Genomic DNA, 57671 nt, shown 5'->3' with positions numbered 1-57671 from the left:
ATAGAGATAGACCACCGGCGTGGTGTAGAGCGTGAGCAGTTGGCTGACCACCAGACCGCCGATGATGGTGATTCCCAGCGGAGCACGCAGGGCGGCGTTCTCGTCGGTGCCCAGCAGCAATGGCAGGGCGCCGAGGATCGCCGCCAGGGTGGTCATCATGATCGGGCGGAAGCGTACCAGGGCGGCGTGACGGATCGCCTCCAGCGGGCTCATGCCCTGCTCGCGCTCGCAGATCACGGCGAAGTCGATCAGCATGATGGCGTTCTTCTTGACCACCCCGATCAGCAGGATGATGCCGATCAGCGCGATCAGGGTGAACGGGGTATCCAGTGCCATCAGCGCGAGCAGCGCGCCGACCCCCGCCGAGGGCAGCGTCGAGAGGATCGTCAGTGGGTGGATATAGCTCTCGTAGAGGATACCCAGCACCAGATAGACGGTGACCAGCGCCGCCAGGATCAGCCACGGCATCGCCTCGATGCCGCTCTGGAAGGTGCCGGCGCTACCCTCGAAATCGACCTGGACCGCGGTGGGCGGGCGCAGCGCGTCGACCGCCGCGCGAATTCGTGCGGTGGCCTCGCCGAGGGAGACCCCGTCCTCGAGGTTGAACGAGATCGTCGCGGCGGCGAACTGCCCCTGATGATTGACGCTGACCGGCGTGGTGCTGCGTTCGATATGGCTGAACGCGGAGATCGGCACCAGAGTGTCGTTCTTGCCGCTGACGTAGAGGTCGCCGATCGCCTCCGGCGCCTGACGATAGGGCGCCGCCACCCCCATCACCACGTAGCGCTGTTCGTCGGCGTCGTAGAGGCTGGCGATCTTGCTTTGGGCGAAGGCCTGGCCCAGGGCGGTATCGATGCTGCGCATGTCGACGCCCAGGCGCGCGGCCAGGTCGCGATCCACCACCAGCTTGGCCGACTGCCCCTCGCCGCGGTTGTCGCTGTCGATGGCGGTGATGCCGTCGACGCCCTCCATCGCCGTCTGTACCTTCTTCGACCACTCGCCGAGCAGTGCCAGATCATCGCTCTTGAGCGTGATCTCGTACATCGAGGCGCTGGTCGAGCGGCCACCGACGCGGATGTCCTGCAGCGGAAACATGAAGGTGCTCACGCCGGGCATGCCCTGGAGGCTGGCCATCAGGCGGTTGCCGATCGCCTGGGTGGACTGGCTACGCTGCGGCTTGAGAGTGATGAACAGCGTCGCCGAGGCGCCGCCGCGGCCCGGGCCGCGACCGCCCATGAAGCCCAGCACGCTGGCGACGGCGGGGTCGGCGGTGAGCTGTTCGCGGACCTGGCGCAGCTTGTCCGAGGCGGCGTCGAACGACAGCGACTGGTCGGCGCGCATGGTGCCGAGCAGGCGCCCGGTGTCCTGCTCCGGCACGAAACCCTTGTCCACTGCGACGTAGAGATAGCCGTTGAGCACGATCACCCCGAGCAGCGACAGCAGCGTCAGCCGGCGGTGCTTGAGCGCGATGTCCAGCGTGCGCGCGTAGAGGTCGAGACAGCGCTGGCCGAACCCGGCGATCGCCCGCGACCAGCGCGGCTCCTGAGCGCGGCCGGGCTTGAGCCAGCGCGCGCAGAGCATCGGTGTCAGCGTCAGCGAGACCAGCAGCGATACCGCGATGGCCAGCGACAGCGTGACCGCGAATTCGTGGAACAGCCGCCCGACGAAGCCGCCCAGTAGCAACAGCGGGATGAACACTGCCACCAGCGAGACGCTCATCGCGGTGACCGTGAAACCCACCTCGCGGGCGCCGTCCAGCGCTGCCTGCAGCGGCGGCGCGCCGCGCTCGATATGACGCGCGATGTTCTCCACCACCACGATGGCGTCGTCGACCAGAAAGCCGATAGAGACGATCAGCGCCATCAGCGACAGCGTGTCGAGTGAGAAGTCGAATACCCGCATCATGGCGAAGGTGCCCACCAGCGAGACCGGAATGGCGACGCTGGGGATGATGGTGGCGCGGGCGTTGCGCAGGAAGACGAATACCACCAGCACCACCAGCACCACCGCCAGCAGCAGCGTCAGTTGGGTCTCGTGCAGCGACGCCTGGATACCCGGCGCGCGGTCGAGTTCGACGCTGAGATCGACATCCCCCGGCAGCGCCGCGCGGATAGTGTCGAGCCGCTCGCGCACCCCGGCGATGGTGTCGATGATATTGGCCCCGCTAGCCGCGCTGATCACCAGCAGTACCGCCGGGCGGTCGTTCTGGAAGCCGACGTTGTAGCGGTCCTCGACCCCGTCGCGAATGGTGGCGACATCGCCCAGGCGTACCGTGGCGCCATCCGTGCCGCGCTTGATCACCACCTGGTCGTAGTCGCTGGCTTCGAGCAGCTGCGAATCGGTGTCGATCTCCCAGCGGTGGTCGATGTTCTGGACGAAGCCGGTAGGCGACTGAGTGGTCGCGGCGCGCAGCGCCCCGGCCACCGCGTCCAGGGTGATACCGGCGTGGTTGAGCCGGCGCGGGTCGAGGGCGACGCGTACTGCCGGCGACGAGCTGCCGCCGACGCTGACGTCGCCGACGCCCTGGACCTGGGCGATGGGCGGGGCGATCTGGGTATCGGCAAGGCGATAGAGTTCGCCGGTAGGCAGGGTGTTGGAGGTGACCGAGAGAATCAGCACCGGGGCCGCCGAGGGGTTGAGCTTGCGGTAGCTGGGGCGGCTGGTCATGGCGCTGGGCAGCAGCGGCTGGGCATCGTTGATCGCCGCCTGGACCTCCTGGGCGGCGACGTTGATGTCCTTGTCGAGATCGAACTGCACGATGATCCGGCTCGAGCCGCTGCTGCTGCTGGAGGTCATCTGGGTAATCCCGGGAATCCGCCCCAGCGAGCGCTCCAGCGGGGTCGCCACGCTCGACGCCATGGTCTCCGGGTTGGCGCCGGTGAGATTGGCGATCACCAGAATGGTGGGGAAGGAGACGTTGGGCAGCGGCGCCACCGGCAGCCGCTGGTAGGCCAGCGAGCCCAGCATCACCACCGCCAGCGCCAGCAGCAGGGTGGCCACCGGGCGGCGGACGAAGGGCGCCGAGAGACTCATGCCTCACCCTCGGCCGTGGCGGTGTTCGACGCGTCCCGCCGCCAGCGCGCTGCCTGGCTGTCGAAGAACAGATACACCACCGGCGTGGTGAACAGCGTCAACAGCTGGCTGAAGAGCAGCCCGCCGACCATGGTCAGCCCCAGCGGCTGGCGCAGCTCGGCGCCGTAGCCGCTGGCGAACATCAGCGGCAGCGCCCCGAGCAGGGCGGCACAGGTGGTCATCATGATCGGCCGGAAGCGCAGCAGCGCCGCGGTGTGGATCGCCTGGGCCGGGGCCATGCCGCGCTCGCGCTGCGCCTCGAGGGCGAAGTCGATCATCATGATCGCGTTCTTCTTGACGATACCGATCAGCAGGATGATGCCGATCACCGCGACCAGACCCAGCGCGCCGCCGCTCAGCTGCAGCGCCAGCAGGGCGCCGATCGCCGCCGAGGGCAGGGTCGAGAGAATCGTCAACGGGTGGATGAAACTCTCGTAGAGAATCCCCAGCACGATGTACATGGTGACGATGGCGGCCAGGATCAGCCACAGGGTATCCCCGGTGGAGTCGTTGTAGGCCAGCGCCGCGCCGCGATAGCTGAGCGTAGTCTGCGCGCTCAGGCTCTCCTGCGCCGCTCGGTCGACCGCGGCGAAGGCCTGCGACAGCGAGTAGCCGTCGGCGACGGCGAACGACATCAGCGCCGAGGGGAACTGGTTCTGCCGCTGCAGCGAGAGCGGGGTGGTGGTCTCTTGCAGGCTGACCAGGGTGGTCAGCGGGATGCGTTCGTCATCGGCGTTGATCACGTAGAGCCGCGAGAGCGCTGCCGGGCCGTCGCTGTCGGCATGGTTGGCAGCGAGCACCACCCGATACTGACTGGCCTGGGTGAAGATGGTCGAGACCAGGCGCTGGCCGAAGGCGTCGTAGAGGGCGTCGTCGATATCGGCGACGCTGACGCCGAGACGCCCGGCGCGGGCGCGGTCGATGGTCACCTGGAGCTTGCGCCCGGCGTTCTGCACGTCGCTGGAGACGCCGGCCAGCGCCGGCGCCTGACGCAGCCGGGTGAGCAGTTTGGCGGCGTCGGCGTCCAGGGTGGCGCGGTCACCCTGGGTCAGCGCGAACTGATAGGGGTAGCGGCTGATGGTGTCTTCCAGGGTCAGATCCTGGACCGGCTGCAGCGCCACCGTCAGCCCGGGTATGCCCTGGCTCGCCTGGCGCAGCCGGGCGAGCACGGTGTGAAGGTCGTCGCGCGCGTCCAGCGGCTTCAGGTTGATTGTCACCCGGCCACTGTTGAGGGTGGTGTTGGTGCCGTCGATGCCGATGCTCGAGGAGAGACTCGCCACCGCCGGATCGGCGAGCAGGCGGTCGATCAGCTGCTGCTGGCGGGCCGACATGGCCTGGAACGAGGTCGACTGGGTGGCGGTGGTGATGCCGCGGATCACCCCGGTGTCCTGTACCGGAAACAGCCCCTTGGGGGTGAACGCGAACAGCAGCGCGGTCACCGCCAGGGTGGCCACGGCCACGCCGAGGGTAAGGCCTTGGTGGCGCAGCACCCAGTTCAGGGCGTGCTCGTAGCCACGGGTCACTCGCCCGAACAGGCCCTGGCGGCCGCGTACCAGCGCCTCGTCGTCACTCTCCGCCACCGCCTCCGGGCGATGCTTGAGCCAGCGCGCGCAGAGCATCGGGGTCAGCGTCAGCGAAAGGAAGGCCGAGATCACGATCGAGATCGCCAGGGTCAGTGCGAACTCGCGGAACAGCACCCCGACCACGCCACTCATGAATACCAGCGGGATCAGCACCGCCAGCAGCGACACCGTCAGCGAGAGAATGGTGAAGGCGATCTGGCGCGAGCCTTTGAGCGCGGCGGCCAGCGGCCGCTCACCCTTCTCGATGTAGCGGGTGATGTTCTCCAGCACTACGATGGCGTCGTCGATGACGAAGCCGGTGGCGATGGTCAGCGCCATCAGGGTGAGGTTGTTGAGACTGAAGCCGGCCAGCTGCATGGCGCCGAAGGTGCCCACCAGCGACAGCGGCACCGCCAGGCTGGGGATCAGCGTGGCCGGGATGTTGCGCAGGAACAGGAAGGTAACCATGACCACCAGGGCGATTGCCAGCATCAGCTCGAACTGCACATCCTTGACCGCAGCGCGGATGGTGGTGGTGCGGTCGGTGAGCACGCGCACGTCGACGCTGCCGGGCAGCGTGCGTTCGAGCTGCGGCAGGGTCCGCTTGATGCTGTCGGCGACCGCGACCACATTGGCCCCGGGCTGGCGCAGCACGTCGATCAGGATCGCACCGTCCTGGTCGGCACGCGCCGAGAGATAGGCGTTTTCAGCCCCTTCTTCGACCTCGGCGACGTCGCCCAGACGCAGCACACCCTTGGCGTCGCTCTTGAGCACCAGGTCGCGATAGCCCGCGGCGGAGAGCAACTGGTCGTTGGCGTCGATGGTATAGGCGCGGTAGGGGCCGTAGAGGGTGCCCTTGGCCTGGTTGACGTTGGCCGCGGCGATGGCGCTGCGCACCGCGGCAAGATCGAGGCCGTGGGCGGCCAGCTGGCGCGCGTCGACGCTGACCCGGATCGCCGGCTGGTGGCCGCCGGCCAGCTTGACCTGACCCACGCCGCTGATCTGGGCGATCTTCTGTGCCATGCGCGTGTCGACCAGGTCGTAGACCCGGGTCAGCGGCAGGCTCTTGGAACTCACCGCCAGGGTCATGATCGGCACGTCGGCGGGGTTGACCTTGCTGTAGCTGGGCGGGCGCGGCAGATCGTCCGGCAGCAGAGTCTCGGCCTGGCTGAGCGCGGCCTGCACCTCCTGCTCGGCGACTCCCAGATCCGAATCAAGGGCGAAGCGCAGGGTGATCAACGAGGCCCCGCCGGTGCTGGTCGAGCTCATGTCCTCGAGTCCGGCGATCTCGCCCAGTTGATCCTCCAGTGGCGAGGTGACGTGGGAGAGCATCACGTCCGGGCCGGCGCCAGGGTAGAGCGTGGTCACCTGGATGGTGGGGAAATCCACCTCCGGCAGCGACGAGATCGGCAGCAGGCGGTAGGCCAGGGCGCCGGCGATCAGGATCGCCAGCATGATCAGCGAGGTGGCGACCGGGCGCAGGATGAACAGGCGAGAGGGGTTCATGAGGCGCTGCCGTCCGCGCCTCCTGCCGGCGCGGCCGAGGCCGCGCCCTGTGTAGCGCTGGTATCCGCGCCATCTCCGCCGCTATCTCCGCCACTATCACCAGCGTTATTGCCACCCAGCTCGTCAGCGCTGGCGCTGGCGCTGGCGCTGTCGCTGTCGTCGGTGGACTCTCCCGGCAGGGCGTCGCTGACCACGCGCACCTTGGCACCGTCGCGCAGGCTGTCGACGCCATCCACCACCACGCGCTCGCCGGCTTCGAGACCGCTGGCGATGGCGCTCTGATATCCCTCGCTGGCGCTCACTTCGACCTCGCGGCGGCTGACGCTGTCGTCGGCGTTGATCACGTAGACGTAGTCGCCGTTCTGGCCGGTCTGAATCGCCGGCTCGGGCACGATCACGCGGTCGCGCAGGGTCTGCGAGATCAGGCTGACGTCGACATAGGCGTTGGGGTAGAGCCCGCCGGGGTTGTCCAGGGTGGCGCGCAGGCGAATGGTACCGGTGGCGCTGTCGATGCGGCTATCGACGCTGGTCAACTGGCCGTTGACGGTCTGGCCGTCGGGGCCGGTCACGTTCACCGCCGGATGTTCGCCGGCGGCCAGGCGCGCCCGTACGGTGTCGACGTAGCGGCTGGGCAGCGAGAAGATCACCGAGATCGGATCGAGCTGGGTCAGGGTGACGATGGGGTCGCTGTCACCCAGCTGCACGATATTGCCGGGGTCGACGTTACGGATACCCACCACGCCGCTGAAGGGCGCGGTGATACGGGTGTAGTCCAGCTGCACCCGGGCGCTGTCGACCGCCGCCTGGTCGGCGGCCACGCTGCCTTCGTACTGGCGTACCAGCTGGCGCTGCTGCTCGAGCTCCTGGCGCGAAACGTAGTTGGTCGAGATCAGCTTCTGGTAGCGCGCCAGGTCCTCCCGCGCCGAGGCCAACTGGGCCTGGTTCTGGCGCAGCTGCCCCTTGGCCTGGGCCAGTGCCGCCTGATAGTCGCGCGGATCGATCCGCGCCAGCAACTGGCCCTTCTCCACCCTATCGCCTTCGTCGAAGGCCACCTCGGTCAGTTCGCCCTCGACCCGGGTGCGGATATCGACGCTGCGCAGCGGGCGTACGGTACCCAGGGCGCTGAGGCGCAGCGCCAGATCGCCGCGGCTGGCGCTGACCGCCGCCACCGCGGTGGCGGGGGCGCCCGCGCCGGCGGGCGGGGTGGCCTTGTCCGCCGGGCTCAGCAACAGGCGGTAGGCGACCCCGGCGAGCACGACCAGCGCCAGGAGCAGCAGCAACCAGCGCAGTGGACGACGAGAGCGGTGGGTAGGCGAAGACGACATGGGTGGCGGCAATCCTTGGACGGCGTTCGTGATGAGCCTGCGCCAGAAGCGTAGACGCAAACCGTGACAGGCTAAACAGATTCGCAGTCTAACGGAACAGTGTTCACGAAATGCGCAACCTGCGGACACCAGTTCTATCGTGGGTATCGCGGCCACACGTCGATAAAAAAGCCCGGCCATCGTGGCCGGGCTGGGAGGCGGTGACAGGGCGCAGCAGGCTGCGTCAGGAGGCCCGTGCCGGTGTCTTGCGCGCCGGGGCGCCGTTGGCGACGTAGTAGTCGACCTCGGCCGCCGGCAGCGGCGTCTTGCCGCGCACGCGGTCGGCCAGCTTCTCGGCGATCATGATGGTGGTGGCGTTGAGGTTGCCGGTGACGATGATCGGCATGATCGAGGCATCGATCACTCGCAGCCCCTGCAGGCCGTGCACGCGGCCCTCGCCGTCGACCACGGCGTCATCGCCGGTACCCATGCGGCAGGTGCCGCAGGGGTGGTAGGCGGTCTCGGCGTGTTGGCGCACGAAGGCATCCAGCTCGGCGTCGCTCTGCACGTCCGGGCCGGGGGCGATCTCGCGGCCGCGGAATTCGTCCATCGCCGGCTGGTTGATGATCTCGCGGGTCACCCGGATCGCGGCGCGGAACTCTTCCCAGTCGCGCTCGGTGGACATGTAGTTGAACAGGATGCTGGGCGCGCTCCGGGGATCACGGTCGGTGAGCTGCACGCGGCCGCGGCTCTCCGAACGCATCGAGCCGACATGCGCCTGGAAGCCGTGGGCCTCGACCGCGCTCTTGCCGTTGTAGCTGATCGCGATCGGCAGGAAGTGGTACTGCAGGTTGGGCCACTCCTCGCGATCGTCGGTGCGGATGAAGGCACCGGCTTCGAACTGGTTGCTGGCGCCCACACCCTGGCCCAGGAACATCCACTCGGCACCGATTTTCGGCTGGTTGTACCACTTGAGCGCCGGGTAGAGCGAGATCGGCTTCTTGCACTCGTACTGGATGTACATCTCCAGGTGATCCTGCAGATTCTCGCCCACGCCCTTGAGGTCGTGGACCACCTCGATACCATGCTTTTCGAGCAGCGCCGGGTTGCCCACGCCGGAGCGCTGCAGGATCTGCGGCGAGGCGATCGCGCCACCGCACAGCAGCACCTCGCGGCGCGCCAGCGCCTGCTGCGGCTGGTTCTTGCGCAGGTAGTTGACCCCGATCGCGCGCTTGTCCTCGAACAGGATGCGGTCGGTGGTGGCGTGGGTGACGATGGTCAGGTTATCGCGCTGCTTGGCGATATCGAGATAGCCCCGCGCGGTGGACGAACGCCGCCCGTTGGGGGTGGTCGTCCGGTCCATCGGACCGAAGCCCTCCTGCTGCGCGCCGTTGAGGTCGTCGGTGCGCGGGAAGCCCGCCTCCACACCCGCTTCGATGAAGGCTTGATAGAGCGGATTGTTGCCCGCCTTGGGCGTGGTCACCGAGAGCGGGCCATCGCCGCCGTGGAAGTCATTGGGACCGATATCGCGGGTCTCCGACTTCTTGTAGTAGGGCAGGCAGTCGAGATAGCGCCACTCCTCGAGCCCGGGCCGCTTGGCCCAGTTGTCCAGATCCAGCGCGTTGCCGCGGATATAGCACATGCCGTTGATCAGCGAGGAGCCGCCCAGGCCCTTGCCGCGGCCGCACTCCATGCGACGGTTGTCCATGTGCGGCTCGGGGTCGGTCTCGAACGCCCAGTTGTAGCGCTTGCCCTGCAGCGGGAAGGCCAGTGCCGCCGGCATCTGGGTGCGGAAATCGAAGCGGTAGTCGGGACCGCCGGCTTCGAGCAGCAGCACCTTGACCTCGGGATCCTCGGTCAAGCGGGTGGCTAGCACGTTGCCGGCGGAGCCGGCGCCGATGATGATGTAGTCGTATTCGCGAGCCTGTTGCATACACACGCTCCTTGAGTCAGCGAAGGGGTGAGAGAGAAGCCGCGGGGGCAGGCGGGGTGAGAGGGCGGCGGGCCGTGGTGGCCCGCCAGCCTCTCATCGTCTAGATCGTTGCCTAGACGTCGTCTCGTGGTGTCCAGCGCGCCGTCTCGGGTCGTCCAAAACGTCGTGCCTGGCAAGTCGTACCTAGAACGTCATACCTAGAACACGGAGGCGAAGGGCCCCATCTCGATCTGCACCGACTTCGTTTGCGTATAGTGTGCCAGTGTCTCGACGCCGTTCTCGCGGCCGATACCGGACTGCTTGTAGCCGCCCACCGGCATCTCCGCCGGCGAGTCGCCCCAGGTGTTGACCCAGCAGATACCCGCCTCGAGGCAATGGATCACCCGATGGGCGCGGTTGAGGCCCTCGGTGAACAGGCCGGCGGCCAGACCGTACTCGGTATCGTTGGCGCGGCGGATCACCTCTTCCTCGTCATCGAAGGCCAGAATCGACATCATCGGGCCGAAGATCTCCTCGCGTACGATACGCATCTCGTCACTGCAGTCAGTGTAGACGGTGGGCGCCACCCAGGCGCCCTGGGCAAAGTCGCCTTCGGTGAGGCGTGAACCACCGATCAGCAGCCGGGCGCCATCCTGCTTGGCGATGTCGAGATAGCCGACCACCTTCTCCAGGTGCTCGAAGCTCACCAGCGGGCCGAAGTTGGTCTGCGGGTCGAGCGGATCGCCGGCCTTGATGCGCTCGACGCGCTCGACGATCTTGGCCTCGAAGGCCTCCTTCACCGAGCGCTGCACGAACACCCGGGTGCCATTGGTGCAGACCTGGCCGCTGGAGTAGAAGTTGGCCATCATCGCGCCGTCGGCGGCGCGGTCGAGATCGGCATCCTCGAACACGATCAGCGGCGACTTGCCGCCCAGCTCCATGGTGACGTCCTTGAGCGTCGAGCCGGCGGCGGCCGACATCACCTTCTTGCCGGTGCCGACCTCGCCGGTGAAGCTGATCTTAGCGATGCCGGTGTGCTCGGTCAGCATCGCGCCGACACTGCCATCGCCGTGCACCACGTTGAACAGGCCGTCGGGGAGGCCGGCTTCGGTGAAGATCTCGGCCAGCTTCATCGCGGTCAGCGGCGTCACCTCGCTCGGCTTGAACACCACCGCGTTACCTGCGGCCAGCGCCGGCGCGGCCTTCCAGCAGGCGATCTGGATCGGGTAGTTCCAGGCGCCGATGGCGCCGATCACGCCCAGTGGCTCGCGCCGGGTGTAGACGAAAGAGTCCTCGCGCAGCGGGATCTGGCTGCCTTCGATGGCCGGGGCCAGGCCGGCGAAGTACTCCAGGGCATCGGCACCGGTGACTACGTCGACACTGGCAGTCTCGCTGATCGGCTTGCCGGTGTTGAGGGTCTCCAGCTCGGCCAGCTCGTCGTTGCGTTCGCGCAGCAGAGCCACCGCCTTGAGCAGGATGCGCGAGCGCTCCATGCCGCTCATGGCGGCCCATTCACGCTGGGCGCGAGCAGCGCTGGCGACGGCCTTGTCGACGTCCGCGGCGCTGGCCTGCTGGATGCTGGCGATCACCTCGCCGTTGGCCGGGTTGACGGCATCGAAGGTGGTCTCGCCGCTGGCCGGCGTACGACGCCCGTCGATGTAGAGTGTCTGCGTCTCGAGTCGTGCCATGGTGGTCTCCCTTCGAAGTCGAGTGTCTGATGCGAATCTGGGGGGTGAGCGTCTGCCTGGCTCAGGCGTAATCGTTGGCGCGGCGCTGAGCGCGCTGCGGCGTATCGAGCTGTTCACGCACGTAGTCGTAGGCCAGTTGCCTGGCGCGGTCCACGTCGAGCCCCTCCTGGGCCAGGGCACCGCGCAGCCACAGCCCGTCGATCAGTGCCGCCAGTCCGCGAGCTGCATCGCGCGCCTGGCGCTTGGGCAGCACGCGGCGGAACTGGCTGCTCAGATTGGAATATAGACGGCGATCGTTGACCCGCTGCAGCCGTTGCAGATTGGTGTGGTGCATGCTGCTGGCCCAGAACGCCAGCCAGGTCTTCATCACCGAGCGGCTGGTCTGGCTGCGATCGAAGTTGCCATCGATGATCGCGTGCAGGTGGTCCTGGGGTGGCGCCTCGCCCAGCGCGCGGCGGCGCTCGCTGACGGCGCTGCCGAGATCGCTGAGGATGTGGCGCATGGTGGCTTCCAGCAGCCCATCCTTGCCATCGAAATAGTGGCTGATGATGCCGGTGGAGACGCCGGCGTGCCGGGCAATGCGGGCAATGGTGGCATCCGCTAGACCGACCTCGTCGATCGCCTCGAGCGTCGCCTCGATCAACTGCCGGCGACGAATGGGCTGCATTCCGACTTTCGGCATAGGGTTCTCCTACTGCGGTCTGAAACGGCGGATACTCGAAAATGGCGCCAGGGCGCGCGCTTCGACATCAGGATAGCGGCATTATGCGATTTTTTTATTGAACGGTCAATCAATAAAAAATAAGCTATTGTGGCCTAGAATGAAAATGGCATGATTCGATAATCGCTGGTTATTAACGCCATCGATCATCGACAGCAAGTCACACAACAGCAGAAAAGGCGCCCGGCAGCACCAGGTTCGCGCGGAGCTGCAAGGTAGTAGTGGGCTGCGGCAGCGATGCACGACGGTGATGCGACCCAGCGCCGGGCGCCATTTTCGTATCAGGGAGATCTTGCATGAAACGACAGTCGTTACTGCTGGCCTTCGCCGGCGCCAGCCTCAGCGTCAGCGCCGCCGCCCAGGCGGCTGCGCCGGAAAGCTGCCAGCGCGTGCACTTCGCCGAAGTCGGCTGGACCGATATCCAGGCCACCACCGCGCTCACCAGTGTGGTGCTGGAGGGGCTGGGCTATGCGCCGTATTCCGACACCGTCTCCGTGCCGGTGGCCTATGCTGGGATGAAGAACGGCGATTTCGACGTCTTTCTGGGCAACTGGATGCCGTCGATGGCATCGATCAGCGACCCTTACATCGAGCGCGGCGAGGTCGAGCGCCCGCGGGCCAATCTGGAGGGGGCCAAGTACACTCTGGCGGTGCCGCAGTACGTGCTCGATGCCGGCGTCACCTCGGTCAAGGATCTGGACGCCCACGCCGATCAGTTCGGCCACAAGCTGTTCGGCATCGAAGCCGGCAATGACGGCAACATGATCATCCAGAAGATGATCGACGATGATGCCTACGGGCTGGGCGACTGGCAGCTGGTCGACTCCAGCGAGGCCGGCATGCTCGCCGAGCTGAAGGCGCGCACCCGCAACAAGGAGTGGATGGTCTTCCTCGGCTGGGAGCCGCACCCCATGAACACCAACTTCGACATGGGTTATCTGTCCGGGGCCGATGACTATTTCGGGCCGGACTACGGCGGTGCCACGGTTTACACCAATACCCGCGCCGGCTATTCCGACGAGTGCACCAACGTCGGTCAACTGCTCGATAACCTGAGTTTCACCCTGACCATGGAGAACCAGGTGATGGGCGCGATCATGGACGATGGCCAGAACGAGAAGGACGCAGCCCGAGCCTGGCTCAAGGCGCATCCGGACACCCTGACGGCATGGCTCGAGGGCGTGACCACGGTGGACGGGCAACCGGGCCTGCCGGCGGTCAAGCAGTCGCTGGGGCTCTGAGCCAGCGCTGGTCGATCACCGCGTTCCCGAACCGCTGCGGTTCGGGAACGCCCGCCAGGGCAAGGGTTTGCGATCAAGGGCTTGCGGTCGCGACCCGACACCGGTATAGTGCGCCACCGTTGCCTTACGGCAACCACCCCGGATGGCTACGTAGCTCAGCTGGTTAGAGCACATCACTCATAATGATGGGGTCCCCTGTTCGAATCAGGGCGTAGCCACCAACTCCCCCTCGCAGTATTCGATATTTCTCCTGTTCGTTATTGTTCTCTGCGCGATCACGTTCGTTGCCGTACGCGATATTTCGCGCGTTCGCCTCGTGCTGGTGCGGCGTCCTGATGGCTCGCTCCCCACGTATCACGCCTGCAAGTACTCACCCAGGCGCTGCATGAACGCCTCACCCTGGGCGAGCTGCTCTTCGCTGATGAACTCGTCAGGCTGGTGCGCCTGGGTAATGCTGCCGGGGCCACAGATGATCGCCTCGAGTCCGGCGTTCTGGAACTGGCCGGCTTCGGTGGCGTAGGCCACCGCCTGGGTCTCGCGTTCGCCCAACAGGTGTCGGCACAGGGCGATGGCATCACGATTATCGCTACCGGCGAGGCCGGGCACGGTGTGCGTTAGCGGGGTGGTCTCGATGGCAAAGCGTGCATCGCGTGCCTTCAGCTCCTGCTCCAGGCGTCGGCTGAAGGCGTCGAAACGCGAGAACACGGCGTCGAAGCCCTGCTCGGGCAGATGACGGATCTCCCACTCGAAGCTGCACTCCCGGGCCATGATGTTGATCGCGGTGCCGCCCTGGATACGACCGACGTGGAGGCTCGAGTGGGCGACGTTGAAGTCGGTATTGGTCTCTCCCTCGCTGACCATCTCGGCCATGATCTCCTCGATGCGGGTGACCAGGCGCGCCGCGACATGGATCGCCGAGATGCCCTGGTCGACCTGACTGGAGTGCGACTCCACGCCGTGCACCACGGTCTTGAGCGAGGTGATGCCTTTCTGCTGGGTCACCGGGTGCATCAGCGTCGGCTCGCCGACCACCACCACCGCGGGGCGCGGGAAGTCTGCCACCAGACGCTCGATCATGCGCGGTGCGCCGAGGCAGCCGATCTCCTCGTCATAGGAGAACGCCAGCCACACCGGCTTCGACAGTTCTGCCGCTGTCCACTGCGGTACTGCAGCCAGGGCGCAGGCGATGAACCCCTTCATGTCGCAGCTGCCGCGGGCGTAGAGCTTGCCGTCCCGGGCGGTCAGGGTGAATGGGTCGCTGCTCCATGGCTGGCCATCCACCGGGACCACGTCGGTATGTCCTGAGAGCACCACGCCGCCCTCGACCGCAGGGCCGATACGCGCCAGCAGATTGGACTTGCTGCCGTCTTCGTTCTCCACGCGCCAGCTCTCCACGCCGTGGGCGGCGAGATAGTGCTCGATGAACTCGATCAGCGCCAGGTTGGAGTGGCGCGAGACGGTATCGAAGGCGACCAGCTCGGCGAGCATCTCGGTCGCGGTGTAGTGGGTGCGCGGGGCGTGGTTGGTATTCTCGGAAGGTGTCGTCATGGGTCTCTCGTCTCCTCGTTCTGGTGGCCGTCGGCGCGCTGGCTGAGCGCAGTCAGCTCGCCCATGTAGTGCTCGGCGGCCCGCATGTGGGCATACATCACGGCCTCGGCGCGCTCGGCGTCGCGGGCGTGAAACGCCTCGATCAGTTCCAGATGATAGTCGTGGCCGTGGTAGTTGATATCGATCCCCGCCAGCGCCGGGTCGTGGTTCTGGGCCGCCACTACCTTGAGCAGCAGGCCGTTGAGGAACTCGATCAGAAAGCGCAGCAGCGGGTTGGGCGAGACCGCGGCTAGCAGGTTGTGAAAATCGAGCTCGTCCTCGCGTTCGGCGACACCACGCCCCGCCTGGCGCTGGCTGCAGCAGCGCCCGGCAGTGGCGCTCAGGCGTGCCAGGGTGGGGGCATCGAGTAGCGGCGTGACCTCGCGGGCGAGCGCCGGCTCCAGCAGCTTGCGCAGGGCGTAGATGTCCGCCACCGACAGATCGCGGCTGAAGCAGAAGTTCCACAAAAGCTCGTTGGCAGTGGATGCACTCACCTCGGTGATGCTGGCGCCCCCGCCGGGGCCGCTGCGGATTCGGATCAGCCCTTGGGTCTCGAGCGACTTCAGCGCCTCACGTAGGGTCCACTTGCTGGTGTCCAGGCGCGCGCTCAAGGCGGCCTCGCTCTCCAGCCGGGCGCCGGGCGGCAGCTCGCCGGAGAGGATGCGCTGGCGCAGCCCCTCGGCGATCTGGTCCGAGCGCTTGCGGCTCACGCCGGCCCCCAGCCGATCGCCACCGCGAAGGCAAGCACCAGCCAACTGAGCAGGAACACCTGAATCAGCAGCGGGAAGAAGAAGCGCACCCAGCGGTCGTAGGGCACGCGGGCGATCGCCAGCATCGCCAGGGTGCCGCCGGAGGTGGGCACCACCATTTTGGTCAGCCCGTCGCCGACCTGAAAGGCCAGAATCGCGGTCTGGCGGGTCATGCCGATCAGGTCGGAGAGCGGGATCATGATCGGCATGGTGGCCATGGCCTGGCCGCTGCCAGAGGGGATGAAGACGTTGATCACCGAGTGCACCAGGGTCATCGCCAGGGTCGAAACCAGCACCGGTAGGCCGGCCAGGGGCTCGGCCAGACCATGGACGATGGTATCGCCGATATGGCCCTGTTCGATCAGCACCTGCAGCGCGCGCGCCAGCCCCACCAGCAGTGCGCCGCTGGTCACCGACGCCGCCCCCTCGAAGAAGTACTGATTGATACGTGAAGGCGAGAGCTTGGCCATGGCACCGATGGCCAGCGCCATGGCCACGAACACGGCGGAGATCTCGTTGATGTACCAGCCATGGGCGAAGACCCCGTAGAGCATGATCGCCAGGCCGACGACGAAGGTGGCGAGGACGCGGATATCGGCGGCACGCAGGCGGTAGCTCTCGACCGGCTTGTCCAGGCTGCCGGCGCGCTCGTCGCGCTCGAGCAGCGAGGTTTCGGCATCCGCCCGCACGCGCTTCAGGTAGCGGCTGGTGTGATGGGCCAGCAGGGCCAGCGCACCGATGCAGAGCACGCTGCGCAGCCCGGCGCCGGAGAACAGCGGCAGCTGCGCGATCTGGTCCGAGACGCCGACGGTATAGACGTTGATCGGCGAGGTGGCGAAGCCGATCCCTACGCCGCCGAGGGCGATGGCGGTGCCGACCAGACGGTCGCCGCCCATGGCCAGACCGAGCAGCACGGCCAGCGGGATCAGCGCAATGTTGTTCTCGTAGCCCACGGCCACGCCGAGCCCGCCGAAGACGAAGGTCATCAGCCATACCAGCGCGCTGGGGCGCTCGCGACCCAGCCGCTTGACCAGGGTGCCGACCAGATTCTCCAGCGCGCCGGTCGCCTCCATCACGCGAAACAGTCCGCCACCGATGAACACGATCACGATGACGCTGGCCGCGGCGATCATGCCCAGCGGGATGGCGTGAAAGATTTGAAGCACCGACGGCGCCGGCTGGTCGATCAGATGGAAGGTGTCGGGGATCACCGCGCTGCGCCCGTTGATCTCATGACGCTCATAGGTGCCGGCGGGAATGATCTGCGTCAGCAGCCACACCGCGCAGAGCAGGCAGAAGATCAGAATGGCGGGGTGGGGTATGCGCTGGTACCAGGGCTTGCGGGTCGAGGTATCGTGTGCCGTCATGGGCACCTCCTGAAAGATCTTGTTGTTGTCGTCGCTCCCTGCCGGACCGCGGGGCCGGTCAGGGGGCGCTATTGATTATAATGAATTGACGCTAAGCCGAATGGGCAGAGGTGTCAACGCGACGAGCAGGGGACGAGCAGGGTTAGTGCCTGCGAGAGTACCCGGGAGAGTGCCTGCTCACCGTCTCGTCTCCGGCGGGCGAGGCGCAGGCAGCTGGGGTAGGGTGGCGTGAGCCTTGCGACGGGGCGTGGCGACGCGGGCGTTGCCTGGGGCTTCGTGCCCAGCGCATTGATTGCGTTGGGAAATTCAGCGCCAGGAATTCTCGCCCGATGTGCGATTGACCCTTGACGCCTCGAATCCAGTCCGTATACTACGCCGCGTGCTGACAGATGTTCCCCGATAGCTCAGTTGGTAGAGCAAATGACTGTTAATCATTGGGTCGCAGGTTCGAGTCCTGCTCGGGGAGCCAACAGACAGCACGCGATGAATCCGATCCCCGATAGCTCAGTTGGTAGAGCAAATGACTGTTAATCATTGGGTCACAGGTTCGAGTCCTGTTCGGGGAGCCATCATCGCCCCACATTGCCGGTAAGATATCGATCCCCGATAGCTCAGTTGGTAGAGCAAATGACTGTTAATCATTGGGTCACAGGTTCGAGTCCTGTTCGGGGAGCCATCGATAGGCAAGAAGACTTCCGCTAAGTAGTGCCACCTCTGCATTCATCCCACATTCCGACGGATGAGGTGCGGTTATGCGCGTTTCGGCAACGTTTTGTTCTAAAGGTGGTGTCAGCAAGACCACCTCTACAGCCAACCTCGTTGGTCTCCTGGCTGACTCGGGTTTTCTGGCTTTCCCGTAGATCTGGATACTCAGCCAACCCTCTCTTCCTGCGGCGAACTGTCACAGTCCACCCCTGGTGGGGGTGACAGAGCTGGTCGATCTTGACCGGATCATTTCTCGTACCGCTTTTTCCAATCTCGACATCATCGTCTCCAACGACTATCGGAACCAGCTGCAGCAGCTGTTGCTCAATTCTCCGGATGGGCGCTTCCGCTTGGTCGACCGTCTTGGACGTTTCGCCGATCGCTATGACGCTATCCTGATCGATACGCAGGGGGCGCTCTGTCATCCTTGAGATGGCCGCCGGTCGCCTGATCTCGCCGATCGTTCCTGAGCTTCTGACGGCCCGCGAATTTGTTCGCGTTACTCAGGGTATGCTCAACGAACTGCGCGAGCTGGCACGCTACACCCGTTTAAAGGTGCCGCCGGTATTCATCCAGCTGAACAAGATGGCTGAGAAGCGACGCGATGCGAGAGATATCTCAGTTTGCCAAGCGTATGAAATGCCTCTGATAAGCTACAATGGTAGTCTCGAATGCTATCAATCCACAGCAGAGACAGTCTAAATGCAATTAAAGCATTTTTCGTTGATTTGGGTGCTTTTTCTAATCATAGGGGCGAGTACCCCATCTTATGCATTGAGATGCCAGAACGGCCTAGTGCAAGATGGCGATCTTAAGTCTGAGGTGATCGCAAAATGTGGGTCTCCCGCTTCGAAAGAAGTCGAGCCCCCACAGTCCAGGGGGGGGCGAATTATTAAAGGCGCCGTCACCATAGAGCGCTGGATCTATGGGCCTATGAATGGCGCCTATTATTATTTGCGCTTCATCGATGGGAAGCTTGTCGACGAAGACATCAAAGTCGGCCTATGACATCAGTCGGCCGTCTTCACAATATCGAGAATGACGTTGATCGGTGTTCTGTAGGCATTTGTAACGATGATGGTGGTTCTAGATCCTGCTGCGCTCACTGCGCGTTGCAAGTTATTTTCTGTTAGTCTTGATCCGTCAAATGCCAGCGTCAAGTTTTTGCTCGTCCCTGCTGCTTTTATTATATCGATGAGGTCGTCAAGGTTCAGATTTTGTGCCGTATTGATGCTTGTAGACGTTTTTGTGCCAGATTTTTTGATCACTTCAATCACGTCGGCTGCATTAATCTGGCTACCGTTAAACTCCATGGTAAGTATTTTTTCCGTGCCTGCTAGAGATGCAAAGTTAAGCAAGTTGCTTTTCGAAATGCTCTGAGCTGTATTGATGCTTAAGGCTGTTTTCGAACCGGCGGCCTTTAAAGCCTCGGCGAATAGGTTGGGCGTTAACTGGGCGCCGTTGAAGTCGGCACTCAATGTCTTGATGTTGGCCGCTGTTTTCAAAAGGTCCAGTAGTGCTTGCTTGCTCAGGCTTTGCGCTGTATTAATGCTGAAGCTTGTATTTTCTCCTGCCTCTTTAATTGCCTCTTTTACCTCTTGCGGATCAAGTTGGGCGCCGTTGAATTCTAAAGAAAGGAATTTTGATGCTCCGGCGGTAGACAATACTTTTTTTAAGTGGTTGAGGCTTAAGGCTTGCGCCGTGTTGAGCTTGATTTTTGACTTGCTTCCGGTATTCGAAATAGCCCTTTCTAGGTTGTCTTCAGTAAGCTGTGCTCCATTGAATTCGGCGCTGAAAACTTTGGTGTTGCCCGCACTTTCTAATGCGCTCAGTAGCGTGTTGACAGGGGTGCTTTGAGCAGTGTTTACGCTGACGCGAACTTTGCTCCCGGCTGATTTTACTGCATTTTCGAGTTCGTTCGAGTCAAGCTGAGCGCCATTGAAATCTGCTGATAAGGAACCCGATTTTTGCGCTGCGGTGAAAATTTTATTTATTCTGTCCTGGCTAAAATACTGCGCGGTAGAAATGCTGAAAGATGTATTTTTTGAGGATTTGTCGAGTGCTTGCTCCAGATAGTTGCTGGTAATATGGGAGGCGTCGTAGCTTAGAATGAGTTTCATGGGGACCTCTTGATGAGTTTTTGATAAAAATATCATTGCGCATCGTCAAAAAAATGGAGTTGAGATGCATGTGTTGTTGATGTTGTGTGTGTACAGTATTCGAGAGCCTTGGGGGTCGGCAAGTACGATGTCGTGGTGTTTGGCGAAGTCACCGTCAGAAACGCTATTCGGTCGACTTAACATTCTCTACGGCCCGCCCGGTATTAACGCGTTACACCTGACGGCTGATACTACCGTGGAGACCCTTCCATGTAACGCAACACCTGGCGGGCGACGGTCGTCGGCTGATCCACTCAAGCAGCAGAGCAGCAACTTCATCCGGCATCGTGAATCCGGGTCGCGATGACGGCCAATAGAATGGCGATTGGGGCCACGATCACAAAGCTGGCGTAGATCCATGTCACCACGTTGAGAATCCAGGGTGGGGCACTCTCGACGGCGTGAACTCTATCGGGGTGATCACGATAGATATGACGTTCTCCCCAACTGGTGTAACGGCACAGCACCTTGAAGCCGTAGACACTCATCCGGTGGGCTGACAGCGGTAGTCTCTTGAAGAATAGCTCCTTCTCCGATGCCAGCGGCCCCAGAGCGCGATCGACCTTATCGATGATGAAGGGCGCTAAGATCATGCCGACGATGACCAGTAGGAAGGCCAGCGCGCCCACCCCGATCGTTGTGAAGAGCAGGATCCCAAAGGCCACTGAGTCGTTCATTATGGGATCTCCTCTTGGCCGCCCTGGGGGCATCATGAAAGCGGCTCGCTGCAGTTGCACTACCTTGAGCGCTCGACGTCCACTCGGTAGTACGCCTCACGAAAGCCCCATATTCTTCAAGCTGAACCACGTCGACATGACTTGCTTGGCCGGTGATCACCTTGCCACTGTATAGCGCCCGTTTGAGTGATCAGGCGTTGACGTCAACCACGAGCCGGCCGCGCACTTCCCCTGCCAGAAGTCGTTCCGCCGCCGCCAGGGTGTCGCTCAAGCGGATGTCGTGTGAGATCTCGTCGAGCAGGGCGGGGTCGATGTCCTCGGCCAGCCGCGCCCAGGCTCGCCGGCGCTCTTCGGCGGGGCGGGTGACGCTGTTGATCCCAAGCAGGCTGACGCCACGCAGGATGAAAGGGGCTACGGTAGTGGGGAAGTCCATGCCCTGGGCAAGGCCGCAGGCGGCGACCAGGCCATCCGGGCAGGTGCGCGCGCAGACGTTGGCCAGCGTGTGGCTGCCCACCGAGTCGATGGCGGCAAACCACCGTGCCTTGGCCAGAGGCTTGCCGGGGGCTGATAGTTCGCTGCGGTCGATGACTGCGGCGGCGCCCAGGCGTTCGAGAAAGGCCGACTCCTGAGGGCGGCCGGTCGCCGCGACGACGCGATAGCCCCGTGCCGCCAGCGCGGCAATGGCGTAGCTGCCGACGCCGCCGTTGGCACCTGTCACCAGCACCTCGCCGCGATCCGGCGTCAGGCCATGGCGCTCCAGCGCCAGCACGCTCAGCATGGCGGTGTAGCCGGCGGTACCGATGGCCATCGCCTGATGCGTGGTCAGCGAGGGCGGCAGCCGGGTGAGCCAGTCGCCGTTGACCCGAGCGCGCTGCGCCAGGCCGCCCCAGTGTTCCTCTCCAATACCCCAGCCGTTGAGCAGAACGCGATCGCCCGCTGCCCATTCGGGATGTTCACTCCGCTCGACCACGCCGGCAAGGTCGATGCCCGGCACCATGGGAAAGCGGCGCACGACGGCCCCTTTTCCGGTGATCGCCAGGGCGTCCTTGTAGTTGAGCGTGCTCCATTCGATGCGAACGTGAACATCGCCCTGGGGAAGTGAGTCGGCGTCGAGCTGGGTCAGCGCGGCGTGGCTCCGCTGATCGGATTCGGTCTGCTGTACGAAAATGGCGTTGAACACGTGAACCTCCTGAGCCTTGGGCGGTGATTCGAAAAGCACCTTTGACGACCGCGAGATCGGTTTCAGCGCGGCAGGCGAGCGAGGAATTCCTGACTGAAGAGCACCAGGGGCGTTGGTTCCCGAGTCAGCCGAGCTCGCTGCACGGCACCCTCCCACCCGATCCAGAAGAAAGCGGCCAGGGTGTCGCAATCCGCATCGATGGCCAGCTCACCCTCCGCCTTGGCCAGACGCAGGCAGTCGGCGACCCTGCGTTGCCAGTCCTGCAGGATGGCTTCCAGCCGCGCACCTAATCCTTCGGGTAACAGTGTGACTTCCTGGCCCAGATTGCCCACCAGGCAGCCGCGACGATAATCGTGGCGGGCCATGCCCCCCTGGGCGTCCTGGGTGAATCGGCGGAGTCTTTCGAGGGGAGGTATCTCGGGGGCGAGCAACCAGTGGTCGAGCTTGCCCGCGAAATACTCGGCGTATCGCGACAGCAGGGCGTGACCGAACGCCTCCTTGCTGTCGAAGTAGTGATAGAAAGACCCTTTCGGCACGCCGACCCGTTTCAGGATGCCGTCGATCCCGCTCGAGACGAATCCCTGCTCGGTGAGCACCTCGACGCCACACCGGATCAGGACCTCCCGGGTATCTGGGTGGGTGCGCGGCACCTTCGGTGGGCGGCCGCGACGCTTGCTGAGCGACGTTGGCTTTTCCATGCGGTCAAATTAGACCGGTCGTCTCACAATATCAATGGAGAATAGCTGCCGACCTCTAGCGTCAGGCGAGCCTGTTCGTGAAGTCGATGACACTGGCTTGTTGCGCTGCCTGACACAGATGCCACATCTAGCCGAGCCGATGGCCATGTTATTGATGTCCAAAAAGGTGTTCACTGGCTAACTATAATTAGTTGGCTAATTTTTTAATTAACAGAAAATAAATGATAAGATGCTCATTGACCGCACATGTACGCTAAGGAGTGAAACCCTTCGACAGATTGGCTAAGTTTACTAAGTGCTGCAGCGCTGGCTGTGGCATTCAAAGTATACTTTTCTTTTTCTGTCTGGGTACGTGTCCTTCGAGCTAACAAAACTTAAGGTTGATGATAAAAAAGAGCCTGATGGGGGCGTAGGTACGCGGTCTTTGGGAATATCTTTCACCTACCGCGAGGATAACTGTATGCCCATTCACCCTGTTGGCTCAGATGACCAATCGATCATTCGCGACATATATACCACCGATGCGTCGCAAGTGAGCCTGCCTAAATTCCGGATACCTCAGGGCCGAACCGAGCCGCATGCTGCATACTCCCTCGTGCGAGACGAATTGCTGCTCGATGGAAATGCCCGTCAGAATCTCGCGACTTTTTGCACCACCTGGGTCGAGGATGAGGTCAAGCAGTTGATGTCGGATGCTGTCGATAAAAACATGATCGACAAGGACGAATATCCCCAGACAGCGGAGATCGAAAATCGCTGTGTCCATATCTTGGCCGACTTGTGGCACGCCCAGAAAGCCTGGGAAACGGTGGGCTGTTCGACGACAGGTTCAAGCGAGGCGGCCATGCTGGGCGGGCTTGCTTTCAAATGGAAGTGGCGCCAGCGGCGGCAAGCCGAAGGAAAGGATGCGAGCAAACCGAATATCGTGACCGGCCCTGTTCAGATTTGCTGGAAAAAATTCGCGCGCTACTTCGATGTCGAGATGAGAGAGGTCCCGCTTGAAGGCGATGCCCTGGGGTTACAACCGGCGGATCTGAGAAAGTACTGTGATGAGAATACGATAGGGGTCGTTGCAACGCTAGGTGTGACGTTCACCGGTGTTTACGAACCTGTGGCGGCACTGGCGCGTGAGCTCGATGCCATCGAACGCGACCTGGGGTTGGATATTCCTATTCACGTCGATGCGGCATCCGGCGGCTTCATCGCGCCATTTATCCAGCGCGACCTGGTATGGGATTTTCAGATCGAGCGGGTCAGATCCATCAATGCTTCCGGCCATAAATACGGGCTGGCCCCGCTCGGTGTGGGCTGGGTCATCTGGGCATCGAAAGAAGACCTTCCCGAAGATCTGATCTTCTACGTCGACTATCTCGGCGGGAATATGCCAACCTTTGCGCTTAATTTCTCCCGACCTGGTGGGGAGATCATCGCCCAGTACTATAACTTTCTGCGCTTGGGCCGCGACGGTTATACGGCGATTCAGCAGGCTTGTTCCGACACGGCGCAGTGGTTGGGTCATGAACTCGCCAAGCTGGGGCCTTTCGAGATGGTTTACGACGGACATGGTGGGCTACCGGCGGTGGCTTACAAACTGACCGATGCCGACCATGGATTCAACCTCTATGACCTGTCTGAGCGGCTTCGGATGCGAGGTTGGCAAATCGCTTCTTATCCGCTGCCTTCTCATCGTCAGGAAGTCGTCGTCCAGCGTATTTTGATTCGACATGGCGTGAGTCGTGACCTGGCGCGGCTGCTGCTCGACGATATGAAGCGTGCCATCCAGCATCTGTCAGAAAACCCGGTACCCAATTCGAGCGCTAAATCGGGGTTTCACCATGGTTGAGATATCACATTCCCATCGTCCGGTAGTGAACATCTTGTCTCGTTATACAGGCTTGGTGGCGTTCCTTGTTACCGGGTCCGCCGTTGCCCAGGAAGGTGCCCCCTCGGAAGGGGGGCGCACCATAGGCCACATTGCCGATAGCGTAATCGCCTTAGTAGAAGCTGGAGCGCACGGCTTTTTTGAACTGCTTGGAAATCAGCCAATCGCGTTCATTCTTCTTGCCCTGGCGCTCGGTAATCTGATCGGAAAAGTCGATGTCAAGGGAGTCTCTCTGGGCTCGACGGCAGGTTCATTGCTGGTCGGTGTCATCATCTCGATGGTGGCCGAGGCCGTTTATGGCATGACCTACTCCATCCCCGGGGTTCTATCATCCTTCATGCTCTTGCTGTTCATGTATGCACTGGGCTTGAAGGTAGGGCCGCGGTTCTTCTCAGGACTTCGCAAGGGTGGGTTGGCCTTTGTGGGCGTTGGCGTCATCGTCTGGGTGCTGAATTGGCTCATCTGCTACTTTGGTGCATCCTGGGTGGGCTTGGCCCCCGGATATGCAACAGGTCTGATCTCAGGTAGCTATACCATCACGGCCATTCTCGGCGTTGGCCAGAGCGCGCTGTCGAGCGGTGCCTACACGCCTCCTGTCGGTATGACAGTCGAGGAGGTGGGAGCCAACATGGCAGCGGCTTATGCCATCAGCTACGTCTTGTCGAGCGTGGGGATCATTCTATTGATCCGATATCTCCCACGGATCTTTGGGCGCGATGCCCGGGCCGACGCGAAGCTGGCCGAGACGGAGTACAGTGGCGGTGCGACTCATCCCGTTCCGGGAGCGCCGGGCGCTCTGGTCATGGGATTTTCTCCCTACGACCTCCGTGCTTTCACGGTGACTCACCCACAGCTCATTGGCTGTAGCTTTGCGCAGATCATCAAAGACTATCCTCAGGTCCCGATCCTGCGCGTCGTGCGCAACCATGAAGTTCTCGATCTGTCCTCTGATCTGGTGCTCGAGAAGAACGATATTGTGACGGTGCGCGGTGATGTGCACGATCTGATTCTCGAAGAGGGGGAGTTGATCGGTCCGGAGTCCGATGAGGCGCTGGCGCGCGATGTTCCCCTGGAAGTGGCGGATGTTCACATCGGTTCCCATGCGCTCTCCGGGAAGACGATTCAGGCGCTCAGGCATCACGGAACGGGTGGCGTGACAGTGCAGGCGCTTTTCAGAGCCGGGAATGAATTGCCGCTGGGACCTGCCAGCGTCGTATTGTTCGGCGACGTGATCCGTCTGACCGGACCAGACGCAGCGATCAAGGCCGCGGCAAAGACATTGGGTGGGCGTGCGATTCTGCCGACCATGAAATCAGAGGTCCTTTATCTCTCGCTGGCCATGTTGGTGGGGTACCTGGTGGGCATTGTCAGTGTGACCATCTCAGGCATTCCATTCTCATTGGGCACATCGGCAGGCTGCATTCTGGCAGGTGTGGGCGTCAGTTATTTTCGGAGCCGGAACCCAGAATTCGGCGGGCCGGTCCATGAGGGGGCGCGAAGCTTTCTCCAGGACTTCGGCTTGAATGCTTTTGTCGTGGTCCTGTCTGCGAATGTCGGGCCCAAGGTCATCACCGCACTCGGTGGCGACACGCTGGTGTGGCTGGCCCTGATCGGCACGCTGGGAGCCTTGATTCCACCGTTGATTGCCTTCTGGGTCGGATTCAAGTTTTTCGGACTCAATTCGGTCATTGCCGATGGTGCCACCACGGGCGGGCGAAACAGCACGCCCGGGCTGAACGCGATCATTGAAGAGTCTGGGAGCTCGGTGGCTGCCGTGCCTTATCCCGTGAGTTACGCGTTGACTACGGTGCTGGCTCTGATCGGTGGCTATTTCTCGATGATTTTGTCGTGACAGGCCATGCGCGAGACGTTGGCTCTGCTGCTTGTCATCAGCGGCCATGGGGCGGCTTGGGGCAGGCCGTCTCTGCACTCATTCCCGGCGGCGTACGCCTGGTTCGCCATGCAGCGTGCGTGTTCGCTATCCAAGGCAACCGGTGCTTGAGCCAATCTTCCAGAACCGGCTCTGTGGCGTATGCAGGCGAGGCTTTCGTGTCATCAAAATATAATTAGCTTTGCGCTATCTATCGTTTCGAATAGGGCGTACCGTGGAGTCATCCCCAAGGACAGGGGTGATCGCAAGGAGTGCAGCCGGGAGGGCTGTGGCCAGGGACTTACGGACGCGAAGACCGTAGACGACAGCACGTTTGGCATAGCTGACCTCAAGAGTTCTGATGTTCACGTCAGGCTCTTTTTTTTGGTTCTTCATTTTGATCCGCGAGCGTCACAGACTGGACGCCAGCGCTCGCGATAGGGTGAATGAGTCACAGTGATTGCCGTGCAGGAGCATTCAATGCCTGTCGAAGAGGTCGTACTGCTGGACGAAGCGCACCGCCCCATCGGCAGGCGCGACAAGGCACTCGTGCATGACGCCGAGACGCCACTGCATCTGGGTTTCTCCTGCTATCTGCTCGATGACGACGGGCGGGTGCTGATCACCCGTCGGGCGCTGACCAAGCGCGCCTGGCCTGGCGTCTGGTCCAACGCCTTCTGCGGGCATCCACTGCCCGGCGAGGCGCTGGAGGCCGCGGTGGCCAGACGTGCCGATGTCGAGCTGGGGGTGGCGCTGACGGAGATCACACTGCTGGATAGCGAGTTTCGCTACCACGCCCGTGACGACAGCGGAGTGGTCGAGAACGAGTATTGCCCGGTGTTCCGCGCCCGTGCCCGCTCCTCGCTGACGCCCAACCCCGATGAGGTGATGGCGTGGCAGTGGGTCTCGGCGAAGGAGCTGATCGCCGCCCAGGCCGCTACGCCCTGCGTGTTCAGCCCGTGGATGGTGGCGCAGCTGGCGCGTCTGGCCGTTCGCCGGGCGCTATGACGTCGAGATCAACGGCCGGGCCGGGCGCGCATGCCCAGCCAGGCGTTGGCCATCAGCGTGAGGATGGTCAGCGTGCCGCCGTAGAGCGTGGCACTGGGCGGATCCTCGCCCAGCAGCCACCAGACCCAGAGGGTGCCGAGGATCGCCTCGACCAGATAGAACAGCGCCACCTCGGCGGAGGGCAGGTAGCGGGTGGCGGTGTTGATCAGCGCCGTGGCCAGCGGCATCTGCAGCAGCCCCATGACACCGAGTACGGCATAGCTCTGAGTACCCAGCGCCAGCGGCGTCGCCATTGGCCAGGCGACGAGGGCGGTGAGCACGCCGCCGCCGGCAATCAGCGGCAGCCGATCGAGGGTCGGGTAGCGGCGTAGCAGGGTCAGGTTGGCGCCCACTGCCAGGGCTGAGGCGAGCGCATAGAGGTCGCCCAACAGGCCGTCGCCGCTGAGAGAGCCTGCGAACACCACCAGCAGCCCCAGCATCGCCAGTCCGATCGCCAGCCAGGTGCGTGTCGCCACCGGCTCGCGCAGCACGCAGCGCGTCAGGATCGCCGCGAACAGCGGGGCCGTGCTCAGAATCACCACCACGTTGGCCACCCGCGTATGCACCACCGCCATCACGAATAGCACCGAAATGGCGGCGAGCAGCGCCGAGGAGACCAGCGCCGCACCGCGATGGGCGTTGAGCGTGGCCAGGCGCCGGCGCTGGCAGTAGCAAAGCCCCACCACCAGCGCCATCAGGGCGCCGCGCCAGAACGCTATGTTCCAGCCATCGCTGTCGGCCAGGCGTACCAGCAGGCTGTCGAAGCTGAGTACCACAATGCCGCCGAAGGCCAGGGCCACGCCGCGCGCGTGGCCCTGGGGTGACCAAGTCATCATGCGCTCTCTCCCTGCTCTCCCTGATCGATACACCCGGCCGCCGTGGCCGGGTGTCTGCGCTCTCCCTGGCGCCTGCGGGCAGCGCCTGTTTGGCTAGGCGTTCCCCGGGTGGGCGGCCAGCCGCGCGCTGCCGCGCACCCCGGCGACCCGATACCCCACCGCACCGGCCACCAGCAGCATGGCGCCACAGCCCAGCGCCAGCGCATAGGCACCCAGCGTCGCCGGGCGCGAGAGGCCGTAGTCGGCGGCATAGCCGGCGAGGGTGTCGGCGTACTGGAACCACAGGAAGGCGCCGATCGCCACCCCGGCCAGCATGGTCACGATGGCGATACCGCGGGTCCCTTTCTCGGTGGCCGGCGATGGGGTCTCGCGCGGGCGATGCAGGCTGGCCAGATATGCCCGCTCGGCGTCGCTGACCTGGGTCAGGCGCGAGGCGATCACGATCGCGACCACGGCAGCCACGGTGCTCACGGCCACCGGGTGCAGATAGACCGGCAGCGTGAACCACTCAGCCTGTAGCGCCAGCGAGAGCAGCAGGTTACCGAGGAAGCCGACGCTCAGCCCCCAGCCCGCGCCGGCGGCGGTGATACGCCGGCTCCAGATACTCATCAGCGCCACCGGCCCCCAGGATGAAGCGAACAGAGTGGCCGCGAACCACACCACCGCCATCACCGCCGGCGGCTGGAACAGCGCCAGCACCAAGGTCACCAGCCCCGAGATCAGTACCGCGATACGGCTGGTGCGCATGGCGGCGGTGCCGCTGCGCGAGGCGGGGAGAATATCGTTGGCGATGCTGAAGCCGATGATCGAGAGAAAGGTCGAGCAGGAGGAGAGGCCGGCGGCGAATACGCCGGTCAGGATGATCATGCCCAGCCACATCGGCAGCACGTTGAGCGCGGCCCAGACCATCGATCGCTCGGCATCGAGCGTCGGCGTGTAGAGATTGATCGCCGCGCCAGTGAGCATCATCAGCGCATAGAAGATCGCCAGCGCCACCGCGGTGAGCATCGCCGAGCGCATCACTACGTGCTCGTTGCGCGCCATCAGGTAGCGGCTGGACTGCCACGGGCTGGCGGCCAGCACCGCGGCCCACACCAACCCCAGGGTGATGCCCCAGGTGGCCGCTTCACCGGGGGTGGCGAAGGCGGCGTCCTCGCCCTGGAGCATGCCGTGCCACAGCGCGATGCCCGGTTTGTCGGTCTGCGCCAGCAGCCCGCCGATCACCCCCTGCCAGCCGCCCAGGTCGGTGATGATGTAGAGCGAGCCGCCGACCGCGGCCAGCGAGAAGATCACGAACATCACGGTGTCGGTGAGCACCACGCCGGGCGAGCCCGAGTAGAGGATAAAGCCGGTGAAGGTGAGCCACACCAGCAGCAGGCCGACCCAGTAGGGCAGCCCGGTCAGCTCCTCGAACATGATCCCCGCGCCCTGCATGACGCCGAGCAGATAGGCGCCGAGGCCGACTACCGTGGTCAGGCCGGCGATACGCTGCACCCGGCGCGAGGCGAAGCGCTTGCCGAAGAACTCCGGCACCGTGAGCGCTTCACTGCGGCGCAGATAGCGTCCGAAGGCCAGCGCCCCCAGCAGACAGCCCGAGGTACTGATGGCGGCGAACAGCAGCATCACGAAAGGGTAGCCGGCATAGGCGAAGCCGGTCTCGCCGAGAAAGGCGCTGGTGCTGAGATAGCTCGCCACCAGGGTGCCGAGGATCAGGAAGGTAGGCGCGTTGCGTCCGGCGACGAGATAGTCGTCGAGATGCTTGACGCGGCGCCCGGCCCAGTGGCCGATCGCAAAATAGCCGACGAGGCTCAGGACGATGGCGACGGTGTAGGTCATGGTGCATCGCTCGATTGTGGTTGGTATCGGATCATCGTAAGCGCGAACGCCGCGACGACTGTTTCAGGTGCGTCACTCCACAGAACAGCTGCGACGCGTATCGAAATGGCGCGGCGGATAGTGCCATCGATCTCGCTTGGATGCAGGTCGAATGGCCATCGCCAGCCGCAAGGGCCTGAAGCGTGCGATCTGAGGCGTGAGACGGGGCGTTCCGAGTCGTGGCGCTTTGGGTATATGCTGGCCCTGGCGCCCGCTCCAGCCGCCGCCGGGTGCGCGCGTTTTTCGTCAATGCCTGCCACGAGGTAATGCGATGTCCTCCCGTGATGATGCCGCTGCGCGCGGCGTGCCCGGCTACGCCCATCTGGCCGAACTGGCCCTCGACCTGAGCTGTACCTGGCACCAGGAGACCGACTGGATCTGGCGCGCGCTGGACCGGCGGCTGTGGGAGCTGACCCACAACCCCTGGGCGGTGCTCCAGGCGGTCTCGCTCGAACGCCTGCGCACCTTTCTCTCCAACGCCGAGAATGCCCAGCAACTGGATGCCCTGATCGAAGCGCGCCACCGCCAGGCGACCCATCACGCCGCTTCGCCCCTGGGTAGTGACGGCGACCCCTTCACCATTGCCTACTTCAGCATGGAGTTCATGCTCAGCGAGGCGCTGCCGATCTACTCCGGTGGGCTCGGCAACGTCGCCGGCGATCAGCTCAAGGCGGCCAGCGATTTTCACCTGCCGGTGGTCGGCGTCGGGCTGCTCTATCAGCGCGGTTACTTCCGCCAGACGCTGGATGCCCAGGGCCGCCAGCAGGCGCTCTATCCCTACAACGACCCGGGCCAGCTGCCGATCTCGCCGGTACGCACCGCCGACGGCGAGTGGCTGCGCATCGAAGTCGCGCTGCCGGGCTACGCGATCTGGCTGCAGGTGTGGGAAGCACGGGTGGGCAACACCAAGCTCTATCTGCTCGACAGCAACGACATCGCCAACTATCCCGCCTATCGCGGTATCACCAGCGAGCTCTACGGCGGTGACGAGGAGATGCGTTTGCGCCAGGAGATGCTGCTGGGGATCGGTGGCTGGCAGCTGCTGGAGCGGCTGGGTATCACGCCGCAGGTGTGCCATCTCAACGAAGGCCACGCCGCGCTGGTGGTGTTGGAGCGCGCGCGGGCACGCATGGAGCGCACCGGCGAGCCGTTCGAGGTCGCCTTCGCCATCACCCGTGCGGGTAATCTGTTCACCACCCACACCGCGGTGGAGGCGGGGTTCGACCGTTTTTCGCCCAACCTGATCGTGCGCTATCTCGAGGCCTACGCCGAGCAGCGCCTGGGCATCGGCATCGAGGCGCTGCTGGCACTGGGGCGCAGCAACCCCCAGGACACCAGCGAGCGCTTCAACATGGCCTATCTGGCCTGCCGCGGATGCCATGCGGTCAACGCCGTGAGCCTGCTCCACGAGCAGGTTTCGCGGGAGATCTTCCGCCCGCTGTTCGCGCGCTGGCCGGCCGCCGAGGTGCCGATCGGCCACGTCACCAACGGGGTGCACATGCCGACCTGGGCCTCGCCGGCGGCGGAGGCGCTGTGGACCCATTTCTGCGGCCAGCCCCACTGGCTGGCCGGCGAGGGCGAACTCAGCAGCGCCATGGCCAAGGTCCCCGCAGCGCGGCTGTGGCAACTGCGCAAGACCTCCAGCGCCCAGCTGGTGAGCTACGCCCGCGAGCTGCTGGCGCGCCAGGTGGCGGTCTCCGGCGGCGGCGCCGAGATCACCGAGCGGGCGCGCCACGTGCTCGACCCCAATGCGCTGACGCTGGGCTTCGCCCGGCGTTTCGCCACCTACAAGCGGCCCAACCTGCTGCTGCACGACCCCGAGCGGCTGGCGCGCCTGCTCGCCGACCCGGCGCGGCCGGTACAGCTACTGGTGGCCGGAAAGGCCCACCCGGCGGATCGCGAAGGGCAGGCGATGATCCAGCAGTGGGTGGCGTTCTCGCGCCGCGACGACGTGCGCGGCCGGGTCATCTTCCTCGCCGACTACGACATGCGCCTGACCCAGGAGCTGGTACGCGGAGTGGACGTGTGGATCAACACCCCGCGCCGGCCGTGGGAAGCGTGCGGTACCAGCGGCATGAAGATCCTGGTCAACGGCGGGCTCAACCTCTCCGAACTCGACGGCTGGTGGGTCGAGGCCTACCGCCCGGAGGTCGGCTGGGCACTGGGCGACGAGCAGGAGCACGGCGACGACCCCGGCTGGGATGCGACCCAGGCCCTGGCGCTCTACGACCTGCTCGAACAGGCGATCGTACCGACCTTCTTCGAGCGCGACGAGCAGGGCATTCCCCAGGCCTGGGTCGAGCGCATGCGCGCCAGCATGAGCAGCCTGACCCCGCGCTTCTCGGTCAGCCGCACCCTGCGCGACTACTACCAGCACTACTACCGCCCGGCGGCGGAGGCCTACCGGCAGCGCGCCGCCAACGCCGGGGCATTGGGGCGCGAGATCGCCGCCTGGCACCACGCCATCGATCAGGCCTGGCCGGCGCTACGCTTCGGCGCCAGCCATGTCGACACCCATGCGGGTGGCCACCGTTTCCAGGCCTGGCTGCATCTGGGCGGTCTCACCCCCGAGGATGTGCGGGTCGAACTCTACGCCGAAGCCGGCGCTGACCAGCCGGCCGCCTGCCACGAGATGCACGCCACGCCCGGGGCGACACCGGTTGCCTGCGAGTTCGTCGCCGAGATCGAGACCGCTCGCCCGGCCGCGGACTACACCATCCGGGTCAGGCCCTGGCACGCCGCCGCGGCGCTGCCATTGGAAGAGCCGCGGGTGCTGTGGCAGCGCTGACGCCAGCCACCCCCAGGCGTCGATAAGGCGAAGGGTACCTGCGGGCGCAAGCCCCGATCACGAAAGGGGGGGGGGCTGTAAACTTGTCTTTGGCTTGAGGTTGACCAATCCCCATGGCACCATCTGGTCAACCCGTGAGGCATAGATGAGTTGACAAAGATGACCGCCACCCCAGATTCCCGCACTGCGTCTGCGGCCCCCGCGACCCGCCACGACTGGCAGCGCGGTGAGATCGAGGCGCTGCTGGCGCTGCCGTTCAACGACCTGCTGTTCCGGGCGCAGAGCGTGCACCGTGAGCACTTCGACCCCAACGCGGTACAGATCTCCACGCTGCTCTCGATCAAGACCGGCGCCTGCCCCGAGGACTGCAAGTACTGCCCGCAGTCCGGCCACTACAACACCGGGCTCGAGCGCGAGAAGCTGCTTCAGGTCGAGGCGGTGCTGGAACAGGCGCGCCGCGCCAAAGAGGTCGGCGCCAGCCGCTTCTGCATGGGCGCAGCATGGAAGCATCCCAGCGCCAAGGACATGCCCTACGTCTTGGAGATGGTCAAGGGCGTGCGTGCCCTGGGGCTGGAGACCTGCATGACCCTCGGCATGCTCAGCCGCGAGCAGGCCGAACAGCTCAACGACGCCGGCCTCGACTACTACAACCACAACCTGGACACCTCGCCGGAGTACTACGGCGAGATCATCACCACCCGCACCTATGCCGATCGTCTGGAAACCCTGGATCACGTGCGTCAGGCGGGGATGAAGATCTGCAGCGGCGGCATCCTCGGCATGGGCGAGAGCGTCAATGACCGCGCCGGCCTGCTGCAACAGCTGGCCAATCTGCCCACCCACCCGGAGAGCGTGCCGATCAACATGCTGATCCGCATTCAGGGCACGCCGCTGGAGCACGTCGAGGATCTCGACCCGCTCGATTTCATCCGCACCATCGCGGTAGCGCGCATTCTGATGCCGCGCTCCCACGTGCGTCTGGCGGCGGGGCGCGAGCTGATGAGCGACGAGACCCAGGCGATGGCGTTCTTCGCCGGCGCCAACTCGATCTTCTACGGCGAGCGCCTGCTCACCGCCCAGAATCCGCAGGCGAGCCATGACAAGCAGCTGTTCGACCGGCTCGGGCTTCACCCCGAGCAGCGCGAAGAGGCCGACGACGCCACCCAGGAAGCGGCGTTGCAGGCGCGGATCGCCAGCGCCCGGCTGGAGGCGTTGACCACGGATGCCAGCGCGCCCCGGCGTGCCACCCGCGGCGCGGTCGCGGACGTCTGATGCGCGGCGTGGATTCGCTCGATGCGGCGCTGGCGCCGCGTCTGGCCGAGCAGCGCGCGCGGGTGCGCTATCGACAGCGCCACACCACCGATGGTGTGGGCCCGCGGGTTCGCCGCGACGGCCGCGACTGGCTCAATGTCTGCAGCAACGATTATCTGGGACTGGCCGGCGACCCGCGCTTGGCCGAAGCGCTCGCCGCGGGCGCTCGGCGCTTCGGCGTCGGCGGCGGTGCTTCGCATCTGGTATGTGGCCACAGCGAAGCGCACGAAGCGCTGGAGCGACGGCTGGCGGCCTGGACCGGCTGCGAGCGGGCGCTGCTCTTCTCCAGCGGCTATCAGGCCAATCTCGGCGTGATCTCGGCGCTGCTGGGGCGTGGCGATGTCGCGCTGCATGACCGCTTGAACCACGCCTCGCTGCTCGACGGCACGCGCCTCGCCGGCGCCCGGCTCGAACGCTTTGCGCATGGCGATACCGCGGCCTGCGAAGCGCGTCTTTCGGCGCTCGGCAGCGAGCGCCGCCGGCTGGTGATCAGCGACGGCGTCTTCAGCATGGACGGCGACTGCGCCGACCTGAACGCGCTGGCGACCCACTGCGAGCGCCACGACGCCTGGCTGATGGTCGACGACGCCCACGGCCTCGGCGTGCTCGGTGAGCACGGGGCGGGGACCCGTGAAGCTCAGGGGCTGACGCCGGGGCGGGTGCCGATCCTGGTCGGCACCCTGGGCAAGGCGCTGGGCACGCACGGTGCCTTCGTCGCCGGTAGCGAGACCCTGATCGAAGCGCTGATTCAGTTCGCCCGACCCTATGTCTACACCACCAGCCTGTCGCCGGCGCTGGCCTGGGCCACCTTGACCAGCTTGGATATCGTGCGCGACGAGCCGGAGCGTCGCGCCCACCTGCAAGCGCTGATCACGCGCTTTCGCCAGCACAGTGCGGGCCTGGCGGAGGTCGGTCTCTCACCGCTGCCCTCGACGACGCCGATCCAGCCGCTGCAGATCATGCAGCACGGCGAGGGGACCAACGAGGCCACGGCGCTGGCGTTGGCCCAGGCGCTGGAAGCACGTGGCATCTGGTGCAGCGCGATCCGCCCGCCGACGGTACCGGTGGGTAGTGCGCGCCTGCGCATCACCCTGAGTTCGGCCCACGCGCTGGCCGATATCGACCGCCTGGGCGAGGCGCTCTACGACGCTGCGCGCCAGGTCATCGGGCAGGGCGGGGCGGTGATGCCGCAGAGGGCGCCGGCATGACGTCCGCCGCTCGCCAGTTGTCTGACCGACATCTCGCTGATGCGTACCCGGCTGACCCGGGCCGGACCGACTTGCCAGTACCCGGCCGGCACGACTCACGGCAATTAGTGATTCTGCCCGGTTGGGCCCTTGGGGTGACGCCGCTCGAGCCGCTGGCGAACGCACTACGCCAGGATCTGCCCGGCTGGGAGATCACGCTGCTCGACTACGCCGCGCTCACATCCCCCGAGGGCGGGCGGCTGGCCTGCCACGACGTCGATGCCTGGCTTGCAGCGCTCGACCGTGAGCTGCCTGACGGCGCCTGGCTGTGTGGCTGGTCACTGGGGGGCATGCTCGCCACTGCGCTGGCGGCTCGGCGCGGTCAACGGACCCCCGGTCTGACCACTTTCGCTGCCAATGCCAGCTTCGTGGCGAGGCAGGGCTGGCCTGCAGCGATGGCGGCGGAAACCTTCGCGGCCTTCCGCCAGGGGTTTCAGCGCGCGCCGGCGCGTACCCTCGAGCGTTTTGCCCAGCTGGTCGCCCAGCAGGGGAAGGCACCGCAGCGGCCGGCAGGTAGTCGCCTGGCCCGCGAGCTCTGCGTCGCCTGTGCGGACACGCCCCAGGAGCAGGCGTTGGCAGGGCTTGCGCTGCTCGAGACCCTGGACCTGCGCGAGACGCTGGGGCTGCTGAGCGCGGCCCAGCTGCACCTGTTCGCCGCTGACGACGCGCTGGTGCCCGGTGGCGCCTGCGAGGCCGTCACCGACTGCCTGCCGGCCGCCGGACGTGCCGAGCGGATCGCGGCGGCGGGCCACGCCTTTCCACTGGAGCGGGCCAGCGAGGTCGCCGCGCGACTGGTGGCCTTCATCACCTCGAATCGCGTCGAACACGCCGATGTGGGGAGCCGGCCATGAGTGAGCTGATGGATATCCCCCGGCTGGCGCGCCAGCGGCGTATCGCCAGCGGCTTCTCCCGCGCCGCGAGTAGCTACGACGCTGCGGCGGGACTGCAACGCGAGGTGGCCGACACGCTGCTGGCGCGGCTGCCGGCCGACTGCCGCCCGGCGGCGGTGCTGGATATCGGCTGCGGCACCGGCTATGTGACCGCCGCGTTGGCACGGCGCTACGCCAGCACCACCCTGGGGCTGGATCTGGCCTCCGGTATGCTGGCGGCCGCCCGTGCCAGCCATCCCGAGCTGGCGATCCGCTGGCTCGCGGGCGCGGCCGAACGGCTGCCGCTGGCGGCGGGCAGTGTCGATCTGGTTGCCTCCAGCCTCGCCCTGCAGTGGTGCGACTCGCTGGCGGCGGCACTCGACGAGGCCTGGCGGGTGCTGCGCCCCGGTGGCTATCTCGCTTTCACCACCCTGTGCGACGGCAGCCTGCGCGAGTGGCAGGGCGCCTGGCGCGCGGTGGATGATGGCGCCCACGTCAATCGCTTCCTGCCCGAGGAGACGCTCGCCGCCACCTTGGCGCGCCCCGGCTGGCGCGGGTGCCGGCATGAGGTCACCACCCGGCGCTGCTGGTATCCCGACCTGGCCGCGGCGCGTCAGGCGCTCAAGGCGATCGGCGCCAATACCGTGGTCGCTGCCGCCACGTCTTCTTCCGTTCACACACGATCTTCCGCTCACACACCGCGTGGGCTGACCGGGCGCGAGCGTTTGGCTCGGCTCGAGGCCGCATTCGAAGAATACCGAAGACCGGCCGGCATCCCGATCAGTTATCGTGTGGCTACGGTTGTGATGCAGCGTTGAAGCGGAGGAAGCCCCCATGCAAGCACTATTCGTCACCGGTACCGACACCGAAGTCGGCAAGACCTTCATTACCGCCGGTTTGATGGCCGCCGCGCGCCGTCGAGGCCTGAGCGTGGTCGGCGGCAAGCCGGTCGCCTCCGGCTGCGACCAGACCCGTGAAGGACTCAGGAACAGCGACGCCACCACCATCCTGGCCGAGTGCAGTCCGGCGCTCGACTACGACAGCGTCAACCCGGTTGCCCTGGCGCCGGCGATCGCCCCGCATATCGCTGCGCGTGAGGCGGGCATCGCACTGGGCGTCTCGATGCTGGCCGAGCCGATGCGCGCACTGATCGCCCGCGGCGCCGATCTCACCGTCATCGAAGGCGCCGGTGGCTGGCGGGTGCCGCTCAACGAGCGTGAATCGATCTCCGATCTGGTGATCGAACTGGATCTACCGGTGGTGCTGGTGGTCGGCGTGCGCCTGGGTGCGATCAACCACGCCCGGCTGACGCTGGAGGCAATCCAGCGCGACGGTGTGCGCGTGGCCGGCTGGGTCGCCAACATTCTCGAACCCGATACCCCGCGCATGGAGGAGAACCTCGATGCGCTGGCGCACTGGCTCGGCGAGCACGGCGGCGCTCCCTGCCTGGGCGTGGTGCCCTGGCTGGAGACGCCGGACGCCGAGACCACCGCCGATCTGCTCGACCTCGACGCGCTGCTCGGCAGCCTGAGCTGAGCCCGCGGCTCGGGCGGGGGGCGGCGAGGTTTCACTCCGCAAGAGACGACACATGAACCGTAACAGCGATTGGATGCAGCGCGACCTGGCCAGCCTCTGGCACCCGTGCACACAGATGAAGGACCACGAAACGCTGCCGGTGATACCGATTCGGCGTGGCAAGGGGGTGTGGCTGGAGGATTTCGAGGGCCAGCGCTATCTCGATATCGTCAGCTCCTGGTGGGTCAACGTCTTCGGCCACGCCAACCCGCGCATCAATGCGCGGATCAAGGCGCAGCTCGACGAGCTGGAGCACGTGATTCTTTCCGGCTTCACCCATCAGCCGGTGATCGAGCTCTCCGAACGCCTGGGGCGGCTCGCGCCCGCCGGGTTGGGGCACTGCTTCTACGCTGACAACGGCTCCTCGGCGATCGAAGTGGCGCTCAAGATGAGCTACCACTACTGGCGCAACGTCGGAAAGCCGCAGAAGCGGCGCTTTCTCACCATCACCAACGGCTACCACGGTGAGACCCTGGGGGCGCTGGCGGTGGGAGATGTGGCGCTCTACACCGATACCTACCGCTCGCTGCTGCTGGACGTGATCAAGGTGCCGGCGCCGGACGGCTTCGGGCTCCCCAGAGAACAGTGGGTCGAGCAGGCCCGGGCGCGCTTCGCCGAGATGGAAAAGGCGCTGGCGCGCCACGCCGACGAATTGGCGGCGGTGATCGTCGAGCCGCTGATCCAGTGTGCCGGCGGCATGCGTATGTACCCGCCGGAGTACCTCACCTGGCTACGCGAGGCCTGCGACCGCCATGGCGTGCAGCTGATCTTCGATGAGATCGCGGTCGGCTTCGGCCGTACCGGGACGCTCTTCGCCTGCGAGCAGGCCGGCGTGCGCCCGGATTACCTGTGTCTCTCCAAGGCGCTGACCGGCGGCTATCTGCCGCTCTCGGTGGTGATGACCACCGACGAGATCTACGCCGCCTTCTACGACGACTACGAGACGCTCAAGGCGTTCCTGCACTCCCACAGCTACACCGGCAACCCGCTCGCCTGCGCGGCGGCCTTGGCTACCCTGGATATCTTCGAGCAGGACGACGTGATCGCCGCCAACCGCCACAAGGCGGCATTGATGGGGCGCCTGGCCGAGCCGCTGCGCGACCACCCGCACGTCGGCGACGTACGCCAGACCGGGATGGTGCTGGCGATCGAGATGGTCAAGGAGAAATCCATCCTCACCCCCTACGACTTCCGCGAGCGGCGCGGACTGCGGGTTTTCCGCCACGCCATCTCCCGCGGTGTGATGCTGCGCCCGCTGGGCAACGTCATCTACTGGATGCCGCCCTACGTGATCAGTGACGAAGAGCTGGAACTCGTCGCCGAGGTCACGCGGGAAGGGCTCGAGATCGCCACCGCCGACGCCTGACGCCCTTCAGCACCCCTCGATGGCCCGAGGGGTGCTCTTTCTCCATTACCGCCTCTCCATTACCGCCATTCGCTCGCCTGCTCCCTCTTCAGTACCGCCATTCGCCCACGATGCCCGTGTCGATAGATGACCCATGCCGGTGTCGCTATGGGGACCAAGGCGCTTCCGGCAGGGCGATATCGCGCCGCCGCGTAGGAAATTAACATCACGACGCTTGAAAATCGGCTAGCTCCCGTTCGACCAAGGTCGTAGAGGTATTGTCGCGTCCGTGGCCGATCGATGTCGCTCGACGTTGCGGGGTTATCCCGGCGCTGTGCTCACAAGGTCATGATAAAACGCCTGTTTTAATGTGCGTCTCTGCTTATGCAGCGTCGTCCGGGTTTTTTGAAAAGCATTTTCACATCGCTGGATGGATCAGGGTCATATGTCATACATGACTACAAAAACCGCTGAAACCGGCATTTTTCGGTAAAAGCCTTACCCCTACGCCACCGAAGTACTGATTGTGGGGTTGGGCGCTGAGCTTCCATAGTGACCTTGCCGAACGACGCTAGACGCAGCATTGATCGAATTAAAACGCGCGTTTTTCGTCGTCACGATTTCGGCAGAGATAGTCACGAAGCCGACGCCCAAAGGAGTACAGCATGTCTATCTACCAGAGTGACCTCGACGCATTGAAGCGATTGTGTCGCGAGCAGGAAGGACGCTGGGACAATATCAATCCCGAATCGGTGGCACGCATGCGGGCACAGAACCGCTTCCGTACCGGGCTGGATATCGCCCGCTACACCGCCTCGATCATGCGCCGAGACATGCACGAGTACGACCGTGACCCGTCTCGCTACACGCAGTCCCTGGGCTGCTGGCACGGGTTCATCGGTCAACAGAAGATGATCTCGATCAAGAAGCACCATGGCACCACCCAAGGGCGCTACCTCTACCTCTCCGGGTGGATGATCGCCGCTCTGCGCTCGGAGTTCGGCCCCTTGCCGGATCAGTCGATGCATGAAAAGACCGCCGTGCCGGCACTGATCGAAGAGCTCTACACCTTCCTGCGTCAGGCCGATGCGCGGGAACTCACGCACCTTTTCCGTGAGCTGGATCAGGCACGCAAGCAGGGCAACGAGGTCGCGGCGCGGGGTGTGCTCGAGAAGATCGATAACTTCGAAACCCACGTGGTGCCGATCATTGCCGATATCGATGCCGGTTTCGGCAACGAGGAGGCCACCTACCTGCTGGCCAAGAAGATGATCGAAGCCGGTGCCTGCTGCATCCAGCTCGAGAACCAGGTCTCCGATGCCAAGCAGTGCGGGCATCAGGATGGCAAGGTCACCGTGCCGCACGAGGACTTCGTCGCCAAGATCAACGCCGTTCGCCACGCCTTCCTGGAGCTGGGGGTCGATGACGGGGTGATCGTCGCGCGCACCGACTCGCTGGGCGCCGGTCTGACCCAGAAGCTGCCGGTGAGCAAGGAGCCGGGCGATCTGGCCCATCAGTACAACAGCTTCCTCTACACCGTGCCGATCTGCAGCGCCGACGATCTCGACGAGGGCGATAGCGTGATCAAGCTCGACGGCGACCTGCGCAAGCCGCTGCGGCTGGCCAACGGCCTCTACCGCTTCCGCTCGGACACCGGCGAAGACCGGGTCGTGCTGGACTGCATCAACGCGCTGCAGAACGGGGCGGACCTTCTGTGGATCGAGACCGAGAAGCCGCACATCGGCCAGATCGCCGGCATGGTCGACCGGATCCGGGCGGTGGTGCCGGATGCCAAGCTGGTCTACAACAATTCGCCGTCGTTCAACTGGACGCTCAACTTCCGCCAGCAGGTCTTCGACCGCTGGGAGAGCGAAGGCCGGGATCTCTCCGCCTACGATCGCGCCCAACTGATGAGTGCCGAGTACGACGACTCCGAGCTGGCGGCTGAAGCCGACCGCTGGGTTCAGAACTTCCAGCGCGACGCTTCCCGGGAGGCCGGTGTGTTCCATCATCTGATCACACTGCCGACCTACCACACGGCTGCGCTCTCGACCGATGAACTAGCCCAGGGCTATTTCGGTGAAGCGGGCATGCTCGCTTACGTGGCCGGGGTGCAGCGCCAGGAGATCCGTCGCGGCATGGCCTCGGTCAAGCATCAGGATATGGCCGGCTCCAATATCGGCGACGATCACAAGGAGTACTTCTCCGGCGCCGCTGCACTCAAGGCTGGCGGTACGCACAATACCATGAACCAGTTCGGCTGAGACTGGCTGCCCGCCGCGACACCGCGTGATCCGCGTTTTACCCTGGCCCCGGCGATCCCGGGGCTGGTTTTTTCCCGTCTACCTCTTATCTTGATGACCGCCATGATCCCCGAGTTCGTAGACCTGCCATCCGTAGGCCTTCCATCTCTAGTCCTACTAGCCGGGCACCTGTTTTTTGAAGACGCACGTTTTGGCTCGTTTAGGCACTGTCTGAAAAGTACTGCGCTCGCCCATGCGGCGTTAAAAATTGTCTGGAGCGCCAGCCCGATCCGTTTTCGCCGATTTTTGCCTTAGCTGCGCGCCCGGCCTTGCCTTCGCTCGTCGACTTTTCAGACAGCACCTAGGGCGAACACACCACGGATCGATTGCGCGCATCATGTTCTCGTAAGCCGATAGGGTGTTCTCGTAAGTCCATACGGCATTCTTGCCAATCCCTACAGCATTCTCGTAAGTCTATATCGCCTCCCTTAAATCCCTACGGTTTTCCCATCGATAAACGTGCCGTTTACAGCATGGCCTTGGTTTGTCTCGCTCGGGCGTTTGGCCAGTTTTTTCATGGATTTTCCATTCCCGTTGTATATGGCGATATCACGCCGCCATATCATGGTGACGACATCAGACTCCGTGCCAGCATTGTCTCGCTGTACAACCCAAGGAGTATGAAATGTCTGACCTGAAAACCGTTATCGACTATGGCGCCGATCCTTCTGGCAAGCAGAACAGCGCGGCTGCGTTTCAAGCGATGGCCGACGCTGCTGACGTGGGCACTGTCTTCGTCCCCGATGGCGATTATGTCATCGCCCAGACCGTCGATCTGAAGGGCAAAAGCATGCGTGGCCTGGCGCGCAACCGCAATGGTGGCGCCTCTCGTCTGCGACCTGCCGGCAACATCGAGGGCCCGATGTTCACGAATCAGGGTGCTGTGATCTCCGATCTGCACATCTACGGCGGTGGCGAGAAACGAGGCATCACCGCCTTCGCCGCCCGGGGCTATAACGGCCTGTTCCATAATGTGCGTTTTGACCAGATTGGCACCGCCATTGACATCGAGGAAATCACCGTGCATTTCTCGGTGGTGGACTGTCGCTTCATCATGACCGGTACGGGGTTGCGCTGCCGCGACGTCAATAACGCCGTCTCGACGACTACCCGTTTCGTCCGCAACGAATTCAACAACTGCGGTAATGGCGTCGTATATGATCGCGACCTCAAGGGGCCGTCTTTCATCGATAATATTTTCGAGTACATGAGTGGCGATGCGATCGTGGCCGCGCTCATCTATAACGGCACTTTCGTGGGCAACTGGTGGGAGAAGCGCCGCCCGGATGGCACGGAATCCCCATTCGGCAACGCCTCTCAAGCCGATGGGGCTGGCTATCCTTGCGTGCGCACGCTGAAAAGCCAGCAGATGATGCGCTGCTTTGCCTCGAGCAACAGCATGTCCTACGGCTGGGCAGATGTGTTCGCCACGGACAGTCACGTTGGCAAGATGGGCGGTGTGTCTCTCAACGACGGCGATGTCGTGGTGCGCGATAGCACCGGCCGAGCCGTGCGTATCACCGATACCGGCATTTTCCGTGAATGCGCACCCTATGCCGGTCTGGGGCCGTTTGTCATCGATGCCAACTACAATAGCACCGGACGCCCGGGCATGACGCTACGCTCTGGCGGTGGGCCAATACGCCTCGAGGATGACGCGGAAAACGGCTTCAGCGGCGCGTTGGTGTTCGACAAGGGCGAAGGCCTGGAAGAACGCTTCACCCTGGCGAAGAACGTGCGCGGCCAGCGCACTGCCGGCCTGACGGGACTCTCCGACGTGGTGGTGGGCGACGAGACCAAACGCGCCATTACCGGCATCCCGCAGCATTTCCTGTGGCGCCAGGACGGGCTCTCCCGAGGTCTCGGGGCACTGCAATCGCATGAAGTCTCCCAGCCAGGCGTCGTGAAGTTCGTGTTCCCGTACTTGATCGACAATCCCATCATCCAGGTGTCGGTAGAGGACCGCGGCGTGCGCTTCGACGGTTGGAGCTATGTCGAAGGTTATATCAACAACTCGGTGACACGCCGGCAGTGCAAAGGCGTCTACCTGTATTTCACGGACCTGGAAGGCAATGCTGTCACGCCCGAGTCGTTCGCGATGCAGATCCTGACACTCGAGCCCGGCATTGATTGAACGCCATCACTGAGAGCAGCGTTGACAGGAGATAGATGAGCATTTCGGCCGGAGTGACGCTCCGGCCGATCTTCAACGTCGCGTCACACCCGCGCTCAGGAGGTTGGCGGCGATCTGCCACACCTTCCGTATCCGTCCCGCCCGCCGTATTTGCCAACTACCTACTCACGCCGCCCACTTCTCCCCACGTCGCCCAACTTCCCCACGTCTCCCCAGGCGGCGGTTGCTTCCCCTAGTACTGCTCGACTTGACTCGCTGCAGAAGCCGAGAAGGCCCTCCTGCGCCAGCGGCAGCCGCCCAGTGCGTTGATCGGCATGATCACCCAGCACAGTGAGGCGGCCCGATCCTGGCCCTGCGCCAGATAGCGCTCGCGGGTCAGCGTCTGTGCAGCGACTAGATCATAGAGCCAAGTCACGAAACCAAGCCATGGAACCCGGACTCGCGCGCACCAGCGGCAAAAGGCGTCAATGGCGAACGCCAATGGCTGTCGCGATTCGCGGACAGTCGCAAGACAAATCCTGACGTTTTATTCACCTTTCGTAGAGCACTTTACGTGGCGTTATCACACTTGTGTGCCTAGAATCGCGGTTCGGTCGATACGTGAAATCGATTCATTGAAATCGGCATAACGTCATAACTCAAAGGCGTTAATCGAGCGATTTAGGCGTAAAAGTCACGCCTCGAGTTTCGGCATCGATAACGGTAAGGAGGGGAAGTTGGCATGGGTATCGATGCCTGGTTGAGCATGGCGGCTGTGGTGGCGGTCCTGGGTACACTGGTCTTCACGCGCATCGCGCCGGACGCCATCCTGGTCGGCGCCATGGCGTTTCTGATCTTCACCGATGTGCTCACGCCGCAGCAGGCGCTGGCGGGCTTCGCCAATACCGGGGTGATGACCATCGCCGCGCTCTATGTGGTGGCGGCAGCGCTCAAGGAGACCGGGGCGATCAAGTGGATCGCCAGCCTGCTACTCGGCCAGCCAAGTACGCTGCGCCGGGCCCAGTGGCGGGTGATGCTGCCGGCATCGGTGCTGAGCGCCTTCATGAATAACACCACCGTCGTGGCGATGTTCATTCCCGCGATCCAGGACTGGTCCGGCCGCCTGCGCCTGCCACCTTCCAAACTGCTGCTCCCGCTCAGCTATATCTCCATTCTCGGCGGGACCTGCACCCTTATCGGCACCAGCACCAACCTGGTGGTCGATGGCCTGCTGCAGAGCCGCCACGGTATCTCGCTGGGCATGTTCGAACTCACCTGGGTGGGCCTGCCGATCCTGATAATCGGTGGCGGCTTCATCCTGCTGTTCGCCGGCTGGCTGCTGCCCCAGCGCGATGGCACCAGCTCGCAGCTCGACCAGATCCGCGAGTACAGCGTCGAGGTCGACGTACAGGCCGGCGGGCCGCTGGTGGGAAAGAGTATCGCCGAGGCGGGGCTGCGCAACCTGCAGTTCGGCTATCTCACCGATATCCAGCGCGGCGACGAACTGATGGCTGCGGTCCCGCCAGAAACCAAGCTGCAGGCAGACGACACCCTGATATTCGTCGGCGCGCCTGAATGTGCCCGTGAGCTGCGCGAAGTGCGCGGCCTGGTACCCACCAACGGCAACGTGCAGAAGCTGGAGATTGCCCACCATCGGCGCTGTCTGGTCGAGGCGGTGATCAGCCCCGACTTCACCGCGATCGGCCAGAGCGTGCGCGAATCGCGTTTCCGCTCGCGCTTCCAGGCGGTGATTCTCTCCATCTCCCGCCATGGGCGGCGGTTGGAAGGCAAGCTGGGTGACGTCGAGTTCCAGGTCGGTGACACCCTGCTGCTGGAGACCGGCCAGCAGTTCGTCGAGCAATACCGTTACCGCAAGGACTTCCTGCTCGTCAGCCAGCTCAACGACTCCACGCCGCCCAACTTCCAGAAGGCGCCGCTCTCGCTGGGTATTCTCGGGGTCATGGTGCTGCTCAGCGCCACCAACCTGACCTCGATTCTCGAAGCGGCCTTTCTCGCCGCCGGCGCCATGCTGGTGAGCGGCTGCCTGACCATGGGCAAGGCGCGCCGCTATATCGATCTCTCCGTACTGATCGTGATCGCCGCCTCGTTCTCGCTGGGCACTGCGATGAGTGAGTCCGGCGCCGCGCGGGCCATCGCCGAGCAGGTGGTGGGGCAGATCCATACCCCCTGGCTGGCGCTGCTCTTCGTCTATGTGATGACGGTGCTGTTCACCGAGATGATCACCAACAACGCCGCCGCGGTGCTGATGTTTCCCATCGCCATGGCGGTCTCCGATCAGCTCGGTGTCGACTTCATGCCGTTTGTCATTGCCGTCACCATTGCTGCCTCGGCCAGCTTCATGACCGCGCTGGGCTACCAGACCAACCTGATGGTGATGGGGCCCGGCGGCTACCGCATGCACGACTACCTCAAGCTCGGTGTCCCGCTCAGCCTGATCGTCGGCCTGGTCAGCGTTACCCTGATACCGCTGATCTGGCACTTCTAGGCGTAGCGTGAATATCAGCAACTATAGATGGAAGGCGCCCGGCAGGAGCGAGCTCGCTCGCGAAAGGCAAGCTTTCCCTGGGCAATAAGAGGAATTCGCCTTCGCGGTAGGCAAATCGGGCCCGGCCCAATACAATCGTGTGCCTTGAGGGCCATGGATTCGGCCTACTGAATGTATCAATGTGTTCGAGGGCAGGGATCTTGCCACCGGTTATTTTTTTGGACCGCCCTAGTGCTTTGGGCCTAATCCATTCCTGCAGGCCGATGCCTCCGCACGTATCGGGCATGTGCCCGTGCGGCGGGGCTCGGTGTCTTAGTCAATCGGGTTGATCACAAAACATGTCTAACGCTTTCCATGGGGTGTCCCGCCGCGTCGGTCGGTTAGGGAAATTCTTCCAGCTGGGGGTGCTCTCCGTCGCCATCGCCGGGTGCGCTACGCAGAGCCAGCAGGGTATTCACAACGTGCAGAACATGCGTGGTGCCGCTGCGCTCGGCCCCGAGATCTCCACCTTTCTCGATAACGCCACACCCGGCAGCATCGCCGCCTTCCCCAAGAGCCCGTGGGGCTCGAACGTCTCGGTGATCGTTCAGGAGCGCTACTTCGCCGCCAGCGGCAGGCTCTGCGCGCATCTGGATATCGCCCGCGAGAGCGGGGCAGCGCTGCATCAGGCCGAAGTCGCCTGTCTGGTCAAGAATAATGGCTGGTTCTCGCAGCGCTTGGTGACCCAAGTGCTGCCCGCGACCAGCAATCAGTAACAAAAATCCGCTGCAACCGCGCCCAGCGAGCCGAGTATCGTCAGTGACGATCCAGGCGGCGCGGAAGCCGCACGAACACCACAGGAAGTCTTGCATGAAACGTGCAGCATCGTTTTTCCGGGCCGGGTGCCTGGTGGCGGTAGCGTGCCTGAACGCCAACCTGGCGAGCGCGCAATCCTTCGATTCGGGTAGCGATATCCTCCCGCAGGGCCAGCAGGCCCAGTCCATGACCATGCAGCCCCAGGGCGCCAACGGTCAGAACGCCCAGCAGGCCGCTCAAGCTGCGCAGGCGGTGGATGACACCCCGCGTGCCAACTGGAACAGTGATCAGTACGGCCCGTTCGATCCCAACCAGGCTCAGATCGACCCCAATATGCTGCCGCCCTTCGGCGCCAACCTCTTCACTGGCGGTTTCCGTGGTGTCATGGCCGACGGGCTCAACCCCGCCTACACCATCAAGCCGGGCGACCAGATCAACCTGCGCGTCTGGGGCGGGGTAGAGATGCAGCAGGTACTGACGGTGGACTCCCAGGGTAACGTGTTCCTGCCGGGTATCGGTCCGCTCAACGTTCAGGGCACCTCCAACAGCGAGCTCAACAAGCGGGTCACCTCAGCGATCAAGTCCGTCTACCCGGAAAACGTGCAGGTCTATACCAATCTGCAGGGCGTGCAGCCGGTGGGCGTGTTCGTGACCGGCTACGTCAAGAATCCCGGCCGTTACTCCGGCACCCCCAGCGACTCCATTCTCTACTTCCTTGACCAGGCCGGCGGCATCGAACAGGCACTGGGCAGCTATCGCCAGATCGTGGTCAAGCGTAACGGCCGCGCGATCGAAACGGTCGATCTCTACGATTTCCTGATCAACGGCAATATGCCTCGTACTCAGTTTCGCGATGGCGATACCGTCGTGGTAGAGCAGCGCGGCCCGGCGGTCGCCGTGGTCGGTGATGTCGAGAAGCCGTTCCGCTACGAGCTGGCGGGCGAACAGCTCACCGGCGGCGATGTGACCAACCTCGCGCGCCTGCGCGCCGGCGTCTCTCATGTGTTGCTGCGTGGCAGCCGTCCCAGCGGCCCGATCGCCCGCTACCTGACGCTGAGCGAATTCCGCGAGGCCAACGTCGAGAAGGGCGATGAGGTGCTTTACAGCGCGGACCAGCGCGCCGAGAGCATCGTCGTACAGGTAGAGGGCAGCTACTACGGCCCCTCGCGCTACGTGCTGCCGCGTGACGCACACCTGGGTGAATTCCTCAACGCGATCAGCGTGCCCAAGAGCATGACCAGCTACAAGGACATCTCGATCCGCCGTGAGAGCGTCAAGGAGCAGCAGAAAGAGTCGCTCAACGAAAGCCTTGACCGGCTCGAGCAGACCTATCTGGGTTACCCCTCGCGCACCGCCAAAGAGGGCGAGATTCAGGTGCGCCAGGCCGAGCTGATCCAGAAGTTCGTGCAGAAGGCGCGCCAGACCCAGCCCACCGGGCGCCTGGTCGTGGCCCGCGGCGACAATATCGCCGATGTGCGCCTGCAGGATGGCGACGTGATCACCATTCCCGAGATCTCCGACTCTGTACTGCTGAGCGGTGAAGTCACTATTCCGCAGGCGATGGTCTTTACCCCCGGCATGAGCGCCAGTGACTACATCCAACAGGCGGGTGGCTTTACCCCGCGCGCGGATGATGACCAGGTGCTGGTGGTGCACAAGAACGGTGCCGTGGTTCATGCCGGCGATACCAAGATCCGTGCCGGTGACGAGATCATGGTGCTGCCTGCCGCGCCGACCAGCAATATTGAGCTTGCCAGCAGCATCACTCAGATCCTCTATCAAGTGGCCGTGGCGACCAAGGTCGCGCTGGACCTCTGATAGCGAGCACAGGACCCAGCCCCGTCCCGGTGACGGGGCTTTTTCTTGGTAGGGTCATCAGGAGAAGACGTGAAGAGACACTGTTCAAGGCGCTTTAGATTGAAGCCACAGGGGAGGTGTCATGAGTGACGTGACCAACGCCTCTCAATACAAACCCAGAAGCGCGCTGCGCGTGACCTGGGATGTCTGGTCGGCGATGACCCTCCGCGAGTTCATCGCACGCACGACCGCTGACCGCATGGCCTGGTTCTGGATGATTTTCGAGCCGTTAGCGACCATCGGCATCATGATCTTGATTCGCTCCCACTTGATGGGATCAAAACATATCTCCGGCGCGGATTTCGTGCCCTGGATGATCATCGGTCTAATGGGCTTCTATCTTTTTCGCGCCTGTATGATGCAGCCGATGGGGGCAATCAGTGCCAATAAAGGGTTGTTTACCTATCGCCAGATAACGCCGTTCGATGCAGTCATTGTAAGATGCTACGTGGAAGGGATGTTGCAGAGCTTTGTCTTTCTGCTGTTTATTCTGATCGGTACGTTATTCAAGCTAAATATGGTGGCTCACCACGCTTTTGGCGTGATGATGGACTGGTTTTCGTTATGGGCGCTGGGGTCCGGGCTGGGAATTCTATTCTCGGTCGTCAATAGCTTGGTGCCAGAGCTAGGGAAAATCATCAGGCTGATGACATTTCCGTTGTTGATTCTTTCGGGGGTCATCCTTCCAGTCAGTATGGTCCCGCATCAACTACAAGAGTATCTCGCCTGGAATCCGATTCTTCATGGCTTGGAAAACATGAGGATCAACTATTTCGAGTATTATCATTCGATTGATGGTATCGATATGACGTATCTCTGGTACTGGGCGCTAGGCAGCATGGTGCTGGGGTTGATGATGCATATTCGCTTTGCGCCACGCCTGAAGATGCTCTAGGAGAGGGTAAGGCATGATCGAAATCCAGAACCTCTATAAGCGCTATCATGGCCCCTTCGGCGGCGACTGGGTACTGAAGGATATCAACCTAACTTTCCCTGATAACGTGAGCGTCGGCTTGATTGGTCGAAATGGTGCGGGTAAGTCCACGTTGTTGCGTTTGATTGGTGGGATGGACTTTCCGGACAAAGGTACGATCAAGCGTAAGGCAAGAGTTTCCTGGCCTATCGGGCTGGCCGGCGGTTTCAAGGGCAGTATGACCGGGCGTCAGAACGTCAAGTTCGTTGCGCGCATTCATGGGGAGCGCAAGAATTTGCACGAGCTCATCCAAAGAGTGCAAGACTTCGCCGAGATCGGTAAATCCTTCGATGAACCGGTGAGCACCTACTCCTCTGGCATGCGCTCACGTCTGGCCTTTGGGCTTTCACTAGCGTTCGATTTCGATGTTTATCTCTCCGATGAAGCGACGGCAGTAGGGGACAGAGCCTTCAAGCAGAAGGCCAGTGAGGCTTTCAAGGCTCGGGTCAATACCGCTAGCTTGATCATGGTCTCTCACAGCGAAGGTATCTTGAAAGATCTCTGCCAGGCAGGGGTGTTATTGGAGAAAGGGGAAGCGACCTGGTATGACGATGTGAATGATGCCATCGCCCAATATCATGCCGGCTCTGGCAAGAAATAATTTATAGAGTAGGATGTTTGACGTGAATAAACAGTTTAATCGAATTGTGGGTGTTGCCAAGCGGCAGCCCCATTGGGCCATGTGTATAATCTTCATCGCGGCGATCAGCTTTTATTGGGCATTATGGGCGTCTGACCGCTATGTTTCTCATGCCCATGTGATTCTGGAAAGTCCGCAGATTTCCACGCCAGAGCTGAGTTTTAGTTCGTTGCTTTCCGGCGGGGGCGGCAAGAATACCGCAGATATGCTGCTGCTGCGTGATTATATGCTCTCGACGGATATGCTGCATTATCTGGAAAAGAATGCCGATTTTCGGCAGCACTATGTCAATCACGGCGATGTTTTTAGTCGTTTGCATGATGAGCAAGCGCCGACAGAAAAGCTACTCGATTATTATCATGGAATAGCGCATGTGGAGCTTGACGAATATGCCGGTGTCTTGAGGCTCGATATCCAAGCTTTTACTCCTGAAGAGGCCAATAAAATTGCCAACCTGATGCTGCAGAAGGGCGAGCAGCATATGAATGAGATGGGGCAGCGGCTGGCCGAACAGCAGGTCAAGTTCTTAGAGAAGCAGACGAACGTGCTGGAGCAGCGCTTCGAGAAAACTCGGCAGGACCTGTTGGAATTTGAGAACGAAAATGGTCTCGCCTCACCCACTGCTACTGTAGAAAGTCTGGGGACTGTCGTCGCTAAATTGGAAGGCGAGTTAGCGAGTCTGAAAGCCCAGCGTGCCGCCATGGCAAGCTACCAAAGCCAGAACTCACCACAGATGGTGAGTTTGAGAAGCCAAATCACCGCGTTGCAGAATCAAATCGATGAGCAGAAAAAGCGCTTGGCAGCACAATCTGGCAATGCACTGAATGCGGTATCTAGTGAATACCAGACGTTGCAGCTACGAGCGCAGTTCGCTCAGCAGGCATACTCAGGCACGCTCGCTGCATTGGAGAACACCCGGGTTGAAGCCGCTCGTCAGCTAAAACAGCTTTCTGTATTGCAATCACCGACAATGCCGGAGTATCCAGAAAAGCCAGAACGCATCTATATGATTGCAGTATATACCGTAATTGCGCTTTTCCTTACCCTAATCATCAATATGTTGATTTTGATTGTTAGAGACCATAAGGACTGAGATGATGAATGCTGTTGAGACAATTCGGAATGCCGAGCATTTCGTAGCCCAGTGGTATCTCGACCAATATCCAGACGTAGCAGCAAGCGGGATGGATGCGGCAGTTCACTACTGCAAATATGGATGGGCCTTAGGAAGAGATCCCGGTCCAGATTTTTCCACCTCTGACTATGTTTCGAAGCACCAAGATTGCCTAGACAAAAAAATCAATCCACTATTGCATTTCATGTTGGGTAGTGCGATCGCATCTACAATAATGGATAAAGCTTCTTGTTCGAGCTCGCTCGATAACTCTGCTTCTAGACTCTATCGAATAGAGGTTCAGCTCAACGAAACTCAAGAGCTACTGGAATACTACTACTCTAAATGGCAAGATTTGGAAATTGAAAAAGTTTACGGAAGAAAGTGATACGAGGCTAGCAGTGGATACCAAACGCAAGATACTGACTGTTTTCGGCACGCGGCCGGAGGCCATCAAAATGGCGCCCTTGGCACTTCGGTTGAGTAATGATTCTCGCTTCGATGCTCGAGTTTGTGTCACTGCTCAGCACCGCGAGATGCTGGACCAGGTTTTGTCACTGTTCGACTTGGTGCCTGATTATGACCTTAACGTCATGAAGCCGGGACAAGATCTCAGCGATGTAACCTGTGGTATTCTTCAAGGCTTGAAGCCAGTTCTAGAAGACTTCAAACCAGACGTGGTACTTGTGCATGGCGATACAGCAACCACATTTGCGACCACTCTGGCTTGCTATTATCAGCAGGTGGCAGTAGGGCATGTCGAGGCCGGTCTGCGTACCGGCAATCTCTATTCGCCATGGCCTGAAGAGGGGAACCGCAAACTGACCGGTGCTTTGGCGGCGATCCATTTTGCCCCGACTCCGACTTCCGAGCAAAATCTTCTCGCTGAAGGTGTCAAGCCAGAAACCGTACATGTCACGGGTAACACGGTCATCGACGCACTACTCGATGTCGTGCGGAAATTGGATGCTAACGCCGCTCTTTCCGAAGAGCTCGCGGCCCGCTTTCCCATGCTTGAGAGTGACAAGAAATTGGTTCTGGTCACTGGGCACCGCCGAGAAAGCTTCGGCGGTGGGTTCGAACGCATTTGTGAAGCATTGGCGCGTACGGCTACCGACAACCCGGACGTACAAATTCTGTATCCCGTTCACCTCAATCCAAATGTGCAAGAGCCCGTCAATCGGTTACTGGCGGGTATCGATAACGTATATTTGATCGAGCCCCAGGAATATCTACCTTTCGTTTACTTGATGAACCGGGCTCACGTCATTCTGACGGATTCAGGTGGTATACAGGAAGAGGCGCCGTCTCTCGGTAAACCTGTGTTGGTCATGCGTGAAACAACAGAACGCCCGGAAGCAGTAGAAGCAGGCACGGTCAAACTCGTAGGAACGAGTAGTGATCTGATAGTGGACGAATTGAGTAAATTGTTGAGAGATAAGAGAACGTACGAGGCTATGAGCTACGCGCATAACCCTTATGGTGATGGGAAAGCCTGTCAGCGTATTCTTGAAGCATTGGGTCGGTAATATTTCCATATTTAATATTTCCATATTTAATATTTTCAATGATTGTGCAAAAAGGAAAGGTTAATGAATTTCGAACGGATTTCGATGATTGGCTTAGGGTATATTGGCCTGCCAACTGCTGCAGTATTCGCTTCGCGCAAGAAAAAGGTCATCGGGGTCGATATCAATCAGGCTGCAGTGGATACGATCAATAAGGGCGAGATTCACATCGTTGAACCCGAGCTGGATATGGTCGTTCACGCTGCGGTTACTCAAGGTTATCTGCGCGCCACGACACAGCCAGAGCCCGCAGATGCTTTCCTTGTAGCAGTACCCACACCATTTCATACTGATGAAAATGGCCAGAACCATAAAGCGGATCTCAGTTATATCGAGTCTGCGGCAAAAGCGATTGCTCCCGTGCTGCAGCCCGGTAATCTGGTGGTGCTCGAGTCTACCAGCCCAGTAGGCGCTACAGAGCAAATGGCGGCTTGGCTAGCGGAAGCTCGACCAGACCTGACATTCCCCCAGACTCACGGAGAAAACTCGGATATTCGGGTAGCACATTGCCCCGAACGTGTACTGCCGGGGCACGTCATTCGAGAACTGGTCGAGAACGACCGTGTCATCGGCGGAATGACACCGAAATGTGCGGAAGCTGCCTGTACTCTATACAAAATAGTGGTAGAGGGGGAATGTGTTCCTACTACTGCTCGCACAGCAGAAATGGCAAAGCTGACAGAAAATAGCTTCCGCGATGTCAATATCGCTTTTGCTAATGAGCTCTCTACCATTGCTCATGAACTCGAAATCAACGTTTGGGAACTCATCGCGCTAGCGAACCGACATCCGCGAGTCAATATACTCTCTCCAGGGGCTGGCGTTGGTGGCCATTGTATCGCAGTCGACCCCTGGTTTATTGTCGATGCATGCCCGAAGCAAGCGAAACTGATTCGCACCGCGCGGGAAGTCAATGACGCTAAACCTGAATGGGTACTTGGGCGGGTAAAAAGCGGCCTAGAGTACTATCATCAACAGCATCCAGATGCTAAGCGTAGCGATCTCACCGTCGCCTGTTTAGGGGTTGCGTTTAAGCCTGACATTGATGATCTTCGCGAAAGCCCAGCTTTAGATATCGCGGAACAAATTGCCAAGCTGGGTTGCCAGGTTCAAATTGTGGAGCCTAACATCCAAGCGGTGCCGCGGAAGCTGGAAAAGTCTAATGTACAGTTAGTCGACCTAGAGCAAGCATTGGCGCAAGCCGATGTGATTTGTGTGCTGGTTAAGCACAAGCCTTTTGTCGAAAGCGTTGCGTTTTTAAGAGCAAAAGAAACCGTTATCGATGCGGTGGGTTTGCTGGGTTAGTAGAGTTTTTATTGCGACGCTGATTTGGTTTCGTGCGGGTGGGTTTGGTGCTCATCCGCATTTTATTTGGTTTTCTTTTGGTCTATTCGTGGAGTTTTCCAAAAAATCCCTGCTTGTAAGCAGGCTTGCCGCTTTAATATTTAGTAGGTTTTTCCAGGTGGCATGCTTGTTAAGTAATGCCTTTGTTTTTATATTAATATCGTATCATTTTTAACTCCCTCTTTCTGGATATTTATGGACGAGCTGATTTCGTACGCCACAGATTTAGCGAATAATTCTACCCAGGCCGTGTCTCTGCCTATCCCGGGTCGAGTCGCTTATGTGGTTAGTCACGGCCAAAGTTATGCCAGCAATGGTTATGCTGTGCGCACTCAGAGGGTCGCGTTTGCACTTAATCAGCATGGGTTTGAAACGCTGTGTTTCGTTCGTCCGGGAAGGCCCTGGGAGTTGGATCAACAACAGTTTGGCGAATCAGAAATAGAAGTTGACGGGGTGCGCTATATTCATCGATCTGGGGTTGAATATAATCCGCGCGATGAACGAAAATATTTAAAAGATAGTGCTGATTATCTGGTAAGCGTTTTCAGGGTTTATCGTCCCAGTTTGGTTATAGTGGCTTCCAATTATATCATCGGACTGCCTGCGTGGGTTGCGGCTAAGCGATTGAGCTTGCCTTTTTATAATGAGGTCAGGGGGTTTTGGGAGCTCTCGCAGAGTGCGCGAGACTCTAGTTATGAGAACACGACTAATTTTAAAATGGAGCGAGAACGTGACGCATTTGTTGCTAAGCAGGCTAAGAGCGTATTTACCCTGAATTCGCCCATGAGAGAAGAGCTTGTGCGGCGGGGCGTGGCTTCAAATATCGAAATCGTGCCAAATGCGGTAGAGCGAATCCCTGATGTTACCGAGCTAGACATTATCTTGCGCCAGCGTTTGAATATTGATCAACAGGATAAAGTTGTTGGCTACGTAGGTAGTGTCAATTCATATGAGGGGTTGGATGATCTGATTTCCGCCTGCCAATGCCTTCGCTCTCGGGGAAGCAAAATAAAGCTAGTTTTAGTAGGGGATGAACAGCCTGTTACGCATGCTGTACAAGCTAAAACGGAAATAGCTAAAGGGAAAGCTTGCGAAGACTCGGTTGCCGATGACTGGCTTATCCAAACCGGCAGGGTCGCTCCACAGGACGTTGCAAGTTATTACTCCATTATTGATGCCATCGTAATACCTAGGAAAAAATTACCGGTATGTGAGCTCGTGCCACCCATGAAAGCGGCCGAGGCACAGGCTTATGGTAAACCGCTAGTTGTTACCGATTTGCCTGCTCTTCGCTCTGCTTGTTCTAATAGTCCTCATACTATTTTTGTGACGCCTGGTGATGTGGCATCCTTAGCGGCTGGCATTGACTCGCAGCTCAACAGAAGCGCTAGCCCTCAAGTTCTGCCATCACTGCCTAATTCCTACGACTGTGTACAAAACCTTGTAAAATTGATTTCCAATGACGCAGGCCTAGAGCCTGCATTTAAAGCTTGCCAAGGTGGTGGCGAATTCCATTCAAGAGAAGCGAAAAGACCTTTTGTGGAATATGCGACAGCTAGCTCTTGGTTTTACCGTGAAGGTAGGCTGAGTGATACCAAGCTAGCGCTTGATGATCTGGTAAGCCAGGGTGTCAAGTTTGACAAACCCAAACGCGAGTTCAGAGATTTCGTGGGAGGACTTTGTCGACTGAAAGGTGGGATTTCGCTTCCTCCTCGGCAACCCAATCCCGGATTTATGACGAAGCGAAAACATGCTTTGTACTGCTTGCATCAGTCCGTGCCTCATACTACCAATGGCTATGCGACTCGCTCCCACGGCATCGCGGTGGGTCTGCAAAGAGCCGGTTGGCATGTGCGTGTAACTACACGCCCAGGCTTTCCTTGGGATTTGGGTGTCAAAGGTTTAACTAAGGGATATCACATTTCGGAAGTGGATGGTGTCACTTACGCTGCCTGTGCAGGTTGGAATCTTGCAAAAACACCTTTGGATTTTTACCTTGCTGAGGCAGCCGATCACTATGTTCGGGAAGCCCAGACCAGTGGGGCGGAAGTTATCATTGCCGCTTCCAATCATATTACGGCATTGCCCGCACTGCTTGCAGCGCGTCGCCTAGGTTTACCATTTGTGTACGAAGTGCGAGGCTTATGGGAAGTCACCCAGGCCTCCACGCAGCCCGATTGGGCTGGTTCCGAGCGGTATCACTTAATGCGTGAATTGGAGCAACAGGCCGCGCTCGAGGCTGATTTGGTTATTACTCTGACCAGTGAGCTGGCCGAAGAATTAGTCTCTTGGGGAGTACCTGCCCAGCTTATTGAAGTTGTGCCCAATGCGGTCGACGCCAAGCTCTTTCGCCCTGCAATATCTGACACCAATGTCGCTCGTGAGCTTCAGCTTCCGCCTAGCGTGCCCGTTATTGGATATGCGGGTAGCGCAGTAGCCTATGAAGGGTTGGAGCTACTGCTGGATGCATTGGCCAGGCTCAAGCAGAAAGGCCAAGAATTTGTCTTTGTCCTTGTTGGCGACGGTAAGGTGATTGAATCAGTTAAATCTAAGGCTAAAGCACTGGGTATTGACGCTCATTGTCGTTTTACCGGGCGGGTCCCTTTCGATCAAGTTTCTCGTTACCTTTCTTGTATGGATATCATGCCGATCCCACGCTTATCTTCTGCGGTGACCGAGATGGTCTCGGCTCTCAAGCCCTTGGAAGCGATGGCGATGGGCAAAGCGGTAGTGCTATCGGATGTTTCACCCCATAAGGTCATGGCCGGTAATGGCGAACGCGCTCAGTTGTTTAATAAAGATGATGCCGAAGACCTTTGTCGAGTCATTAAATTATTAATCGATGAGCCTGAACGGCGTAGTGAGCTTGGCCGAGCTGCTCGTCAGTGGGTCGAACAGGAGCGCACATGGAGCCATGTAACATCGCGCTATGCAGATGCTTTGCAACAGTTAAAATATAAAATCGCCCCGAAGCGCCTTTTGCAAGCTAAGCGGCTTGATAAGGTTACTCTTGGCTTGATCGCCGACAAATTTACCACCGATACGCTGGCTAGTGCCGTGAAGGTAGTCCCGCTTTCACCGAATAATTGGTATAAAGAAATTGAGCAGCACTCTATTGATGCTGTATTTGTCGAGTCAGCTTGGAAGGGTAATGATGGGCAATGGTATCGCAAGGTAGGTCACTATGGTGAGGAGGAGTTTTCTGCACTTAGCGATTTGTTAAATAACTGCCGAGAACGGGGCATCCCGTCTCTTTTCTGGAATAAAGAAGATCCTGTTCATTTTGATCGTTTTCGGAAAGCGGCATCTCTTTGCGATCATGTCTTTACCACCGATAGCCGCCGAATTATTCCCTATCTCGCTACCGCCGGCGCATTGACGCAGACCGCTAGTAGTGCTCCTTTCTACGCTTCGCCAAAAATTCATAACTTATTGCCTTCTACAAGAGGTTGGCAGCCTACCGCGGCTTATGGTGGTACGTACTACGGCAAGCGCTATCCTGAACGCACTGAGTATATGGATAAAATCATGAGTGCGGCAGCGCCTCTTGGCCTGACGATCTATGATCGCCAGCACGATGATCCTAACTCTCCTTATAAATACCCTGGAGGTTTAGGAGGCTATGTTGCTGGAAGTCTAGACTACGAACAAATGATCCAGGCGTATAAAGCCCACCCCGTACAGA

The 57671-nt window shown here is 61.8% G+C and carries 41 protein-coding genes and 4 tRNA genes (2 of these 45 running past the window's edge); 29 read left to right on the top strand and 16 right to left on the bottom strand.

Annotated elements, in window-relative coordinates; genetic code table 11:
* The 6 genes from ABV408_RS11465 to betI all read right to left on the bottom strand — a co-directional run.
* Positions 1-3033, bottom strand: partial view of an efflux RND transporter permease subunit gene (locus ABV408_RS11465; RefSeq protein WP_353979082.1) — the 5' portion only. Its footprint begins 60 nt before the window's first position; the window shows 3033 of its 3093 coding nt (coding positions 1-3033); the start codon lies at positions 3031-3033; its stop codon lies off the left edge, out of view.
* Positions 3030-6140: an efflux RND transporter permease subunit gene (locus ABV408_RS11460; protein WP_353979081.1), complete on the bottom strand. Its 3111-nt coding sequence runs from the start codon at positions 6138-6140 to the stop codon at positions 3030-3032. The genes ABV408_RS11465 and ABV408_RS11460 overlap by 4 nt, the downstream gene beginning before the upstream one ends.
* Positions 6137-7465 carry an efflux RND transporter periplasmic adaptor subunit gene (locus ABV408_RS11455; RefSeq protein ID WP_353979080.1) on the bottom strand — a complete coding sequence of 443 codons (1329 nt, stop codon included), beginning with the start codon at positions 7463-7465 and terminating at the stop codon, positions 6137-6139. Before ABV408_RS11455 ends, ABV408_RS11460 begins: the two co-directional genes overlap by 4 nt.
* 223 nt (positions 7466-7688) lie before the next feature.
* Positions 7689-9377 carry a choline dehydrogenase gene (gene betA, locus ABV408_RS11450; protein WP_353979079.1) on the bottom strand — a complete coding sequence of 563 codons (1689 nt, stop codon included), beginning with the start codon at positions 9375-9377 and terminating at the stop codon, positions 7689-7691.
* A gap of 197 nt (positions 9378-9574) precedes the next feature.
* Positions 9575-11044, bottom strand: coding sequence for a betaine-aldehyde dehydrogenase (gene betB / locus ABV408_RS11445; RefSeq protein WP_353979078.1), 1470 nt, complete (start codon positions 11042-11044; stop codon positions 9575-9577).
* A 61-nt stretch (positions 11045-11105) separates the two neighbouring features.
* Positions 11106-11726, bottom strand: coding sequence for a transcriptional regulator BetI (gene betI, locus ABV408_RS11440; RefSeq protein ID WP_353979077.1), 621 nt, complete (start codon positions 11724-11726; stop codon positions 11106-11108).
* 335 nt (positions 11727-12061) lie between these two features.
* Here betI and ABV408_RS11435 point away from each other — a divergent pair, with 335 nt between their 5' ends.
* Together ABV408_RS11435 and ABV408_RS11430 are read left to right on the top strand one after the other, a co-directional pair.
* Positions 12062-13006, top strand: a complete 945-nt coding sequence (locus ABV408_RS11435) for a choline ABC transporter substrate-binding protein (protein WP_353979076.1) — start codon at positions 12062-12064, stop codon at positions 13004-13006.
* 144 nt (positions 13007-13150) lie between these two features.
* Positions 13151-13227 (top strand) — tRNA-Met (locus tag ABV408_RS11430).
* Positions 13228-13360: 133 nt separating this feature from the next.
* Here ABV408_RS11430 and argE read toward each other — a convergent pair.
* Genes argE through ABV408_RS11415 form a run of 3 tightly spaced genes read right to left on the bottom strand, consistent with a single transcriptional unit; the run spans position 13361 to position 16709 of the window.
* Entirely contained in the window at positions 13361-14554 is a 1194-nt protein-coding gene (gene argE, locus ABV408_RS11425) for an acetylornithine deacetylase (protein ID WP_353979075.1), read from the bottom strand.
* Entirely contained in the window at positions 14551-15303 is a 753-nt protein-coding gene (locus tag ABV408_RS11420) for an FCD domain-containing protein (protein ID WP_353979074.1), read from the bottom strand. Before ABV408_RS11420 ends, argE begins: the two co-directional genes overlap by 4 nt.
* Entirely contained in the window at positions 15300-16709 is a 1410-nt protein-coding gene (locus ABV408_RS11415) for a TIGR00366 family protein (protein ID WP_353979073.1), read from the bottom strand. The genes ABV408_RS11420 and ABV408_RS11415 overlap by 4 nt, the downstream gene beginning before the upstream one ends.
* A 393-nt stretch (positions 16710-17102) precedes the next feature.
* On the opposite strand from ABV408_RS11415, the gene ABV408_RS11410 reads away from it, so the two are divergent.
* The 5 genes from ABV408_RS11410 to ABV408_RS11390 all read left to right on the top strand — a co-directional run bounded on the left by ABV408_RS11410 (position 17103) and on the right by ABV408_RS11390 (position 18422).
* A tRNA-Asn gene (locus tag ABV408_RS11410) sits at positions 17103-17178 on the top strand.
* Positions 17179-17202: 24 nt separating this feature from the next.
* Positions 17203-17278: transfer RNA gene (locus ABV408_RS11405), tRNA-Asn, on the top strand.
* A 31-nt stretch (positions 17279-17309) separates the two neighbouring features.
* A tRNA-Asn gene (locus ABV408_RS11400) sits at positions 17310-17385 on the top strand.
* Between the two features lie 247 nt (positions 17386-17632).
* Positions 17633-17845, top strand: a complete 213-nt coding sequence (locus tag ABV408_RS11395) for a hypothetical protein (RefSeq protein ID WP_353979072.1) — start codon at positions 17633-17635, stop codon at positions 17843-17845.
* Between the two features lie 271 nt (positions 17846-18116).
* Positions 18117-18422: a DUF2845 domain-containing protein gene (locus ABV408_RS11390; RefSeq protein WP_353979071.1), complete on the top strand. Its 306-nt coding sequence runs from the start codon at positions 18117-18119 to the stop codon at positions 18420-18422.
* A 2-nt stretch (positions 18423-18424) separates the two neighbouring features.
* Here the strand turns inward: ABV408_RS11390 and ABV408_RS11385 are convergent, their stop codons facing one another.
* From ABV408_RS11385 to ABV408_RS11370, 4 genes are all read right to left on the bottom strand, one after another.
* Complete coding sequence (locus tag ABV408_RS11385) at positions 18425-19534, bottom strand: hypothetical protein (RefSeq protein ID WP_353979070.1); 1110 nt, start codon at positions 19532-19534, stop codon at positions 18425-18427.
* Positions 19535-19848: 314 nt separating this feature from the next.
* Positions 19849-20250, bottom strand: a complete 402-nt coding sequence (locus ABV408_RS11380) for a hypothetical protein (protein ID WP_353979069.1) — start codon at positions 20248-20250, stop codon at positions 19849-19851.
* Positions 20251-20440: 190 nt separating this feature from the next.
* Positions 20441-21430 (bottom strand): MDR family oxidoreductase, encoded by a 990-nt coding sequence (locus tag ABV408_RS11375; protein WP_353979068.1) that lies wholly within the window; start codon positions 21428-21430, stop codon positions 20441-20443.
* 62 nt (positions 21431-21492) lie between these two features.
* A complete protein-coding gene (locus tag ABV408_RS11370) occupies positions 21493-22128 on the bottom strand; it encodes a TetR/AcrR family transcriptional regulator (RefSeq protein WP_353979067.1) in 636 nt (211 codons plus the stop codon).
* A 460-nt stretch (positions 22129-22588) separates the two neighbouring features.
* On the opposite strand from ABV408_RS11370, the gene ABV408_RS11365 reads away from it, so the two are divergent.
* From ABV408_RS11365 to idi, 3 genes are all read left to right on the top strand, one after another.
* Entirely contained in the window at positions 22589-23971 is a 1383-nt protein-coding gene (locus ABV408_RS11365; protein WP_353979066.1) for a glutamate decarboxylase, read from the top strand.
* Positions 23972-23996: 25 nt separating this feature from the next.
* Entirely contained in the window at positions 23997-25862 is a 1866-nt protein-coding gene (locus ABV408_RS11360) for an aspartate:alanine exchanger family transporter (RefSeq protein WP_405049945.1), read from the top strand.
* Between the two features lie 498 nt (positions 25863-26360).
* Positions 26361-26888, top strand: coding sequence for an isopentenyl-diphosphate Delta-isomerase (idi, locus tag ABV408_RS11355; protein ID WP_353979064.1), 528 nt, complete (start codon positions 26361-26363; stop codon positions 26886-26888).
* Between the two features lie 8 nt (positions 26889-26896).
* On the opposite strand, the gene ABV408_RS11350 is transcribed toward idi, so the two are convergent.
* Together ABV408_RS11350 and ABV408_RS11345 are read right to left on the bottom strand one after the other, a co-directional pair.
* Positions 26897-27763 carry a DMT family transporter gene (locus ABV408_RS11350; RefSeq protein ID WP_353979063.1) on the bottom strand — a complete coding sequence of 289 codons (867 nt, stop codon included), beginning with the start codon at positions 27761-27763 and terminating at the stop codon, positions 26897-26899.
* A 93-nt stretch (positions 27764-27856) separates the two neighbouring features.
* The gene (locus ABV408_RS11345) at positions 27857-29599 is read right to left on the bottom strand and encodes a sodium:solute symporter family protein (RefSeq protein ID WP_353979062.1); all 1743 of its coding nucleotides are present in this window, start codon (positions 29597-29599) and stop codon (positions 27857-27859) included.
* Between the two features lie 310 nt (positions 29600-29909).
* Here ABV408_RS11345 and glgP point away from each other — a divergent pair, with 310 nt between their 5' ends.
* The 9 genes from glgP to ABV408_RS11300 all read left to right on the top strand — a co-directional run bounded on the left by glgP (position 29910) and on the right by ABV408_RS11300 (position 43210).
* Positions 29910-32426, top strand: coding sequence for an alpha-glucan family phosphorylase (glgP, locus tag ABV408_RS11340; RefSeq protein ID WP_353979061.1), 2517 nt, complete (start codon positions 29910-29912; stop codon positions 32424-32426).
* Positions 32427-32585: 159 nt separating this feature from the next.
* Entirely contained in the window at positions 32586-33698 is a 1113-nt protein-coding gene (bioB, locus tag ABV408_RS11335; protein WP_353979060.1) for a biotin synthase BioB, read from the top strand.
* The gene (gene bioF / locus ABV408_RS11330; protein WP_353979059.1) at positions 33698-34945 is read left to right on the top strand and encodes an 8-amino-7-oxononanoate synthase; all 1248 of its coding nucleotides are present in this window, start codon (positions 33698-33700) and stop codon (positions 34943-34945) included. The genes bioB and bioF overlap by 1 nt, the downstream gene beginning before the upstream one ends.
* Positions 34942-35835, top strand: coding sequence for an alpha/beta fold hydrolase (locus tag ABV408_RS11325; RefSeq protein ID WP_353979058.1), 894 nt, complete (start codon positions 34942-34944; stop codon positions 35833-35835). Before bioF ends, ABV408_RS11325 begins: the two co-directional genes overlap by 4 nt.
* Positions 35832-36671: a malonyl-ACP O-methyltransferase BioC gene (gene bioC, locus ABV408_RS11320; protein WP_353979057.1), complete on the top strand. Its 840-nt coding sequence runs from the start codon at positions 35832-35834 to the stop codon at positions 36669-36671. The genes ABV408_RS11325 and bioC overlap by 4 nt, the downstream gene beginning before the upstream one ends.
* Before the next feature lie 16 nt (positions 36672-36687).
* Complete coding sequence (bioD, locus tag ABV408_RS11315) at positions 36688-37389, top strand: dethiobiotin synthase (RefSeq protein WP_353979056.1); 702 nt, start codon at positions 36688-36690, stop codon at positions 37387-37389.
* A 52-nt stretch (positions 37390-37441) separates the two neighbouring features.
* Entirely contained in the window at positions 37442-38794 is a 1353-nt protein-coding gene (locus ABV408_RS11310) for an adenosylmethionine--8-amino-7-oxononanoate transaminase (protein ID WP_353979055.1), read from the top strand.
* 644 nt (positions 38795-39438) lie between these two features.
* A complete protein-coding gene (locus ABV408_RS11305; protein ID WP_353979054.1) occupies positions 39439-41037 on the top strand; it encodes an isocitrate lyase in 1599 nt (532 codons plus the stop codon).
* 664 nt (positions 41038-41701) lie between these two features.
* Positions 41702-43210, top strand: a complete 1509-nt coding sequence (locus ABV408_RS11300) for a hypothetical protein (protein WP_353979053.1) — start codon at positions 41702-41704, stop codon at positions 43208-43210.
* Positions 43211-43442: 232 nt separating this feature from the next.
* Here the strand turns inward: ABV408_RS11300 and ABV408_RS11295 are convergent, their stop codons facing one another.
* Positions 43443-43625 (bottom strand): hypothetical protein, encoded by a 183-nt coding sequence (locus tag ABV408_RS11295; RefSeq protein ID WP_353979052.1) that lies wholly within the window; start codon positions 43623-43625, stop codon positions 43443-43445.
* A gap of 306 nt (positions 43626-43931) precedes the next feature.
* On the opposite strand from ABV408_RS11295, the gene ABV408_RS11290 reads away from it, so the two are divergent.
* The 10 genes from ABV408_RS11290 to ABV408_RS11245 form a co-directional block, all read left to right on the top strand.
* Complete coding sequence (locus tag ABV408_RS11290) at positions 43932-45695, top strand: SLC13 family permease (protein WP_353979051.1); 1764 nt, start codon at positions 43932-43934, stop codon at positions 45693-45695.
* Between the two features lie 338 nt (positions 45696-46033).
* Positions 46034-46450 carry a DVU3141 family protein gene (locus tag ABV408_RS11285; protein ID WP_353979050.1) on the top strand — a complete coding sequence of 139 codons (417 nt, stop codon included), beginning with the start codon at positions 46034-46036 and terminating at the stop codon, positions 46448-46450.
* A gap of 94 nt (positions 46451-46544) precedes the next feature.
* Positions 46545-48308 (top strand): polysaccharide biosynthesis/export family protein, encoded by a 1764-nt coding sequence (locus ABV408_RS11280; protein WP_353979049.1) that lies wholly within the window; start codon positions 46545-46547, stop codon positions 48306-48308.
* A gap of 121 nt (positions 48309-48429) precedes the next feature.
* Positions 48430-49242: an ABC transporter permease gene (locus ABV408_RS11275; RefSeq protein ID WP_353979048.1), complete on the top strand. Its 813-nt coding sequence runs from the start codon at positions 48430-48432 to the stop codon at positions 49240-49242.
* Positions 49243-49255: 13 nt separating this feature from the next.
* A complete protein-coding gene (locus ABV408_RS11270) occupies positions 49256-49921 on the top strand; it encodes an ABC transporter ATP-binding protein (RefSeq protein WP_353979047.1) in 666 nt (221 codons plus the stop codon).
* Positions 49922-49943: 22 nt separating this feature from the next.
* A complete protein-coding gene (locus ABV408_RS11265) occupies positions 49944-51053 on the top strand; it encodes a chain-length determining protein (RefSeq protein WP_353979046.1) in 1110 nt (369 codons plus the stop codon).
* Between the two features lies 1 nt (position 51054).
* Positions 51055-51462, top strand: coding sequence for a hypothetical protein (locus ABV408_RS11260; RefSeq protein WP_353979045.1), 408 nt, complete (start codon positions 51055-51057; stop codon positions 51460-51462).
* Positions 51463-51532: 70 nt separating this feature from the next.
* Complete coding sequence (wecB, locus tag ABV408_RS11255; RefSeq protein WP_353982233.1) at positions 51533-52603, top strand: non-hydrolyzing UDP-N-acetylglucosamine 2-epimerase; 1071 nt, start codon at positions 51533-51535, stop codon at positions 52601-52603.
* 63 nt (positions 52604-52666) lie between these two features.
* Positions 52667-53947 carry a UDP-N-acetyl-D-mannosamine dehydrogenase gene (gene wecC / locus ABV408_RS11250; RefSeq protein ID WP_353979044.1) on the top strand — a complete coding sequence of 427 codons (1281 nt, stop codon included), beginning with the start codon at positions 52667-52669 and terminating at the stop codon, positions 53945-53947.
* A gap of 234 nt (positions 53948-54181) precedes the next feature.
* Positions 54182-57671 carry the 5' portion of a glycosyltransferase gene (locus ABV408_RS11245; protein WP_353979043.1) on the top strand. 1751 nt of this gene lie beyond the right edge of the window, so only the first 3490 of its 5241 coding nucleotides appear in the window; it begins with the start codon at positions 54182-54184; the stop codon falls past the right edge of the window.

Source organism: Salinicola endophyticus, from assembly GCF_040536835.1.
GTDB classification, from domain to species: domain Bacteria; phylum Pseudomonadota; class Gammaproteobacteria; order Pseudomonadales; family Halomonadaceae; genus Salinicola; species Salinicola endophyticus_A.
Note: the sequence above shows the minus strand (reverse complement) of the source record. Positions and strands in the feature narration are given on the sequence as shown.

Excerpts from the sequence above, each read along its gene's own strand:
- ABV408_RS11460 (WP_353979081.1), bottom strand. The coding sequence starts at position 6,140 with ATGAACCCCTCTCGCCTGTTCATCCTGCGCCCGGTCGCCACCTCGCTG.
- ABV408_RS11455 (WP_353979080.1), bottom strand. The coding sequence starts at position 7,465 with ATGTCGTCTTCGCCTACCCACCGCTCTCGTCGTCCACTGCGCTGGTTG.
- betA (WP_353979079.1), bottom strand. The coding sequence starts at position 9,377 with ATGCAACAGGCTCGCGAATACGACTACATCATCATCGGCGCCGGCTCC.
- betB (WP_353979078.1), bottom strand. The coding sequence starts at position 11,044 with ATGGCACGACTCGAGACGCAGACACTCTACATCGACGGGCGTCGTACG.
- betI (WP_353979077.1), bottom strand. The coding sequence starts at position 11,726 with ATGCCGAAAGTCGGAATGCAGCCCATTCGTCGCCGGCAGTTGATCGAG.
- ABV408_RS11435 (WP_353979076.1), top strand. The coding sequence starts at position 12,062 with ATGAAACGACAGTCGTTACTGCTGGCCTTCGCCGGCGCCAGCCTCAGC.
- argE (WP_353979075.1), bottom strand. The coding sequence starts at position 14,554 with ATGACGACACCTTCCGAGAATACCAACCACGCCCCGCGCACCCACTAC.
- ABV408_RS11415 (WP_353979073.1), bottom strand. The coding sequence starts at position 16,709 with ATGACGGCACACGATACCTCGACCCGCAAGCCCTGGTACCAGCGCATA.
- ABV408_RS11390 (WP_353979071.1), top strand. The coding sequence starts at position 18,117 with ATGCAATTAAAGCATTTTTCGTTGATTTGGGTGCTTTTTCTAATCATA.
- ABV408_RS11385 (WP_353979070.1), bottom strand. The coding sequence starts at position 19,534 with ATGAAACTCATTCTAAGCTACGACGCCTCCCATATTACCAGCAACTAT.
- ABV408_RS11380 (WP_353979069.1), bottom strand. The coding sequence starts at position 20,250 with ATGAACGACTCAGTGGCCTTTGGGATCCTGCTCTTCACAACGATCGGG.
- ABV408_RS11370 (WP_353979067.1), bottom strand. The coding sequence starts at position 22,128 with ATGGAAAAGCCAACGTCGCTCAGCAAGCGTCGCGGCCGCCCACCGAAG.
- ABV408_RS11365 (WP_353979066.1), top strand. The coding sequence starts at position 22,589 with ATGCCCATTCACCCTGTTGGCTCAGATGACCAATCGATCATTCGCGAC.
- idi (WP_353979064.1), top strand. The coding sequence starts at position 26,361 with ATGCCTGTCGAAGAGGTCGTACTGCTGGACGAAGCGCACCGCCCCATC.
- ABV408_RS11350 (WP_353979063.1), bottom strand. The coding sequence starts at position 27,763 with ATGATGACTTGGTCACCCCAGGGCCACGCGCGCGGCGTGGCCCTGGCC.
- ABV408_RS11345 (WP_353979062.1), bottom strand. The coding sequence starts at position 29,599 with ATGACCTACACCGTCGCCATCGTCCTGAGCCTCGTCGGCTATTTTGCG.
- glgP (WP_353979061.1), top strand. The coding sequence starts at position 29,910 with ATGTCCTCCCGTGATGATGCCGCTGCGCGCGGCGTGCCCGGCTACGCC.
- bioB (WP_353979060.1), top strand. The coding sequence starts at position 32,586 with ATGACCGCCACCCCAGATTCCCGCACTGCGTCTGCGGCCCCCGCGACC.
- bioF (WP_353979059.1), top strand. The coding sequence starts at position 33,698 with ATGCGCGGCGTGGATTCGCTCGATGCGGCGCTGGCGCCGCGTCTGGCC.
- ABV408_RS11325 (WP_353979058.1), top strand. The coding sequence starts at position 34,942 with ATGACGTCCGCCGCTCGCCAGTTGTCTGACCGACATCTCGCTGATGCG.
- bioC (WP_353979057.1), top strand. The coding sequence starts at position 35,832 with ATGAGTGAGCTGATGGATATCCCCCGGCTGGCGCGCCAGCGGCGTATC.
- bioD (WP_353979056.1), top strand. The coding sequence starts at position 36,688 with ATGCAAGCACTATTCGTCACCGGTACCGACACCGAAGTCGGCAAGACC.
- ABV408_RS11310 (WP_353979055.1), top strand. The coding sequence starts at position 37,442 with ATGAACCGTAACAGCGATTGGATGCAGCGCGACCTGGCCAGCCTCTGG.
- ABV408_RS11305 (WP_353979054.1), top strand. The coding sequence starts at position 39,439 with ATGTCTATCTACCAGAGTGACCTCGACGCATTGAAGCGATTGTGTCGC.
- ABV408_RS11300 (WP_353979053.1), top strand. The coding sequence starts at position 41,702 with ATGTCTGACCTGAAAACCGTTATCGACTATGGCGCCGATCCTTCTGGC.
- ABV408_RS11290 (WP_353979051.1), top strand. The coding sequence starts at position 43,932 with ATGGGTATCGATGCCTGGTTGAGCATGGCGGCTGTGGTGGCGGTCCTG.
- ABV408_RS11285 (WP_353979050.1), top strand. The coding sequence starts at position 46,034 with ATGTCTAACGCTTTCCATGGGGTGTCCCGCCGCGTCGGTCGGTTAGGG.
- ABV408_RS11280 (WP_353979049.1), top strand. The coding sequence starts at position 46,545 with ATGAAACGTGCAGCATCGTTTTTCCGGGCCGGGTGCCTGGTGGCGGTA.
- ABV408_RS11275 (WP_353979048.1), top strand. The coding sequence starts at position 48,430 with ATGAGTGACGTGACCAACGCCTCTCAATACAAACCCAGAAGCGCGCTG.
- ABV408_RS11270 (WP_353979047.1), top strand. The coding sequence starts at position 49,256 with ATGATCGAAATCCAGAACCTCTATAAGCGCTATCATGGCCCCTTCGGC.
- ABV408_RS11260 (WP_353979045.1), top strand. The coding sequence starts at position 51,055 with ATGATGAATGCTGTTGAGACAATTCGGAATGCCGAGCATTTCGTAGCC.
- wecB (WP_353982233.1), top strand. The coding sequence starts at position 51,533 with ATGGCGCCCTTGGCACTTCGGTTGAGTAATGATTCTCGCTTCGATGCT.
- wecC (WP_353979044.1), top strand. The coding sequence starts at position 52,667 with ATGAATTTCGAACGGATTTCGATGATTGGCTTAGGGTATATTGGCCTG.